The organism is Falsirhodobacter sp. 1013 (genome assembly GCF_051195255.1).
In the GTDB taxonomy this organism is placed as follows: Bacteria; Pseudomonadota; Alphaproteobacteria; order Rhodobacterales; family Rhodobacteraceae; genus Falsirhodobacter.
Genome location: NZ_JBNJLK010000005.1, coordinates 112060 through 167620, shown reverse-complemented (window position 1 = coordinate 167620; position 55561 = coordinate 112060). Strand labels below are relative to the sequence as shown.

Below are 55561 nucleotides of genomic sequence, written 5' to 3'. Positions count from 1 at the left end.
GAAGGTCTGGCGCTTCTGCCCGGTGCGGCCACGGCGACCGAGGTGCTGACGCTTCTGGAGCGCGGCTATACCGTCCAGAAGTTCTTCCCGGCCGAAAGCTCCGGCGGGGCCCCGGCGGTCAAGGCCATCGGCGCCCCGATCCCGCAGGTGTCCTTCTGCCCGACGGGCGGGGTGTCCCTGAAGAACGCCAAGGATTACCTTGGCTTGTCCAACGTTCTTTGCGTGGGCGGAAGCTGGGTCGCGCCCAAGGACCGCATGCTGGCCGGCGACTGGGACGGCATCACCGCCCTTGCACGGGAGGCGGCGGCCCTTCGCTGAGCCATCGGTCAAACGCCGCGCCCACCTGTTCGGCGTGGCGTTCGATCTCCTCGGCCAAGGCCTCGACACCCCCCATCTCGCGCTGCAGGAACGCCCGCCCGCCTTCACCCAAGGCCTCGGGATGCAGCGGGTCCGGCGACAGCAACCGTGACGCGGCCTGAAGACGCCAGAAAAGGCTGTCGGCCCGTTCCAGCGCAGGATCTTCGACCGCCACTTGTGCCTGCAGACGCCGCTCGGCGCCGCCTCGCCTCAGGGTCAGGAACTGGCCCAGCAACTCCAGATCCATGAGCCGCCCGACCCCGTTCCGCGCATCCCAAGGCGACCGGAGCGGCTTCGCCATGGCCAGGCGGCGCCGCATGTCGGCCACATCCGCGGACACCCGAGGATCCGCCCCGCGAACCGCCAGCACCTCCTGCCGCAACGCCTCGACCTCGTCGATCAGGTCCTCCGGCCCAACCAAGGGATCAGCGCGGGTCAGGGCCAGATGCTCCCACGTCCAGGCGTCTTCCATCTGATAGGTGCGGAACGCGGCCAGCGACGTCGCCAACGGCCCCTGACGGCCCGAGGGACGCAAGCGCATATCCACGGCGTAAAGCGCGCCTTCCGTCGTCTGCGCCGTCACCGCCGTTAACAGCGCCTGCGTCAGGCGCGAATAATAAGCTTGCGCTGACAATGGCTTGGCACCCGTACTTTCCATCTCACCTTTATTGTCATAGATCACGATCAGGTCGATGTCCGATCGCGCGTGCATCCGCCCGGCACCAAGGCTGCCCATGCCCAGAACCACCGCGCCGCGTCCGGGCGGCGGGCCGTGTCGCGCAGCGAATTCCTCCACCACCACAGGCCACAGCGCCCTGATTACGGCCCGCGCCAGATCGGCGTATTCGCGCCCCACCTGTTCCGCCGTCGCCAGCCCCCGCAGATGATGCACGCCGATGCGGAAATGGCGTTCCTTCATCCAGCGCCGCGCGGCGTCCAGCTTCGCCTCGTAATCGCCCGCGCGGGCCAGATGCAGCGTCAGATCGGCCTGCAATGCGACGCTATCGGGCCACGGCTCGAAGAAATGCCCGCCGATCACCGCGTCCAGCACACTGGAATGGCGCGACAGATACCGGGCGAGGTCGGGCGCGACCGAGGCGATGTCGACGATCAGGTCGACCAGCTGCGGATTGGACTCGAACAACGAAAAGACCTGCACCCCCGCCGGCAAGCCTCGCAGGAAACCGTCCAGCGACAGAAGCGCCTCGTCCGGATCGCGCGCCTTTTGCAGCTCGGCCAGAAGCTGCGGCCGCAGACGCCGGAAGATCGTCCTTGCCCGCGCGGATCGCAAGGCGGGATACCCCTGCCAGCGGGCCACGATCTCGCGGGTACGCGGGCTCAGCTCCGGTTCCTCCGGCGCGTCGCCGGGGGTGAAGAAGGCTTCCGTCCGTTCCGCCGTGCGGGTCAGCCGGTCCAGCATCGTGTCGCGGAACGCGTCCGGCTCCTGCCCGGCCAGATGGGCGACGCGGGCGAAGGCTTCCACCTCGCCCGGGATGCGGTGGGTCTGCTGATCCGCCACCATCTGCAAACGATGCTCCACCTCGCGATGCGCGCGATACAGATCCGTCAGTTCCTCAGCCGTCTCTGTCCCGATCCAGCCCGCTTCGGCCAGCGCCGCCAGACCTCCCACGGTGGTGCGCGACCGCAGGGACGGATCGCGCCCCCCGGCGATCAACTGGCGGGTCTGGGTGAAGAACTCGATGTCGCGGATGCCGCCCTGACCCAGCTTCAGGTCGTGCCCTTCGACCTTCAGCGGGCCGTGAAGCCCCCGGTGGTCGCGGATGCGGGTGCGCATGTCATGCGTGTCCTCGATCGTCGCGAAATCCAGATGCTTGCGCCACACGAAGGGCGTCAGCGCCTTCAGGAATCGTTCCCCCGCCTCCAGATCGCCGGCGCAGGGGCGCGCCTTGATGAAGGCCGCCCGCTCCCACGTCCGCCCCTCGCTTTCGTAGTAGCTTTCGGCCGCCCCGATGGCGAGGCAGACGGGCGTCACCGCCGCGTCGGGCCGCAGGCGCAGGTCCGTCCGGAACACATAGCCATCCGTCATGTCCGACAGGATGGAGGTCATGCGCCGCGTCACGCGGATGAAGGCGGTCCGCGCCTCCTGCCAATCCGCGTGGCGGGTTTCGTCGAACAGGCAGATCAGGTCGATGTCGGAGGAATAGTTCAACTCACGCGCGCCGGTCTTGCCCATGGCCAGCACGACCATCCCGCCCGCCGCCTCAGCCGAGGGCAGCTTGCCGCGCCGGACCTCCGCCTCCACCAGCCGCTGGACGCACAGATCCACCGCACGGTCGGCCAGATCGCTGAGGGCGCCCGTCACCCGCGCCAGCTCCCAGGCGCCGCCCAGATCGGCAAGCGCGGTCAGCAGGGCCACGCGCCGCTTCATCTCGCGCAGCGTTGCGGGCAGCGCGGCCAGATCGGCGTCCCGCGCCAGTTCGGCCGCCAGCGCCGCGTCCGGATCGGGCAGCGCCCCGCGCAGCCATTCCCCTTCGCGACGCAGCAGATCCTTCAGGTACGGGCTGGCGCTGGCGGCGCGCGCGAGCAGCTCCCGCTCCGGCAGGGCGGCGAACCGCTCCCGTATCTCGGCGGCGACGGCGGCGTCATGTTCAAGCGGAAGGCGGGTGATGTCCATGCCCGCAGTATTGGCCCCTTCAACCCCGCGGGCAAGACGGCAGAGAATGTGAATATCTTTAACATCACCTCTTGATCGAACCGTTGCCGCATCCGATATTCGTCATGTGAAAGAGATTAACATACCAACCGGAGACGCTCGCATGAACTTATCCTCGACGGCCGCCGCCGGCGGCGGTTTCCTTGCCTGGCCCCGCAAGGCCGAGGCTTGGCTGGACGACCGGGGCCGCGCGGCCTGGATCGCGGCCACCGTCCTTGGCTTCATCCTCGTCTGGCCTGTCGGCCTTGGTCTTCTTGCCTACATGATCTGGAGCAAACGCATGTTCAAACGCAACAGCGCCTGCGGCCGCCGCGCCGCCAACATCTTCAACGCCGCCAAGCCCAGCGGGAACGCCGCCTTCGACGCCTACAAGCAGGACACGCTGAAGCGTCTGGAGGAGGAGCAGATGGCGTTCGAAGGCTTCCTGAAGCGCCTGCGCGAGGCCAAGGACAAGCAGGAATTCGACGCCTTCATGTCCGAACGCGCCCGCACCCGCGACATCACGCCCGCGGAAACCAACTGAGACTGGCGGCCTTCGGGCCGCCCCACCCCCCGGAGGACCGATGACCGACGCGACCCTGATGGACGCCCTGCCCGATCCCGACCGCCATGCCGAACTTTACGAGGGCGTCACCGCGCGGCGTGGTCTTGCATGGCTGGCCGACATCGCCCTGATCTTCGTGATCACGATGGTGATCGTGCCGCTGACCGCCTTCACCGCCCTGTTCTTCTATCCGCTGCTGTTCATCGCGGTCGGCTTTGCCTATCGCTGGTGGACGATCTCCCGCCGCTCCGCCACCTGGGGCATGCGCCTTTTCGGGATCGAGTTCCTGAACCGCCACGGCCAACGTCTGGACGGCACCGAGGCGCTGATGCACGTTGCCGGCTACATGCTGTCCATGGGCACGCTTCTGGTGCAACTGCTGTCGATCGGCCTGATGCTGACCACGCGCCGCCGTCAGGGCCTGACCGATCTGGTCCTTGGCACCGTCGCCATCAATCGTGCGTCATAAAATCGCAGTTTCCCTTGGCGAATGACCGTCGGCCCGTTACCTTACGGTCATTCGTTCTTCCGGGACATCATGCGTCACACCCTTCCGATCGCCCCCCAATTCTATGTCACGGCCCCGCAGCCCTGCCCCTATCTGGATGGGCGGATGGAGCGCAAGCTGTTCACGGCCCTTCAGGGCGAACATGCGCAGCGCCTGAATGACGGGCTGTCGAAGCAGGGATTCCGGCGCTCCCAGAACGTGCTGTACCGTCCTTCCTGCGCGGAATGCAGCGCGTGCCTGTCGGCCCGCATCCGCGTGGCGGATTTCCAGCCGAGCCGGACGCAGCGCCGCGTCTTGAAGCGCAACGCTGCCCTGCGCCGCAACCCGACCGCCCCTTGGGCCACCGAAGACCAATACGCCCTGTTCCGCCGCTATCTGGACGCGCGCCACGCGGATGGCGGCATGGCGGACATGGACATCTTCGAATTCGCCGCCATGATCGAGGAAACGCCGATCCGCAGCCGCGTGGTCGAATACGGCTCGGATGACGGGCTGGCCGCCGTATGCCTGACGGACGTCTTCGACGACGGCCTGTCCATGGTGTATTCCTTCTACGACCCCGACCTCGTGGATCAAAGCCTCGGTTCGTTCCTGATCCTCGACCATGTGAACATCGCGCGTGAGGCGGGGCTGCCCTATGTCTACCTCGGCTACTGGGTGCCGGGCAGTCGCAAGATGGGCTACAAGGCCAATTACGACGCGCTGGAAATCTACAAGGACGGCGTGTGGCAGGATATCGGCAACCCGGCCGATCACGATTCCGCCCGCGATCCCGCGCTGGTGGAGCCGATTTCCGAACAGGTCGCCCGCATCGCCCTGCCCGAGGCCCGCCGCGTCTGACCTTGCCGAACGCTCACGCGGCGGTTACATCACCTTCAGGCCCGAAAAGGGCCGTTGGTGACCGGGCCCCTCTGGCGTCAGTCTGCGGCAATGACGTGATGTCGGCACCATCCCTTGCGTTCCTGCCGCTGGACGTAAAAAAATGACCCAATCGCTGTTCACGACAGCCCCGGACGGGGGCCGTACATGACCACGTATCCCCTTCAGAAATCCACCCTTTCCTACCTCACCTGGGCCTTTGTCGCCACTGCCGTCGGTCTGGCGCTTGGCGCGTGGCTGGGCTGGGAAAGCACCGGCACCCTGCAAGGCACGGCGTCGATCTTCTTCATCTGCGCGGTTCTGGCCGTGCTGGAGATCTCGCTCTCCTTCGACAACGCCATCGTCAACGCCAACAAGCTGAAGACCATGGACCCGGTCTGGCAGCGCCGCTTCCTGACCTGGGGCATCCTGATCGCCGTCTTCGGCATGCGGATCGTCTTCCCGCTGCTGATCGTCGTCATCGCCGCGCAGGTCGGTCCCTGGACCGCCCTCGTGATGGCCGCGGCCGAGCCGGAGCAGTACGCCGCCATCATGCACGACGCCCACATGCCCATCGCGGCCTTCGGCGGCACGTTCCTGATGATGGTCGCGCTCAGCTTCTTCTTCGACCATGAAAAGGACATCCACTGGGTTCCGGGCTTCGAGGCCTGGGCGCAGCGCTACTCCTCCATCAAGGGAATGGAGATCGCGTTCGTCCTCCTCGTCTCGCTCGCCATCTCGCGTCTTGTGCCCGAGGGGCCGGAAAGGTCGACCTTCATCATCTGCTGCGTCTACGGTCTTGTGACCTTCCTCGTGGTGGAGGTGCTGGGCGCCTTCCTCGACAAGTCGCAGGAAACGGCCAGTGCTGCGGCCCGCGGCGGCCTTGGCGCCTTCCTGTATCTGGAAGTGCTGGACGCGTCCTTCTCGTTCGACGGGGTGATCGGGGCCTTCGCGCTGACGCAGAACCTGTTCATCATCGCCATCGGCCTGGGCATCGGCGCGATGTATGTGCGATCGATGACGATCATGCTGGTCGAGCGCGGAACGCTGGCGCAGTACCGTTATCTGGAACACGGCGCCTTCTATGCCATCCTGATCCTGTCGGTGATCATGTACATTCAGGCCATCCCCGGCGTGCACATCCCCGAGGTGATCACGGGCCTCGGCGGCGCCTGCCTGATCGGCCTTGCGCTCTGGTCCTCCATCCGGTGGAATCGGGCCAATCCGAACGCCGCACCGGCCCACTGAAACTGAAAAGGCCCGCATCGCGCGGGCCTTTTCCTTATTCCTGCACCGTGACCTTGACCATCCGGTCGGGGGTGCGCGGCGGCTCCCCCTTCGTGATGGCGTCCACCACGTCCATGCCCTTGATGACATGCCCGATGACCGTGTACTGGCCATTCAGGAAGTCGCCCGGCGCGAACATGATGAAGAACTGGCTGTTGGCCGAGTTCGGATCCTGCGTCCGCGCCATGCCGACCGTGCCACGCGCAAACGGCACGTTGGAGAATTCGGCCGGAAGGTCCGGAAGCTCCGACCCGCCGGTGCCGGCGCGGCCCGCGCCTTCACCCTTGCCGAACTGCACGTCGCCCGTCTGCGCCATGAAGCCGTCGATCACGCGGTGGAACACGACGTTGTCGTATTCGCCGGATTTCGCCAGCGCCACGACCTGCGCCACGTTCTTCGGGGCCACGTCGGGCAGCAGGTCGATCACGACCTGCCCGTTCGCGCCCTGACCCGCCACGTCGATGACGAGGTTCGGACCCGGCCCGTCTTCCTGCGCCAGCGCCGCGCCGGCGACCAGCGTCAGCCCGGCGGCCAGAACGATCTTACGCATCGGCGGCCACGCGCACGCGGATCATGCGGTCCGGCTCTTGCGGCGGTTCGCCGCGGACGATCTTGTCCACGAACTCCATCCCCGAGATGACCTGACCGTAGACGGTGTACTGGCCGTTCAGGAAGTTGTTGTCGCCGAAGTTGATGAAGAACTGGCTGTTGGCCGAGTTCGGGTTCGACGAACGTGCCGCGCCCAGCGATCCGCGCGCGTGCGGAACCTTGGAGAATTCGGCCGGAAGGTCCGGCAGGTCCGACCCGCCCGTGCCCGCGCGGCGCAGGTTGAAGTCCTGTTCGGCATTGCCGTTCGCCACATCGCCCGTCTGGGCCATGAAGCCTTCGATCACGCGGTGGAAGACCACGTTGTCATAGGCGCCGGCGCGGGCCAGCGTCTTCATCCGCTCCACATGCTTGGGCGCCACGTCGGGCAGAAGCTGGATGATGACGTCGCCATCCTTCAGCGTCATGATGATCGTGTTTTCGGGATCCTTGATCTCGGCCATCGGCCTCTCCTTTGTGGTTCCGGCCAAACCTAATGCGCGAAGGGGCCGGTGAAAAGGCACCGTTGACGTATCCTGTGCCCGGTGCAACTTGTTGCGCAACCAAGAGGAGCTTTGCATGGCCTGGAAAACGCTGGACGACGTCGACCTGCAGGACAAGACGGTCCTGGTGCGCGTGGACATCAACGTGCCGATGGACAACGGCACCGTGACCGACGCCACCCGCATCGAAAAGATCGTGCCGACGGTGCGCGACATCGTGCAGGCCGGCGGCAAGCCCGTGCTGCTGGCCCATTTCGGCCGCCCCAAGGGCAAGGTCGTGGAGGAGATGAGCCTGAAGCCGCTGGTCCCGGCCCTTGAAAAGGCGCTGGGCCTGCGCGTCGTGTTCGGCAAGGACTGCATCGGCGACTATGCCCGCGGCGCCATCGCCGAGGCTGGCGAGGGCGAGGTCGTCCTTCTGGAAAACACCCGCTTCCACGCCGGCGAGGAGAAGAACGACAGCGAGCTGTCGCGCAACTTCGCGGCGCTGGGCGATCTTTACGTCAACGACGCGTTCTCGGCCGCGCACCGCGCGCACGCCTCCACCGAAGGGGTGGCGCATCTTCTGCCCGCCGTCGCCGGCCGCCTGATGGAAGCCGAGCTGAAGGCGTTGGAAGCGGCGCTGGGCGCGCCGACCCGTCCCGTGGTGGCCATCGTGGGCGGCGCCAAGGTGTCGACCAAGCTGGACCTGCTGGGCAACCTCGTGGAAAAGGTCGACCATCTGGTGATCGGCGGCGGCATGGCGAACACCTTCCTGGTCGCTCAGGGAATCGAGGTCGGGAAAAGCCTCGCCGAACGCGACATGGCCGACACCGCCCGCGGGATTCTGGCAAAGGCGCAGAAGGCCGGCTGCCAGGTGATCCTGCCCGTCGACGTCGTGGTCGCGCGTGAATTTAAGGCCGGCGCCGCGTCCGAAACCGTCAGCGCCGAAGCCTGCCCGGCCGATGCGATGATCCTGGACGCGGGCCCGGAAAGCGTCGCCCATATCGCGATGGTCTTTTCGCAGTGCAAGACGCTGATCTGGAACGGCCCCCTTGGCGCGTTCGAGATCGAGCCCTTCGACAAGGCCACCAACGCCGCCGCCGCCAAGGCCGCCGAACTGACCGAAGCCGGCCAGCTCGTCTCGGTCGCAGGCGGGGGCGACACGGTGGCGGCGCTGAACACGGCGGGCGCGGCCGATCGGTTCACTTACATCTCCACCGCCGGGGGTGCGTTCCTTGAGTGGATGGAGGGCAAGACCCTGCCCGGCGTCGCCGCGCTTGGATGATTTCACGGGGGTTTCGCAAAAAGATCATCCTTTGTCGGCATGTTAGCGCGACCAAGATTGCGAAGCCCCCCACTGCCCCATACACCTTCCGAAGCGGATTTTTTCAAGGAGTCGACGATGCGTGCATCCACAACCGTCCAGCGTATTCTTGCCAATTACGAAGGCGAGAACGCCGGCGTGAAAGGCAACCTTTGCCGCATGTTGATGGAAGGCGAGCTGGGTGGCACCGGCAAGATGATCATCCTGCCGGTCGACCAGGGATTCGAACACGGCCCGGCCCGCAGTTTCGCGCCGAACGCCGCAGGTTATGATCCCCACTACCACTACCAGCTGGCGATCGACGCGGGGCTGTCGGCCTATGCTGCGCCGCTGGGTCCGCTGGAAGCGGGCGCCGACACCTTCGCGGGCCAGATCCCGACGATCCTGAAGGTGAACTCCGCCAACTCGCTCATGTCCGACACGGCGGGCAAGAACCAGGCGATCACGGCTTCGGTCGATGACGCATCGCGTCTGGGCTGCGCGGCCATCGGCTTCACGATCTATCCGGGTTCGGACATGGCGTTGGACATGTTCGAGGAGATCGTCCAGATGCGCAAGGAAGCCGCCGCCCGCGGCATCGCCACCGTGATCTGGTCCTATCCGCGCGGCGAGGCCGTGACGAAGGACGGGGAAACCGCCATCGATGTGGCCGCCTATGCCGCGCATGTGGCCGCCCTGCTGGGCGCCCACATCATCAAGATCAAGCTGTCCACCGACCACATCATGCAGCCAGAGGCCAAGAAGGTCTACGACGCGCAGAAGATCGACGTGTCCGACATGGCCGCGCGGGTGAAGCACTGCGTGCAGGCCTCCTTCGCCGGTCGCCGGATCATCGTCTTCTCGGGCGGTGCCACGAAGGGCGAAGATGCGGTCTATGACGACGCGCGCGCCATCCTGGCCGGCGGCGGCAACGGCTCCATCATCGGGCGCAACACCTTCCAGCGCCCGCGCGAGGATGCGCTGGCGATGCTGGGCAAGCTCGTCTCGATCTACAAGGGTCAGGCCTGACCTTCAGGGGTTTCCCGGTTCGTCCGGGAAACCCTTTGCCTGCCGCCCCCCCTTGTGGCATCAACAGGTTGTCGCCGGTCAACAGGCGTTTGGGGCAGCAGATGACGAAACCTCCCGCACTTGGCGCCACGGTCTATTTCATGATCCTGGCCACCCTGGGCCTTTATTTCACCTTCGCGGCCGTTCAAGGCGATTATGGCGTGTTCCAGCAGGTGCAGATCCGTGCCCAGACGGAACAGCTTGAAAGCGAACGGTCGCGCCTTCAGGCGCAGCTGGACGATATCCAGAACCTGACCCGGCGCCTGTCCACCCAGTATCTGGACTTGGATCTGCTGGACCAGCAGGCCCGTGACATTCTTGGCTATACCCGCCCGGATGAGATCGTCATCCGTTGAGTTCGCACTACACTCCGCCCCATGCAATTTTGCGCTACACTCGCGCAGGATGATGCGATAAAGATAGTTTAAGGCTAAACTATATCCGCTTGCTGTGGAGGAGGACGCAATGGCCACCAAAGATACGGCCACTATCCCCAACGTTTCCAAGGATGAACTCCTTGGCTATTACCGCGACATGCTTCTGATCCGTCGCTTTGAGGAAAAGGCCGGCCAGCTGTATGGCATGGGCCTGATCGGCGGCTTCTGCCACCTCTACATTGGGCAGGAAGCGGTCGTCGTGGGCTTGGAAGCCGCGGCGAAGGAAGGCGACAAGCGCGTCACCTCCTACCGCGATCACGGGCACATGCTGGCCTGCGGCATGTCCGCCAATGGCGTCATGGCCGAGCTGACGGGTCGCGAAGGCGGCTACTCGAAGGGCAAGGGCGGCTCCATGCACATGTTCTCCAAGGAGAAGCATTTCTATGGCGGCCACGGCATCGTCGCGGCGCAGGTGCCGATCGGTGCCGGCCTGTCCTTCGCCGACAAGTACCTGGGCAACGACAACGTCACCTTCGCCTATTTCGGCGATGGTGCGGCGAACCAAGGCCAGGTGTACGAGACGTACAACATGGCCCAGCTGTGGGACCTGCCCTGCGTCTTCGTGATCGAGAACAACCAGTATGCCATGGGTACGAGCGTGAAACGCTCGACCAAGTCGCCTTCCTACTGGGAACGCGGCGTAGCCTACGGCATCGCGGGCGAGGCCGTAGACGGCATGGACGTGCTGGCGGTGAAAGCGGCCGGCGAAAAGGCCGTGGCGCATTGCCGTGCCGGCAAGGGTCCGTACATCCTCGAAATGAACACCTACCGTTACCGCGGACACTCCATGTCCGATCCGGCGAAATACCGGACCCGGGACGAGGTGGAGAAGATGCGTTCCGAAAAGGACCCCATCGAGCATGTGCGCGATCTGCTGCTGACCGGCAACCACGCCACCGACGATGACCTGAAGGCCATCGACAAGGACATCAAGGCCATCGTGAACGAATCCGCCGAGTTCGCGAAGACCAGCCCCGAGCCGGACGTGTCCGAGCTCTGGACCGACATTTACGCGTAAGGGGGCGATACAATGGCAACGCAAGTTCTGATGCCGGCGCTGTCGCCGACCATGGAAGAAGGCACGCTGGCCAAGTGGCTGGTGAAGGAAGGCGACACCGTGAAATCCGGTCAGGTCATGGCCGAGATCGAGACGGACAAGGCCACGATGGAGTTCGAAGCCGTGGACGAGGGCATCGTCGGCAAGATCCTGGTGGCCGAGGGCACGTCGGGCGTGAAGGTGAACACGCCGATCTGCGTTCTGGTCGAGGAAGGCGAGGATGCGGACGCGGCGTCCGGTGAGGCCGTCGAGCCGACCGAGGAAAAGAAGGCTCCCGAAGCCGAGGGCGGCAGCGTGAAAGCGCTGGACGAACCGGTCGTCGCCTCCCCCGGTGCGCCGGTTCCGGGCAAGCGCGACCGTTCGCCCGACTGGCCCGAAGGCACGAAGATGAAGACCATGACCGTGCGGGAAGCCCTGCGCGAGGCCATGGCCGAGGAAATGCGCGGCAACGACCGTGTCTTCCTGATGGGCGAGGAAGTGGGCGAATACCAGGGCGCCTACAAGATCTCCCAAGGCCTTCTGGACGAGTTCGGTCCGAAGCGCGTCGTCGACACCCCGATCACCGAGCACGGCTTTGCCGGCGTCGCGGTTGGTGCGGCCATGGGCGGCCTGAACCCGATCGTGGAGTTCATGACCTTCAACTTCGCCATGCAGGCGATCGACCAGATCATCAACTCCGCCGCCAAGACGCTGTACATGTCCGGTGGCCAGATGGGCTGCCCGATCGTGTTCCGCGGTCCGAACGGCGCCGCCGCCCGCGTGGGCGCGCAGCACAGCCAGGACTACGCGGCGTGGTACGCCCAGATCCCGGGCCTGAAGGTCGTGATGCCCTATTCGGCCGCCGACGCCAAAGGCCTGCTGAAACAGGCGATCCGCGATCCGAACCCCGTCATCTTCCTTGAGAACGAGATCATGTACGGTCGTTCGTTCGAGGTGCCGGATGTCGAGGACTTCACCATCCCCTTCGGCAAGGCGCGCATCTGGCGCGAAGGCAAGGACGTGACCATCGTGTCCTTCGGGATCGGCATGACCTATGCCCTGGAAGCCGCCGACAAGCTGGCCGAAGAGGGCATCGAGGCCGAAGTGATCGACCTGCGCACCCTGCGTCCGATCGATTACGAAACGGTGCTGGAATCGGTCCGCAAGACGAACCGTTGTGTTACCGTCGAGGAAGGCTTCCCCGTCGGCTCCATCGGGAACCACATCTCGGCCACGATCATGCAGCAGGCGTTCGACTATCTGGACGCCCCGGTGATCAACCTCGCAGGCAAGGACGTGCCGATGCCTTATGCGGCAAACCTTGAAAAGCTTGCGCTGGTCACGACCGCCGAGGTGATCGAGGCCGTCAAATCCGTCTGCTATCGCTGAGGAGAGACGAATGGCTACTGAAATCCTGATGCCGGCCCTTTCCCCGACGATGGAGGAAGGCACGCTGGCCAAGTGGCTGGTGAAAGAGGGCGACGAAGTCAAATCCGGCATGGTGCTGGCCGAGATCGAGACGGACAAGGCCACGATGGAGTTCGAGGCCGTGGACGAAGGCACCATGGGCAAGATCCTGGTCGCTGAAGGCACGGCGGGCGTGAAGGTGAACCAGCCGATCGCGATCTTGGTCGAGGACGGCGAGGAGGTTCCGGCAGACGCCGGGGCGTCCAAGCCCGCCCCCGGTCCGGACCATTCGGCCGATGACCAGTCGGTCGAGGATCAGAAGGCCGACGCCGAAGAAGAAAAGATCGGCCGTCAGCAGCAGGTGGAACCCGAAGGCGAAGGCAAGGTCCCCACGACCTCGGCGGCACCGACCAAGGGCGGTTCCGCGGCCTTGAAAGGTGATGGAAAGCGCGTCTTCGCCTCGCCCTTGGCCCGGCGCATCGCCGCCGACAAGGGGCTGGATCTGTCGCAGGTTCAGGGCACCGGTCCGCATGGCCGGATCGTGAAGGCGGACGTGGAAGCGGCGAAGCCCGCGGCTGCGAAGTCGGAAGCCCCCAAGGCCGACGCACCGAAGGCCGAGGCGCAGAAAGCCCCCGTCGCCTCCGCCACCTCCAGCGCCGACGCCGTCAAGAAGATGTATGACGGCCGCAGCTATGAAGACGTGCCGCTGGACGGGATGCGCAAGGTCATCGCCGCCCGCCTGACGGAAGCCAAGCAGACGATCCCGCACTTCTATCTGCGCCGGGACGTGAACCTTGACGCGCTGATGAAATTCCGCGCGACGCTGAACACGCAGCTGGAAGCCCGCGGCGTGAAGCTGTCGGTGAACGACTTCATCATCAAGGCCTGCGCGCTGGCCCTTCAACAGGTGAAGGACGCCAACGCCGTCTGGGCGGGCGACCGCATCCTGCGGATGAAGGCGTCGGACGTGGCCGTGGCCGTGTCGGTCGAAGGCGGTCTGTTCACGCCGGTGCTGAAGGACGCGGACCAGAAATCTCTCTCGACCCTGTCGGCCGAGATGAAGGATCTGGCGGCCCGCGCCCGAAACAAGAAGCTGGCCCCGCATGAATATCAGGGTGGAAGCTTCTCCATCTCGAACCTCGGCATGATGGGGATTGAGAATTTCGACGCGATCATCAGTCCGCCGCAGGCCGCGATCCTGGCCGTGGGCGCTGGACTGAAGAAGCCGATCGTCGGCAAGGATGGCGAATTGACCGTGGCCACCATGATGTCGATGACCCTGTCGGTCGATCACCGCGTGATCGACGGTGCCTTGGGCGCTGAACTGATGAAGGCCATCGTCGAGAACCTGGAGCACCCGATTGCCATGCTGGCCTGACAGCCATCCATATGATCGGAACGCGGCCGGAGGGACACCTCCGGCCGTTGTCGTTCATTCCTGGACGAGTTGGTTCATCGCGATGGACGGCTGATCGCAGCCGGCGGTGCCCACGACCTTTGCCGGAACGCCCGCGACGGTGGAATTCGGTGGAACGTCCCGCAGAACCACCGAGCCTGCCGCGATCCGGCTGCAATGCCCGACTGTGATGTTGCCCAGCACTTTCGCGCCCGCCCCGATCAGCACGCCATCCTCGATCTTAGGATGACGGTCGCCGTCCTCCTTGCCCGTGCCGCCAAGCGTGACGGAATGCAGCATGGACACGTTGTTGCCCACGATCGCCGTTTCCCCGATCACGATGGAATGGGCGTGGTCGATCATGACGCCCCGTCCGACCGACGCGGCCGGATGGATGTCGACGCCAAACACCTCCGACACGCGGGTCTGGACGAAATAGGACAGGTCGAACCGCCCGCGGGTCCACAGCCAGTGGCCGATGCGATAGGCCTGCAGAGCCTGGTACCCTTTGAAATACAGGATCGGCTGAAGATAGCGGTGGCAGGCGGGATCGCGTTCGAAGACCGCCGTCAGATCCGCCCGCGCCGCCTGAACGATGTCGGGAGAGGCACGATGCGCCTCTTCCGCGATCTCGCGCAGGATCTGCTCGCTCATGTCGTTGGACGACAGCTTCAGCGCGAAGCGATAGGCCAGCGCCCGCTCCAAGGACGGGTGGTGCAACAGGCTGGCATGGACAAAGCCGCCGATCAGCGGTTCGTCGCGAATCGCCTGTTGCGCCTCATCGCAGATCCGCTGCCACACAGGATCAAGGGAGGAAACGTTCGTGCGCGGTTCGGCCATGTCGACATCCTTCGTGTTGAGGATATTCTAGCAGTCACCCTGACGTTTCGCGACCCAAATCAGCCCAGGGCGTATCCCGCCCCGCGCACCGTGCGCAGGGGATCTTCCCCGCCATGAACGCACAGCGCCTTGCGAAGGCGGCCGATATGCACGTCCACGGTGCGGGTGTCGACATAGATATCGCGTCCCCAGACCCTGTCCAGAAGCTGTTCGCGGCTGAACACGCGGCCCGGCTTTTCCATGAAGGTGGTCAGAAGGCGGAACTCCGTCGGGCCCAGCTTCAGGACCTTGTCGGACCGGTAGACGCGATGCGTTTCGGAATCGAGGCGGATGTCGTCCCATTCCAGCACGATGCCGACCGTCGCGGGGCGTGCGCGGCGCAACTGCGTGCGCACGCGCGCCATCAGTTCGACCACCGAATAGGGCTTCACCACGTAATCGTCCGCGCCGGTTTCCAGCCCCCGCACGCGATCCACTTCCTCGGACCGCGCCGACAACATGATGACCGGCAGGCTGCGGGTTTCGGAACGGGTCTTCAACTGGCGGCAGACCTCGATCCCCGAAAGGTTCGGCATCATCCAGTCCAGCACGATCACGTCCGGCGACACCTCATCCACGAGGATGAGCGCCTCTTCCCCGTTGCCGGCCTGAAAGACGCGAAACCCCTCGGCCTCGAGGTTGTAGGCCAGAACCTCGCGCTGCGCGGGCTCATCCTCGACCAGAAGGACGATGGGTTCGCCGCTCATTCATCGCCTCCGGCGAAGGCGGTCTTGTCGGCCTTGATCCGCGCCTCTTCCGGCATCATCCCGGTCACGAGGTAGATCACCTGCTCTGCGATGGTGGTCGCATGATCGCCCACGCGTTCGATGTTCTTGGCGATGAAGTGCAGGTGCATGCACGCCGTGATGTTGCGCGGATCTTCCATCATGTGGGTCAGGAATTCGCGGAACAGGGCGTTGTACATCTGGTCCACCTCGGCGTCGCGCTGACGTACGTCCGAAGCCAGCTTTGCGTCGCGCTGGATATAGGCGTCCAGCGCGTCCTTCAGCTGCAGTTCCACCGTGCGCGCCATCCGCCGGATCGCAAGCGAGGCGCCCGGGATCTGTGCCAGCTGCGACAGGACCGAGGAGCGTTTCGCGAGGTTCTTCGCGAAATCGCCGCAACGCTCCAGGCTGCCCGCGATCTTGATGACCGTCAGCACGGTCCGCAGGTCCGAGGCAATCGGCGCGCGCAGGGCGATCAGGCGGGCGCATTCCGCGTTCACCTGTTCTTCCAGCGCATCGATGGCGCGGTCGTTGCGGCGCACCTGTTCGGCCAGCTCGTCGTCGCGGGTTTCCAGCGCACGGGCGGCGTCGGCGATGGCGGCTTCCACCATGCCGCCCATTTTCATGATCATCGCCTGAACCGCTTCAAGATCGCGGTCGAAGGCCGAGTGGATGTGAAGGTCGCTGGCCATGGTTTATCCAATCTTGCCGCTGATGTAGCTTTCGGTACGCGGGTCGCGGGGGTTCTGGAAGATCTGCCCCGTTTCGCCGTATTCGACCAGGTTGCCCAGGTGGAAGAACGCCGTCTTCTGGCTGACCCGTGCCGCCTGCTGCATGGAGTGGGTGACGATGACCACCGCGAACTGGCTCCGCAACTCGTCGATCAGCTCCTCCACCTGCGCGGTCGCGATGGGATCGAGGGCCGAGCACGGCTCGTCCATCAGCAGCACCTCGGGCGAGGTTGCCACGGCCCTGGCGATGCACAGACGCTGCTGCTGGCCTCCCGAAAGGCCGGTGCCGGGCGCCTGAAGGCGGTCCTTCACCTCATTCCACAGGGCGGCCTTGCGCAGCGCGTTTTCCACGACCTCGTCCAGTTCCGCCTTCGAACGCGTCAGGCCGTGGATCTTCGGACCATAGGCCACATTGTCGTAGATGGACTTCGGGAAGGGGTTCGGCTTCTGGAACACCATACCGACCTTGGCGCGCAGCTGCACCGGATCGACCTTCGGATCATAGATATCCTCGCCGTCCAGTTCGATCCGGCCGGTGACCTTGGCCGCCGCGATCGTGTCGTTCATGCGGTTCAGGCAGCGCAGAAAGGTGGACTTGCCGCAGCCCGACGGGCCGATGAAGGCCGTGACATGCCCGTTCAGGATGTCGACATCGACCCCCTTCAGGGCATGGCTGGCGCCATAATGGACGTTGACGTCCCGCGCCGTGATCTTGGTCTCGCTGGTGGACACGTCTCTCTCCGCGATTCTCATGTCGTTCATATCTGGTCCCTCACCAACGGCGTTCAAACTTGCGGCGCAAAATGATGGCAACCGCGTTCATCACAAGAAGGAAGGCCAACAGCACGATGATGGCCCCGGAGGAGCGTTCCACGAAGGCCGGGTCCGCGCGCTGCGTCCAGTTGTAGACCTGCACCGGCAGTGCGGACGCCGGGTCGAACAGGCCGGCCGGCGGCGCGTCGGGATAGTCGCGAACAAAGGCGACCATGCCGATCAGCAGCAGCGGTGCGGTTTCGCCAAGCGCCTGCGCCAGGCCGATGATCGTGCCCGTCAGGATGCCCGGCATCGCCAGCGGCAGGACGTGGTGGAACACGGACTGCATCCGGCTGGCCCCCACGCCAAGCGCCGCGTCGCGGATCGACGGAGGAACTGCGCGCAAGGCCGCGCGGGTGGAGATGATGATCGTCGGGATCGTCATCAGCGTCAGCACGAGGCCACCGACGATCGGCGCCGATTGCGGCAGATGCATGAAGTTGATGAAGATCGACAGGCCCAGGATCCCGAACACGATGGACGGCACGGCCGCAAGGTTGGAGATGTTCACCTCGATCACGTCGGTCCAGCGGTTCTTCGGCGCGAACTCCTCCAGATAGATGGAAGCGGCGACCCCGATGGGAACCGACAGCACCAGCACCACCAGCATCATGTAAAGCGAGCCGAGAAGCGCCACGCCCAGACCCGCCGCCTCTGGACGCTGGTCCGAGGAGTCCGGCTTGGTCACGAAACCCCAGTTGAAGCGCAGCGCCATCAACCCGTTGTCCGTCATGGCCTGCGCCAGTTGCAGACGCTGCGGGGTGACGTTGGCATCCCGCTCGGCGCTTTCCATGGTGACGCGGCCCTTGAAGTAGCCGTCAATCCGGCCGTTGGCCAGCGCGTCGATGTCCACCTGCTGGCCCAGCAGTTCGGGGTTGTTCAGCACGCGGCTGCGCAGATCGGCGGCCGCTTCGGCCGACAGCATGCCCGTGATGTCGGCATCCGTCATGCCTTCGGGCACGATGTTGGCACGGCGTACCGCATCCACGAGGCCCTGACGCAGAACGTTCTGATAGCCGATGGTCGTGACCTTGGCCATCTCCTCGGGGTTGCGGTTGCCCTGCGGGTCCAGCACCTCGGCCGGCAGCGTCATCTCGAAGGTCGCGAAGGTCTGGCGGAAGGCCGAGGCCCCGCCCGAGAAGATCGAGACCAGGAGCATGACCAGCGCGACCATCGCGATGCCGATGCAGACGAGGCCATAGATCTGGAAGCGCCGTTCGGCCGCGTTGCGACGTTTCGTGCGGGCGTCCAGTTGCAGCAAGGAGGTCGCCTTGCGCTTTCCGGCCGGATGGGCGGAGATATCGGTCATTCGTATTGCTCCCGATATTTGCGCACGATGTAGAGCGCAAGGATGTTCAGACCCAGCGTGATGACGAAGAGCGTCAGGCCAAGGGCGAAGGCGACAAGCGTTTCGGGCGAGTTGAAGTCGGTGTCACCCGTCAGCTGCGACACGATCTTCACGGTGATGGTGGTCATCGCCTCGAACGGGTTCAGGCCCATCCGGGCGGCGGCCCCTGCCCCCAGCACCACGATCATGGTCTCGCCGATGGCGCGCGACGCGGCCAGCAGCACGGCGCCCACGATGCCCGGAAGGGCCGCCGGAAGCACGACCTGCCGGATGGTTTCCGACGGCGTGGCGCCAAGGCCCAGCGACCCGTCGCGCAGGCTTTGCGGCACGGCGTTGATGATGTCGTCCGACAGCGAGGACACGAAGGGAATGATCATGATGCCCATGACCAGGCCCGCCGTCATGACCGAGCTTCCCGAGGAGCCGAGGCCCATCGGCTGGGCGATCCAGTCGCGCAGCATCGGGCCCACGGTGATCAGGGCGAACAGGCCGTAGACGATGGTCGGGATGCCGGCAAGAATCTCGATCAGCGGCTTGGCGACCGACCGCATGCCCTTGGACGCGTATTCCGACAGGTAGATGGCCGAGAAGAGGCCGATCGGCACCGCGACCAGCAGCGCAATCAGGCTGATGTAGAGCGTGCCCCACAGAAGCGGCAGCAGGCCCAGTTGGCTGTTGCCCTGGAACACGGGCGACCAGGTGGCGCTGAAGAAGAAGTCCTTCCACGAATACTGCTGGAAGAAGCTGGCCGTCTGGAACACCAGCGACAGGACGATGGCGATGGTCGTCAGGATCGCGATGACCGAAGCGCCGATCAGCAGCCCCATCGTCACGCGTTCCACAACGTTGCGGGCGCGGAAGTCGGGCGCGCAGCGGTGGATGCCGAAGCCGGCGCCGACCACCCCGAACAGGATCACGGTCACGGCCAGCGCCGTGTTCAGCGTGGACGAAAGGTCGCGATAGCTCTGCGCCGCGTTGAACAGAACGGGCGTCACCACGACCGGAAGGGCGATGTCGGCCTTCTTCAGCGTGGCAGGAAGCGAGGAGGGATTTTCGGCCAGCGCGGGCAGATCGCTTTCCGCGATGACTCCCTGCGCCAGGCCACGGTCAAGGGCGACGGCGATGGACTGCACGTTGCGCTTGGCGGCCAGCTTGTCGCCGATCGACGTTTCGGCCGGCAATTGCAGGATCGAATCGACGCGCTGCGTCGTGATCATCGGCTGCACGAACAGCCACAGCACCAGAATCACCAGTGCGGGCACGATCGAGGAGATGAAGCAGTACCAGCCGTAATAGGCTGGAAGCGAATGAAGCTTGCGCGGATCCCCCTTGGAGGAGGAAAGCGCTTTCTGACGCCCGATTCCATACGCGACGCAGGCGATGGCAACTGCGATGAGCGTGATCCAGAACACTGACATTGGGTCTCTCGTCTGAAAGAACGCCCGGCCGAAGGTTCGACCGGGCCTGAAGGCTTGGCAGGGAATCCTGACCGAAGTCTCTTACATGGTTTCTTCAGCTTCGACAGCCGCCTGGATCGTGGCCAGTTCCGGATCCGAAACAAGGCCGTAAGCGGCCAGCGGGCCGTTGGGGCCAGCCATGTCGTCGGACACGAAGAAGGTCACGAACTCCTTCAGGCCGGGGACGACGCCGATATGGGCCTTCTTGACGTAGAACTGCAGCGGACGCGACACGGGGTATTCACCCGAAGCGATCGACTCGGTCGTGGGGACGACGCCGGACATCGTGGCGACCTGCAGCGCGTTCGTGTTGTTTTCATAGAAGGACAGGCCGAACACGCCGATGCCGTTGGCGTCCGACTGGATGCGGGCCAGCGTTTCGGTGTAGTCGCCGTCGATGTCGACCGACTTGCCGTCGGTGCGCACGGCCACGCAGGCTTTCTTGGCCGCGTCCTTGTCGGACAGCGCCGTGATCTCTTCCATGGCGCCCGACTCTTCGCAGCCCGCGGTCAGGACCTTCTCTTCGAAGACTTCACGCGTGCCGTGCTTGGTGCCCGGGATGAAGGCCAGGATCGGCTGCTCGGGCAGGTCCGGGTTCACCTCGTTCCAGGTGGTGTAGGGGTTGGCGACCATCTTGCCGTCCACGACGACCTGGGCGGCCAGCGCCTTGTACCAGTCGGCGGGGGTGAACTCGAACTTCTCGCCGTTCACGGCGGACGCGAAGACGATGCCGTCATAGCCGATCTGGACATGCATGATGTCGGTCACGCCGTTGTCCTGGCAGGTCTTCAGTTCGCTGTCCTTGATCAGGCGCGACGCGTTGGCGATGTCGATCGTGGTGGACCCGACGCCTTCGCAGAACTGCGCGAGGCCGGCGCCCGAACCGCCCGACTGAACAACCGGCGTGGGGAAGTCGAAGTTCTCGCCAAAGGCTTCGGCCACGATGGTGGCATACGGCAGAACGGTCGACGAACCTGCGACCTGGATGGTGTCACGGTCCTGCGCGAAGGAAGCCGTGGCGCCAACAGCGGCAAGAGCCAGCGCGGAGACGGACAATTTGGTGAACGACATTGAATTCTCCTGTAAGAACAGCACGAGCCCAGACGGGCCCCTCGGCACTCCACTAGCAAGCGCTTGCGACCCGTATACGTCAGTTTTGTGACAGTTTCATGACACGCCCTGCGCCTTTCCAACCGCCCGATCCGAGGACTTCTGCGTGTATTTCCGGCAGCAACGCGCCGAAAAGAGGCAATTGTAACAGGCATTTCTTGCTTCCACCCGGCGCCGCGCAATATTACCGGACAAACGAATCTCCTCCCGGAGGTTGCACGAACAGTTGGAGCCCGATTTGCCCGTGACCTCTTTGTCCCTTTCGCGCAGGACGCTTCTGGCTTCCGGTGCGGCGACGACCGCCCTCATGGCGGTTCCGGTTCTGGCGCAGGAGGCCCCGGCCCCCGAGGCCCCCGTTCCCGCGCCCATTCCGGCACCCGCCCCCGTGACCGAGCCCGCGCCGCAGGCGGCGCCCGTCAGCGTCCCCTTCAGCTTCGACCTGCTGACCGAGGAGATGCGCCAGGCCGCCACCCGCCCCTACGAGGAGCCGGCTCGTCCCACGGGTGCCCTGGGCGAGCTTCAGTACAACGATTACCGCAACATCAACTTCCGGGCCGACCGCGCGCGTTGGGCCGACAGTTCGGCCACCCTGTTCCGCGTGGCCGCCTTCCACATGGGCTGGCTTTATTCCGACCCGGTGCAGATGTTCCAGGTCGCTGGCGACACCGCCACGGAAATGACCTTCTCCACCGATGATTTCGAATATTACAACAACCTGACCGACCGTTTCCAGCCGCATCTGGAACTGCCGGGCGTGGCCGGCTTCCGCCTGTCGACGCCCCTGAACCGTCCCGACATCTTCGATGAACTGGTGGCGTTCCTTGGCGCGTCCTATTTCCGCGCCTTGGGTCGCGGCACCAGCTACGGGATGTCGGCGCGGGGTCTGGCCGTCAACACCGCCTCCCCCACGCAAGAAGAATTCCCCCGCTTCTCCCGCTTCTATCTGGAAAAGCCGGCCGATGGGTCGAACACGGTAATCGTGCATGCGGCGCTGGACAGCCCCTCGGTGACGGGGGCCTACCGCTTCATCATCACCCCGGGCGAGGAGACGGTGATGCTCGTCACCGCCCGCGTCTTCGCGCGAGAGGATGTGGCGCAGTTGGGCGTGGCGCCCCTGACGTCGATGTACATGTTCTCGGAAAACAACCGCGCCAATTATGACGATTTCCGCCCCAACGTGCACGATTCCGACGGGCTTGGAATCGAACGGCGCTCGGGCGACAAGATGTGGCGTCCGCTCAACAACCCGCCACGTCTGGGCGGCTCGTACTTCGGCGAGGAATCTCCCCGCTCCTTCGGTCTGTATCAGCGGGACCGGGAGTTCGAGAATTTCCAGGATCTGGAAGCCCGCTACGAACGCCGCCCGTCGGTCCGGGTCGAGCCCATGGGCGAATGGGGCAAGGGCATCGTGCGGCTGGTGGAAATCCCCAGCGATTCCGAGGTCAATGACAACATCGTCGCCTTCTGGGTACCGGAAGGTGCGTTCAACAAGGGCGACGCCCGCGAATTCGCCTACTCTCTCCGCTGGGGGGCGCTGGCGCCCGATCCGCAGGCGGCGCTGGCCTTTGTGGCGGAATCGCGCACCGGCCAGGGTGGCGTGTCCGGCGTCGACAACAGTGCGAACTTCCGCAAGTTCGTGATCGACTTCCAGGGCGGCGTGATCGCGAACCTGCCGCTTGAGGCGAAGCTCGATCCCGTGATCAACGTCCAGAACGGCGAGGTGGAGCATTCTTCCCTTGTGCGTATCCCCGAAAGCAATATGTGGCGTCTTGTCATCGACGTGCGCGGAACCAAGGGCCAGATCGTGGAACTTGGCGCGCATATTGCGGGTTACGGTCGCAAGTTGTCGGAGACGTGGCTTTACCAATGGATGAACGCATGAGTTCCCCCGACCCCAAACAGCCCGAGACCGAGCGCGGCACCCTTCCGGACGCCCCCCTTGCCATGCCCAAGCAGGTCCTGACCACCGAGGCCCAGCCGGGCTGGCGCAGGTTCTTCGGCAACCGCGCCGTCAAGGCAGGCTCCTGATCCATGGCACAGTCGTCGAAAGACCGGGGCGCCTTCCTGCCCCGGACGCTGGGGCTTGCGTTCAGCGCGCTGGCCGCCGCCGGCGCCTTCATGCTGTTCCTGCAATTCGGTTGGTCGGACGGGCTGGACGCGATGGACATCGTCCGCGCGGTCTTCATCCTGATCTCCACCTTCTGGCTGGCCTGGGGGGCGATGCAGGCCGTTCTGGGCCTGATGTCCCGGGCCACGCCCCCGGCGCTGCCGCCCTTCACCGGACTGCACAGCAAGACGGCGATCCTCGTTCCGGTCTACAACGAAGATCCGGTGACGGTGTATTCGCGGATCGCGGCCATGGACGCGTCCCTTCTGGCGACGGGACAGGCGGAACACTTCCATTTCGCGATCCTGTCGGACACGCGCAAAGAGGATGTGGCCTTTCAGGAACGGATTTGGTTCGAACGCCTTCTGGACGCCTGCAACGGCGAAGGCCGGATGTTCTATCGCCGGCGCGAAAACAACAAGGGCCGGAAGGCCGGCAACATCGAGGATTTCTTCCAGCGGTCGGGCGGCGCCTATGATTTCGCGCTGATCCTGGACGCCGACAGCCTGATGGAAGGCGACACCATCGTGGAGATGGCCCGCCGGATGGAGGCGGAGCCGGAGCTGGGCCTGCTGCAAACGCTGCCGAAGGTGACCCGCGCCAAGGCGCGCTTCGGACGTGCGATGCAGTTCTCGGCCAGCTTCCATTCGCCCATCTTCGCGCGCGGCCTGGCCATGATGCAGGGTGCCACCGGGCCCTTCTGGGGCCACAACGCCATCGTCCGCTGCCGCGCCTTTGCCGAAAGCTGCGGCCTGCCGGAACTGCCGGGCAAGCCCCCCTTCGGCGGCCATATCATGAGCCATGACTATGTCGAGGCCGCCCTTCTGGCCCGCGCCGGGTGGCTGGTCCGTCTGGACGACGACCTTGAGGGCAGCTTCGAGGAAGGTCCCGAGAACATCGTCGACCACGCCAAGCGCGACCGTCGCTGGTGCCAAGGCAACCTGCAGCATTCGAAGATCGTGAATGCGCCGGGCCTGCGCGCCTGGAACCGCTTCGTCTTCGTGCAGGGTATCCTCAGCTACATCTCGCCCCTGTTCTGGCTGGGCTTCATCATCGCGTCGATCTTCGCGCCCTGGTTCACGCCGCCGGTCAACTATTTCCCGGTCGAAGGCTGGCCCTTCCCGATCTTCCCCTCGGACGAGACGTGGAAGGCGATCGGTCTGGCGATCGGCATCTTTGGCCTGCTGTTCCTGCCCAAGCTGCTGGTGGCGGCCGACGCCATCACCTCGGGCCGAGCGAAGGATTTCGGCGGGGCGGGCCTCGTGTTCCGGTCGACGCTGGTGGAATTGATCTTCTCCTCCATCACCGCGCCCATCTTCATGATGTTCCAGACGCGGTCGGTGCTTCAGGTCGTGTTCGGGGCGGATGGCGGCTGGCCCACCAACAACCGCGGGGACGGCACGCTGCCCTTGTCGGAAAGCTGGTCCGGCACGTGGTGGATCGTTCTTTGGGGCGTGGTCGTGCTGTCGGCGACGTGGTTCCTGGCCCCCGGTCTCGTGCCGTGGCTGCTGCCCATCGCGGTGCCGATGATCCTTGCGCCGTTCGTCGTGTCGTGGACGTCCCGCGCCAGCCGCACGCGTCTGTTCCTGACCCCGCTGGACATCCAGCCTTCGCCCGTCATGCTGATGCAGGACCGCATCCTCGCCACTTGGCAAGGGACGGCGCGGGAGCCTGCGCCGGACCTGGTGGCCCTGCCCGCGCAAGCCTGACGGCTTGCCTTTCCGGGGTGCGGATGCATCATCTATCTGCACCTCATCAAGGACATTCCATGCTTCGCCTTACCTTTGCCGCCTTTCTTGCCTTGTCCACGGCGGCGCAGGCCGACACGGTCACCGTCTTCGCCGCCGCCAGCCTGAAGACCGCGCTGGACCAGATCGCGGCGGAATGGCAGCCTGAAAGCGGCGACAGCGTGACGGTGTCGTATGCCGGCTCCTCCACCCTGGCAAAGCAGATCGCGTCAGGGGCGCCCGCTGATCTGTTCATCTCGGCCTCCTCCGACTGGATGGACGTGGTGGAGAAGGAGGGTCTGCTCGCCCCATCCACCCGCCGCGACCTTCTGGGCAACACGCTGGTGGCCATCGGCCCCAAGGGCAGTTCCGAAATGGAGGCCGAGGATCTTCCCGATCTTCTGGGCGAAAGCCATCTGGCCATGGCCATGGTGGATTCGGTCCCTGCCGGCATCTACGGCAAGCAGGCCCTGAACCATCTGGGCCTATGGGAGGATCTGGCCGCCCGCGTCGCGCAGACCGACGACGTGCGCGCCGCACTGGCGCTTGTGGCGGCGGGGGAAGCGCATTTTGGCATCGTCTATGCTTCGGACGCGATGGCCGAACCGCGGGTGGCGGAGGTCCTGACCTTCCCAGACAACAGCCACGACCCCATCACCTATCCCGCAGCCCTTCTTCAGGGGCGCGATACGCCGGCGGCGCAGGCCTTCCTGAACCACCTTTCCTCGGACGAGGCGGCTGCGGTCTTCCGCGACCAGGGGTTCAAGGTCCTCCGCTGACGTGGGCGGGCTGACGGTTCAGGAATGGCAGGCGGTGGAGCTGTCGCTTCGCGTGTCCGCCGTGGCGACCTTGTCCAGCCTGCCCTTCGGCATAGCCATCGCCCATCTTCTGGCGCGGAGGGAGTTTCCCGGCAAGGCGCTGATCAACGGGCTGGTGCATCTGCCGCTGATCCTGCCGCCCATCGTCACCGGATATCTGCTGCTGCTGGTCTTCGGACGGCGGGGGACGGTCGGGGCACTTCTGGAAAAGGTCGGCATCGTTCTGGCCTTCAACTGGACGGGTGCCGCGCTGGCCGCCGCCGTCATGGCCTTTCCGCTGATGGTCCGCGCGATCCGCCTGTCAATCGAGGCCATCGATCCGGGGCTCGAGGCGGCGGCCTCGACCCTCGGCGCCTCACAGCTGCGGGTGTTTCTGACGGTGACGCTGCCCTTGGCACTGCCGGGCGTTCTGGCGGGCGCCGTCCTCGCCTTTGCCAAGGCGATGGGGGAATTCGGGGCCACGATCACCTTCGTGTCCAACATCCCGGGCCAGACCCAAACACTCCCCTCCGCCATCTATTCGCTGCTTCAGGTGCCCGGTGCCGAACCGCAGGCGTTCCGGCTGATCGTGATCTCCATCGTCCTGGCGGTGGGCGCGATTCTGCTGTCCGAAGCGCTGGCCGCTCGCCTGAAAAAGGCGAGGCTATCATGAGCCTCGACGTCGCGCTGCGCCATCGCTTCCCTGCGGCGGCCTTGGATCTGGCCTTCACCGCACCCCTTGGCGTGACGGCCCTCTTCGGTCCCTCCGGCGCCGGAAAAACAAGCGTGGCCAATGCGGTGGCTGGGCTTCTTCGTCCGGATTCCGGCCATGTCCGCCTGAACGGCCGCACCCTTTTCGGTCCTGGCGTCTGGACGCCGCCGCACAAGCGCCGCATCGGCTATGTCTTTCAGGACGCGCGCCTTTTCCCCCACCTGACCGTGCGGAAGAACCTGCTTTATGGCGCGCCGGACGACACGAACCTTGCCCACATCGCGGACCTTCTGGACATCACGCCGCTGCTGTTCCGCCGTCCCACACACCTGTCCGGGGGGGAGCGGCAACGGGTGTCCATCGGCCGCGCCCTGCTGCGCATGCCGGAGCTTCTGATCCTTGATGAACCGCTGTCCGCGCTGGACGCCGCCCGCAAGGACGACATCCTGCCCTATCTGGAGCGGCTGGCTGGCGAAGCGTCGATCCCGATCCTTTACGTCAGCCATTCGCTGGCCGAGGTGATCCGGCTGGCCGACCAGGTCGCCCTGATCGCGAAGGGGCGGCTGGCCGGCTTCGGAACGCCCGAGGCCGTCTTTTCCGACCCGCATCTGGCGGCGCATCTGGGGCCTCGCGCGGCGGGCGCGGTCGTGTCCGGCCATGTCACGGGGCAGGACGCGGATGGTCTGGCCGTGATCGCGACGAAGATGGGTGATCTCGTGCTGCCCTTGCCGGTGGCCGTGGGCCAGCCCGTCCGCCTGCGCATCATGGCAGAGGATGTTCTCTTGGCCCGCGCCCGCCCCGAAGGCTTGTCCGCCCTCAACATCCTGCCCGCCCGGGTTCTGGACCTGCACGCGCAGGGCGCGACGGTGCTGGTGCGGCTGACCTGCGGCACTGACCAGATCCTGCTGGCCCGCATCACGGGGCGATCGGCCACCGCGCTGGGCTTGGCCCCCGGTGCGCCCGTCCACGCCATCCTAAAATCGGCCGCGCTGGTGGTTCAGTCCTGACGCGGCGGCACGGCCAGCGGATCGGTCGGCGCCACGACGGGCTTGTTCTCGGCCCGGTCGCGATACAGCGCGGCCCGTCCCAGCAGCATCAGCGTCACCGGCGTGGTACACATGATGAACAGTCCGATCAGCGCCTCATGCAGGACCAGCCGCTGGTTCAGCAAAGAAAACCCGATCATGGAACCGAGGATGATGCAGATCGAGGCGGAGCTGGTCGTCAGCCCCGGCGCGTGAAGCCGCTGATAGAATTTCGGCAAGCGCAACAGTCCGATGGCCCCGATCAACGACATGGCCGACCCAATCAGCACCAGCGCAGATACGAGGATGGCGGCCCAAAGTGGAAGACCCGTCATTCGATCACCTCTCCACGCATGAGGAACTTGGCCAGCGCCACCGTCGCCACGAAGCTGAGAACGGCGATGATCAGCGTCGCTTCGAAGAAGAAGACGGTTCCGGTGCGGATGCCCGACAGGACCAGAAGCAACAGCACGTTCACGTAGATCGTGTCCAGCGCTAGAACCCGGTCCTGTGCCCGTGGCCCGCGCAGCGCCCGCACCCCCCCGAATAGGATGGCAAAGGCCAGCATGCCCTGCGCCAGGAACACGGACACCGAAAGGATCATGTCTCCCATTCAAAAATCTCCCGCAGGCGGCATTCATAACGTGTCTGGATCAGGGTCTTCCACTCGTCCTCTTCGCGCAGGTCGAAGACGTGCAGCAGCATCTTGCCGCTGCGCGGGTTCCACCCCAGCCAGGCCGTTCCGGGCGTGGCCGAGATGATGATGGCAAGAAGCGCCAGAACCGCCCGGTCCCGGCTTTCCAGATCCACCTCCACCACGCCGGAGGCGGGAATGCGCCCCGACAGGATCTGCCGGGCGACCCGCAGGTTCGACCACATGACATCGCCGGCCAGAACCACCAGCAGCCCCGGAATGGGCCGCCAGCGCCGGATGCGGATGGTCCGTGGCTCCAACGGGCCAAGGGCCCAGGACGCCACCAATGCCACGCCCGTACCCAGAACCAGTTGCCCGAGCGAGAACCGCGTCAGGATCAGCCACATCAGGACCAGCGCGACAGCCAGCACGGGATGCGGAACAAGACGCCTCATTCCGCCTCCTCCCGCTGGTGCTGGGTGCGCTCCGCCGTCAGCACGCCGGAAATGTAGACCTCGGGCCGGTGCAGCGCGGCCGCGGTCGCCTCCATGTAGCGCATCACGGGGCGGGCCTGCCAGGTCAGCACGGCCACCAGCGTCAGAAGGGCCAGGATGGGCGCGATCTCCACCGCCAGCACCTTGGGTTCGTCCTGATCGCCGGCGGCCCAGAAGGTCTGCACCCCCACGCGCAGCAGAGCGATCAGCGTGGCAAGGCCGGACACGATCAGCGCGGCCATGAACACCCAGGCGACGACCTGCCCCGACACGCCGCCCTTCAGCATGGCCGTCAGCATCACGACCTTGCCGACAAAGCCCGGCAAGGGCGGCAACCCGGCCAGCAGCACCGCCAGCGCCGCGAAGCTGAGTCCGAGGAGCGTCATCGTCGCGGGCACCACGAGGCCGGTCTGATCCTCCTCCGGATCCTCATCCGGGGCGCCGAACAGGTCGGCGGACAAGGCCAGCATGGCCGCCACGGCGCTTTGCCCCCGGTCCACCAGCTCCACCAGCAGGAACAATGCCGCGATCCCGAGGGTGGAGCCGAGCATGTAGTACAGCGCGCCCGCCAGCATCCCCGACCCGCCGCCCAGAAGCGCCAGCCCCGCCGTGCCGATCATCGTCCCCGAGGAGATGAGCACGGCGTATCCCGCCATCCGCGGCATCGTCTGCGACCCGAGGATGCCGAGGCTGCCAAAGGCCATCGTGGCGAGGCCGCCCACCACCAGCAGCTCCGCGCCAAAGCCCGCGGACTCGCCGCTTCCAGGGGCGAAGTTCAGGAAGGCGATGCGCAGGATGACATAGACCCCCACCTTCGTCAGGATCGCGAACATCGCCGCCGCCGGGGCCGACGCCGCCTGATAGGTGGCGGGCAGCCACATGCCCAAGGGCCAGATCCCCGCCTTCACCAGGAAGACGAGGCCCAGGATAGCCATGGCCGCATGGACCATCGCCCGGTCCCGGGCCAGCAGATCGGGCATCATCCGCGCAAGATCCGCCATGTTCAGCGTGCCCGTGACCCCGTAGATCATCGATACACCCACCAGGAAGAACAAGGACGCCACAAGGTTCATGACGATGTAATGCATCCCCGCCCGCACCCGCTCCGGCCCCGAGCCGTGCAGGAGCAGACCGTAGGAGGCCGCCAGCATGATCTCGAAGAACACGAACAGGTTGAACAGGTCGCCCGTCAGGAAGGCGCCGTTGACACCCATCATCTGGAACATGAACAGGCTGTGGAAGTGCTGCCCGCGCCCCTGCCAGCCACCCCAGGCGTAGATCAGCACCGCGATCGACAGGACGGAGGACAACACCAGCATCAGCGCCGTCAGCCGGTCCAGCACCAGGTTGATCCCGAAGGGCGTGGGCCAGTCGCCCAGAAGGTACAGCCCGATCAGGCTGCCGCCGGATGGCGCCTTGGCGCGGATCAGCAGTTCCACCGCGACGGCCAGCATGGCGAGGCAGGCGCCCAGGCTGACGGCGAACTTCACGCGCCGCTGACGCTCGTCATACAAAAGCATGGCAGCGCCGGCCAGAAGCGGGATCAGGATGGGCGCGATGACAAGATGCTGCGGGGTCAACGTTTCGGGTCCTTTCCGTCCACGTGATCCGTGCCCATGAATCCGCGCGACGCCAGAAGCACCACAAGAAACAACGCCGTCGTGGCAAAGCTGATGACGATGGCGGTCAGCACCAGCGCCTGCGGGATGGGGTCGGCGTACAGCGACGGGTCCACCACGCCGCCCTTGGGCATGATGGCCGCCGCGCCGATCCGCAACCGCCCCATCGAAAAGATGAACAGGTTCACCCCATAGGACAGCAGGCACAGCCCGATGATCACCTGAAAGCTGCGCGGCCGCATGACCAGCCAGGTGCCCGAGGCGACCAGCGCGCCGATGCCCAGTGCCAGGATCAGTTCCATCAGCCTTCCTCCCCGTCGGTCTTTTCGCGCGCGCGGTACCAGCGCAGCGACTGGTGGGCGATCGCCACCTGCATCAGCACCACCGCCCCCACGACCAGCGCGAAGACACCCACGTCGAACAGAAGCGCGGTTGCGGCCGGCACCTCTCCGATCAGGGGGATGTGGATGTATTGCGAATGCGCCGTCAGGAAGGGATAGCCGAAGATCCACGATCCCATCCCCACGCCGGTGGAGATCAGGAGCCCGATGGCGATCCAGCGCACCGGCAGGATGCGCAGACGATCCTCCACCCAGGTCACGTCGGCGGCGAGGTATTGCAGCAGGAAAGCGATGGCCAGCGCCACTCCGGCCGCAAAGCCGCCGCCGGGCAGGTCGTGGCCGCGGAAGAACAGCATCGCCGCCAGCATGATGATGACGGGGAACATCCAGTGCATGATGACCGACGCCACCATCAGGTAGTCGCGCACCGTGTCGCCGCGCTTGCGCCCATCGGCGGCGTCGTCGTATTCGTTCTGCAGACGCTGCTGGGCCGTCACCTCGTTGCTCTCGATGGCCGGGCGGAAGCGGCGCAGCAGGGCGAAGACCGTCAGGCCGACGATGGCCAGAACCGTCATCTCTCCCAGCGTGTCGAAGCCGCGGAAATCCACGAGGATCACGTTCACCACGTTCGTGCCGCCGCCTTCGGCATAGGCATGTTCCAGGAACCAGTCCGAGGCGAGGTTGCCGGCCGGCATCGTCATCACCGCATAGGACAGCGCCGCGACGCCCGCGCCGCAGACCAGCGCCACCGCCAGATCGACGCGCCGCCGAATTTTGGCCTTCCGCCCTTCGGCGGCCGCGATTTCCGCCTTGCGGCGGGGCAGCCAGCGCAGGCCCAGAAGCAGCAGGACCGTGGTCACGATCTCCACCAGCAGCTGAGTCACTGCAAGGTCGGGGGCGGAGAACCAGACGAAGGTGGCGCTGGTCACCAGCCCCGCCCCGCCCAGAAGCGTCAGCGCGGCGAAACGGTGATACTTGGCGTACCAGGCCGCGCCGATGGCGCAGGCGGCGCCCCCGACCCACAGCAGAAGGAAGACGGGATCGACGGGGCTCAGCTCCCACACCGGGCGCAGGGCGTTGCTGCCCCAAAGCGCGCTGGCGACGGCAAGGATGCCGAGCACCACCAGCAGACGCACCTGCGGTTGCAGCCGGGCGGTGCCGAACAGGCGGATCGCGCGGCGCGGGATCTGCCAAGTGCCCTGCACCAGCGTCGCGTCGAATATCCGCGACCCGCGCAGGCGCCACAACAGCGGGGGACCTTCCGGTCCCTGCGCGATCGCGCGGTGGAACAGGCCATAGATCAGCGCGCCCAGAACGATGGCGATGATCGACATGATCAGCGGCGCGTTCACCCCGTGCCACAGCGCCAGCGAATAGTCGGGCACGCCTTCGCCCAGCACGGCGCGCGCGCCGGCGGCCAGCGCGGGGCCGATGGTGGCGTACGGGAAGATGCCGATGACAAGGCACAGCACGCCCAGAACCTCGGCCGGGCGGCGCATCCAGGCGACGGGCTCGTGCGCTTCTTTCGGCAAGTCGGTGGCGGGCGGGCCGAAGAAGACGGACAGCAGGAACCGCAGCGAATAGGCGACCGAGAACGCCGTGCCCAGCACGGCGATGTAGGGCATCGCGTTGTCGAAAAGGGATCCGCTGTGCCATGCGAAGGTTTCGGCAAAGAACATCTCTTTCGACAGGAAGCCGTTCAGGAGGGGCACCCCCGCCATGGCGGCGCAGGCCACCCCCGCCAGCGCGGCCGTGACCGGCATCGCGTGCCGCAGGCCGGACAGGCGGCGGATGTCGCGGGTGCCGGTTTCGTGGTCGATGATGCCCGCCGCCATGAACAGCGACGCCTTGAAAACCGCGTGGTTCATCACGTGGAAGATGGCGGCCACGATCGCCTCGGGGCTGCCGATACCCACAAGGGCGGTGATCAGTCCCAGATGGCTGATGGTGGAATAGGCGAGGATGCCCTTCAGGTCATGCCGGAACAGGGCGATGACGGCGCCGATGACCAGCGTCGCCAGCCCCACCCCCGCGACAAGGTTGAACCAAAGGTCCGTCCCCCCGAAGACCGGCGAAAACCGGATCAAAAGGAAGACCCCCATCTTCACCATCGTGGCCGAATGCAGATAGGCTGATACGGGCGTGGGCGCCGACATGGCGTTCGGCAGCCAGAAGTGGAACGGGAACTGCGCCGATTTCGTGAAGCAGCCGATCAGGAACAGCAACAGCGCCGGCACATACAGCGGATGGGCCCGCAGCTTCTCGCCCGAGGCCAAGACCCGGTCCAGATCGTAGCTGCCCGCCACATGCCCCACCAGCAGCATGGAGGCCAGAAGGCACAGCCCGCCCGTCGCGGTGATGATCAACGCCATCCGTGCCCCGTCCCGCGCGGCACCGTTTGTGCGCCAGAACCCGATCAGCAGGAAGGAGACGAGGCTCGTCATCTCCCAGAACACGACCATGACGACGATGTTGCCCGACAGCAGCATCCCGTTCATCGCCCCCGCGAACAGCAGCAGAAGCGAGAAGAAGCGCGGCACAGGCTCCTTGCTGGACAGGTAATAGCGGGCATAGATCACGACGAGGAAACCGATCCCGGTCACCATCATCGCGAATATGAAGGACAGCCCGTCCAGCCGCAGCGTCAGGTTGATCCCCTGCTGGGGCAGCCACAGCGTGACGTGGCGGACGATGCCGCCGTCGCGCACCACCGGCCAGAACAGCATCACCAGCGCCGCCGCCGAGGCCATGACCGAGGCGGACACCCCGACCACCGCGCGGCGGGCCTGCATGGTCACAACGATCAATCCGCTGATAAATGGAAGAACAAGCAGCAGAAGAAGCAGTGACGGCGGGGCCATGACCGGGGGGTTTACCTTTGCGAAGAGGGTTTTCCCGGTTATGGCCGCGATCGGGCGGGGCTTCAACCGCCACCGCCTTATATTTCACTATATTTCGTTGATGTTATCCGCGCTTGCGCAGGATCTGGCGCAACATGCCGTGGAAGGTCTGCACCTCGGCGCGGGTAAGGTTCAGCCGGCTCCACATGTTGCGCAGCGACAGCTTCATGCCGTCGACCTTCGCGGGCGGGAAGAAGAAGCCGACCTCCTCCAGCCGTTCCTCGAAGTGGTCGCCCAGCTTCTGCACCTCGATCGCGGTGGCAAATTCGGTGCGGGCCATGTGCACCACTTCGGCCGGAACCTCCGCCACCTGCCGGCGCCATTCATAGGCCGTCAGCAGCACGCATTGCCCGAGGTTGAGCGACGGGAAGTCCGGATTGACCGGCACCGTGATGATCGCGTTGGCCAGCGCCACGTCCTCGTTCTCCAGCCCCGCGCGCTCGGGGCCGAAAAGGACGCCGATCTTCTTGCCTTCGGCCGCCATGGCGCGGGCGTGGATCATCGCGCGTTCGGGCGTCATCACGGGCTTCGTCAGTTCCCGCCCCCGCGCGGTCGTGGCGAAGACATAATCGCAATCGGCCACCGCCGCCCGCAGGTCCGGGAACAGCCCCGCCCCGTCCAGCACCCGCCCCGCGCCCGAGGCCATGGCGTTGGCCTTCGGATTCGGCCAGCCGTCGCGCGGGTCGACGATCCGCATCCGGTCCAGCCCGAAGTTCAGCATGGCCCGCGCGGCGGCGCCGATGTTTTCGCCCATCTGCGGGCGCACGAGGATGAAGGCGGGTGGGATCATGGGGCACCTGTGTCTGACGCCGCGTCTGTTACGCCCGCCGGGCCGTGATGACAACCATTCCGAACTGCGCTATGGGACAGGAAACCCGAAACAGGAGCCCGAAGATGGCCGACGCCGAGCATCCGCAGATCTATCTCATCACTCCGCCCGAGTTCGACGCCGACGTGTTTCCCGACCGGCTGGCGCGCGTCCTTGACAGCGCGGACATCGCCTGCCTGCGGCTGGCCTTCGCCATCCGGGACGAGGATCGGCTGTCCCGTGCCGCCGACACCCTGCGTGAGGTGTGCCACGCCCGCGACGTGGCCCTCGTGATCGAGAAGCATGCCGGCATGGTCGAACGTCTGGGCCTCGACGGCGTGCACCTGCCCCATGGTGGCAAGTCCGTCCGGACACTGCGCAAGGAACTGGGCGCGGATGCGATCATCGGCGCCTTCTGCGGCACCACCCGCCACGACGGCATGGGCGCGGCGGATGCGGGCGCGGATTACGTGGCCTTCGGTCCCGTCGGCCCGACCCCGCTGGGCGACGGCACCGTGGCCGATCTGGAGCTGTTCACCTGGTGGTCCGAGATGATCGAGGTTCCCGTGGTCGCCGAAGGCGGCCTGACCCCCGACCTGATCCGGACCCTGACACCGCACACCGACTTCTTCGGCATCGGCGAGGAGATCTGGATGGGCGAGGATCCGGTGGCCGCCCTGAAGGCGCTGACCGCCGCGATGGCCTGAAACCTTACGCCGGGTTCCCGCCCGACGGGTGCCCGGCACGCACCGCCGCCTCCGCCTCGGCCGCCAGGCGTTTGCGGTCCTGCATGTCGGCCACGCGGATCGGATCGTGGAAGATCACGTCCACGGCCCCGCCGCGCGGCGCCCCCATCATCTGCTTGAAATGCGGTCCGAAGGGCATTCCGCCCCACCAGCCATGGAAGCGCGGGTCCTTCCCGCGCGGGGCGTGATACACCACGCTGACCGGCTGGATCGACATGGAATCCTTCAGATCCGGTGCGAAGAACGCCGCGAAAAGTGTTGATTTGAATGGAATAATCCTCTGACCGTCCGTACTGGTCCCTTCTGGGAAGAACAGCAGGTGATGGCCGGCGCGCAGCCGCGCCTCGAACAGTTCCTGCTGGGCGCGCGCCTCACCGGGGCGGCGGTTGATGAACACCGTTCCCGTGGCGCGGGCCAGCCAGCCGATGCCGGGCCAGCGGGCCACATCCGCCTTCGACACGAAGTAGATCCTCGCGCAGGCGTTCAGCGTGTAGATGTCCAGCCAGCTTCCGTGGTTGGCAACCAGCGCTCCCGGCTCCTGCATGGCCTTTCCCTTCTGGCGCAGACGAAGCCCCATCACCCACAGCGAGGACACGCAGACGAACTGCGTGATCCAAGGCGTGATCGGCCGGCGCATCCCGAAGATCGGCTGTTCGATCAGCCGGACCAGGCACAGCAGCATCAGGCATCCGAAGTTGATGACCAGAAGAACCGGCGCCCGCCAGATCAGCCGCAGCCAGCCCATGATCCCGATCTGCTCGGGGTGGAAGTCATCTCCCTGCCAGGTCATTGCCGATCACCTTACGCGAATAGAAATCTTTGTATTTCGAGGCCATCTGCGCCGTGTCCATCACAAGGCAGACATCGGTCGTGTTGAAGGCGTGGTCGATCCATGCCCCGTCGCCCACGCAGCCGCCCAGCCGGAGGTAGGCCTTGATCAAAGGCGGAATGTCCTGCAGCGCGGCCTTCTTGTCGATCCGGTCCGCGGCCAGCAGGTCCATCGGCTGGCGCGACGCGACACGGGCGGTCACCCGCAGTTCGGGCGGGGCCAAGTGGTGATGGTGCAGGAAGGACAAGGCCTGTGCCAGGCGGCCCGTGTCCGTACCGTGAAAGCTGGCTGGGCCGAACAGGATCTCGATCCCCCGCTCCAGCACGTATTCGGACAGGCCGTTCCAAAGATACATCATCGCAAGGCCGCCACGATGTTCGGCCGCGACGCAGGACCGTCCCAGTTCCACAAGGTTCCGGCCCGTCCGGCGCAGCGCGTCCAGATCGTATTCCCCTTCGGAATAGAACCCGCCCGCCGCCACGGCCCGATCGCCCGGCAACAGGCGATAAACGCCGATCACGTCGTCCAGCGTGGCCGGATCCAGCCGGTCGTCCACAAGGATCATGTGGTCGAAGAACGGATCGAAACGGTCCCGCTCCAGCCGGTGGTCGTGATCGACCAGATCGCCGTCGCCGCCCAGCTCCTCGACGAAGACGCGGTAGCGCAGACGCTGGGCGGCCATCAGGTCGCGGTCGTCGCGCGCAAGGCGCAGGGTCAGGTGCGGATCCGTGTTCATGCGCGCAGCGGTAGCCAAAGCGGCCTCCTTTTGCAATCGCGCTTGATCCCGGAGGCCGCCACGTTTACGCCATGATCACCGGTCAAAGACAGCGAGGAGCAACACTTCCCGCCCGTCGAACACGACCTTGCCGGCATGTTCGAAATTGACCGTGATCCTGTTTCCGATCCTCGACTGCACCTGCCCCAGCCCCCAGTCCGGTTGTGACGGGTGACGCACCAACATGCCGGGTTCAAGTATCTCATTCATCTTGCGGAGCCTTCCATGACTGACCGACCCGACCTTGCCGCCCTGATCGGTTCGCGCATCTGCCACGACCTTATCGGCCCGATCGCCGCCATCGGCAACGGGGTCGAGCTTCTGGCCATGTCCGGCGCCCCCCAGTCCCCGGAAATGGACCTGATCGCATCTTCGGTCGCGCAGGCCAACGCGCGGGTGCGGTTCTTCCGCGTGGCGTTCGGGGTATCGGCGGCCCAAACCGTCGGCCGGGCCGAGGTGCGGGAGATCCTGGCCGACATGGCGGGGCGCGTGAAGATCGATTGGGCCGTCCCCCACGACCTGACGCGCGCCGAAACGAAGACCCTGTTCCTGCTGATCCAGTGCCTTGAAACGGCGATGGCCTTCGGCGGCACGATCACGGTGGACGGCGCGCGCAGCCTGCGGGCCGAGGCGCGGCGCCTGCGCGACGCCGCCCCGCAATGGGCGATCCTGGAAGGAACGTCGTCCGACGTGACCGCCACCCACATCCACTTCGCCCTGGCGGCGGAGGAGATCCAGGCGGCCGGAGGCACGCCGCGGATCGAGGTCACCGACACCTCGATCCGCCTGACCTATTAGGGCCGGATCGTGCCTTGGCCGCTGACCAGATACTTGAAGCTGGTCAGCTGCTCGGCCCCGACGGGGCCCCGCGCGTGCATCTTGCCGGTGGCGATGCCGATTTCGCCGCCCATCCCGAACTCCCCCCCATCCGCGAACTGGGTGGAGGCGTTGTGCAGAAGGATCGCCGAATCAAGCCGTTGGAAGAACCGGGCGACCACGGCCGGATTTTCGGTCACCACGGCTTCGGTATGGCCCGAGCCGAAGCGGCGGATGTGGTCGATCGCCCCGTCCACGCCCGCCACGCGCTTCACCGCGATGATTGGGGCAAGGAATTCGTGCCCGAAATCCTCGGCCGTCGCGGGAACGACCTGCGGCAGGGAGGCCAGATCGCCCTCGGCCCGCACCTCCACCCCCGCCTGTTGCAGGGCCGCGACCAGTGCAGGCGCATGGGCGTAGCCATCGTCGATCAGCAGGCATTCCGCCGCGCCGCACACGCCCACGCGGCGCGCCTTGGCGTTGACGACCACGGCCTCGGCCATCGCCGGATCGGCGGCGGCGTCCACATAGACGTGGTTGATCCCTTCCAGATGCGCGAAGACCGGCACCCGCGCCTCGCGCTGCACAAGGCCGACAAGGCCCTTGCCCCCACGCGGAACGATGACGTCGATGACGCCGGTCATGCGCAGCATCTCGGTCACCGCCTCGCGGTCCTGCGTAGGGATCAGCTGGATCGCGTCCTCGGGCAGGCCCGCCGCGCGCAGGCCCGTCTGCAGGCACGCATGAATCGCGGCCGAGGATTTCGCGCTTTCGCTGCCCCCGCGCAGGATCACGGCGTTCCCGGCCTTCAGGCACAGGGCGCCCGCATCGGCGGTGACGTTGGGGCGGCTTTCATAGATCACGCCCACGACGCCCAGAGGCGTGCGGACGCGGCGGATGTGCAGCCCGTTGGGCCGGTCCCACTCGGCAATGACCTGCCCCACCGGATCGTCCTGATCGGCGATGTCACGCAATGCGTCAGTGATGCCGGCGATGCGGTCCGCGTTCAGCACCAGCCGGTCCAGAAACGCGCCGGAGATCCCGCGCTCCTGCGCCGCCGCCACGTCTTCAGTGTTGGCGGTAAGGATTGCGCCCTGCGCGGTCTGGATCGCGTCGGCTGCGGCGTGCAGGGCGTTCCGCTTGGCGTCGGGTGGCGCGAAGGCCAGCTCCGCCGCCGCCGCCCGCGCCCTTGCGCCGATCGCCTGCATCAAAGCTGTCACGTTCACGCTGTCCATCCGATCCTCCTCAGATCACCATGTCGTCCCTGTGCACAAGCGCGGCGCGCCCGGCATAGCCCAGTATCTCTTCGATCTCGCCCGATCGGTGGCCCATGATCGCCCGCGCCTCGGTGGAAGTGTAGCGCGCAAGACCGCGGCCCAGAACGTCCCCTTCCGGCGACAGGATGTCCACCGGATCACCCCGCCCGAAAGCGCCCGCGATGGCCGTGACCCCGGCCGGCAGCAGCGACTTCCCGGCCAGCAGCGCTTGGGACGCACCGGCATCGACGCGCACCTGACCGCGCGGCTTCATCGCGTTGATCCAGCGCTTGCGCGCCACTTGCGGATCGCCCTGCGCCACGAACCACGTTCGCGCCGCGCCGTCCGCCAGCGCTTTCAACGGCCGCTCGACCGAGCCTTCCATGATCGCCATCGCGCAACCGCCCGCGACGGCGGTCTTGGCGGCCATCAGCTTGGTCTTCATGCCGCCTTTGGACAGGCCGGACACCGGATCGCCGGCCATCGCCTCGATCGTCGGCGTGATCGCGTCGATCACGTCGAAACGCTGCGCGGTCGGGTCTTCCTTGGGGTTGGCCGAATAGAAGCCGTCCACGTCCGACAGCAGGATCAGCTGGTCCGCCCCCACCGTCACCGCGATCTGCGCGGCCAGCCGGTCGTTGTCGCCGAACCGGATCTCGTCCGTGGCCACCGTGTCGTTCTCGTTCACGATGGGCACAACGCCAAGGCCCAGCAGCGTTTCCAGCGTCGCCCGGCTGTTGAGGTAGCGGCGGCGGTCCGTCGTGTCCTCCAGCGTCATCAGCACCTGGCCCGTGGTGATGCCGTGGGGGGCCAGCGCTTCCTCATAGGCCCGCGCCAACTGGATTTGCCCGACGGAGGCCGCAGCCTGCGACTGTTCCAGTGCCAGCGAGCCGTAGCCCAGATGCAACACTCCCCGCCCAAGCGCAATGGAGCCGGAGGAGACGAGGATCACATCCGTTCCGCCGCGCTTCGCCTCGGCCACATCCTCGGCCAGCGCGCTCAGCCAGTCGCGGCGCAGCCCGGTGTCGCGATCCACAAGCAGGGCGGAGCCGATCTTGACGACCAGCCGCCGCGCCTTGCGAACATCCGGCGTCAGGGTTGCCACGCTTCGGGTTCCTCATCCACGAACTTCGCCGCCTCGATCTGCGCCATCAGCGCGCGGAGGACGTCCTGCAACCCCGTGTTCGCCACGCCGGAGATGGTGTGCACCGGGCCACCCGACGCCTCTTCCAGCGCTTCACGCCACATCTGGATCGTGTCCTCGTCCAGCGCGTCGCACTTGTTCAGGGCGACGATGCGGGGCTTGTCGCCCAACTCCTCGGCATAGGCTTCCAGCTCGTTCACGATGGTGTGGTAATCTTCCACCACCGTCTCAGAGGTGCCATCGACCAGATGCAGCAGGACCGCGCAACGCTCCACATGGGCCAGGAACTGGGTGCCAAGGCCGCGGCCCTCGCTCGCCCCCTCGATCAGGCCGGGGATGTCGGCCATCACGAATTCCTTGCCGTCCACGCCCACCACGCCCAGGTTCGGCACCAGCGTCGTGAAGGGATAGTCCGCGATCTTCGGGCGCGCGTTCGACACGGCCGAGATGAAGGTCGATTTCCCTGCATTCGGCAGACCGACAAGGCCCGCATCCGCGATCAGCTTCAGGCGCAGCCAGATCGTCCGCTCCACCCCCTCCTGCCCCGGATTGGCGCGCGACGGAGAGCGGTTGGTGGAGGATTTGAAACGCAGGTTGCCCCACCCGCCGTTGCCGCCCTTGGCCAGAAGGACGCGCTGGCCCACCTCGGTCAGGTCGGCGATGACGGATTCCTCGTCCTCGTCCAGGATCTCGGTCCCGACGGGCACGCGCAGCACGATGTCGTCACCGGTCTTGCCGGTGCGCTGGCTGCCCATGCCCTGCTGGCCCGTCTTGGCGAAGAAGTGCTGCTGATAGCGGAAGTCGATCAGGGTGTTCAGACCGTCCACGGCTTCCACCCAGACGGAACCGCCATTGCCGCCGTCCCCACCGTCGGGTCCGCCGAATTCGATGAACTTCTCGCGCCGGAAGCTGACGCAGCCGGCCCCGCCACCGCCTGAACGGATATAGACTTTGCAGAGGTCGAGGAACTTCATGGGGCTGGCCTTCCTGCCGTTTCGTCAGGCGATAAGGAAAATCGGGCGCAGGCTCAACCCCGCGCCGTCAAAGCTTGCGGATATAGGTCCAGGTCGCAACATGGGCGTTGCGCGCGACCGAAAACGTCTCGGCGTCGCCCAGATAGGCGAAACCGTTGTTGGTCAGCACCTTGGCCGAACCCGGATTGTCCTGGAAGACCGCGCCGAAGATGGCGGTGTTGCCCAAGGGGTTGGCCCCGATCAGCGCCGCCACGGCGGCAGAGGCGAGGCCCGTGTTCCAGAAGGCGGGCGCCACCCAGTATCCGATCTCGGACTGGTCGCGGTCCATCTTCTTCAGGCTGATGACGCCCAGAACCTCGGCGTCCGCGCCGCCGTCCATGATCCAGATCGCTTCCTCGCAGGTCGGGTTCATCGCGCGGGTGACGAACGCTTCCATCGCGCCGGGCGGCATGGGGTGGGGAATGCGGCTGGTCATGCGCGCGACGCGCTGGTCGCCGGCGTAATGCCCCAGAAGCCCGGTGTCCGAGCGGCGCACGGGGCGCAGGTGGAATCTTTCGGCCTCGATCACTGGGATCTGGGTTGCGAAGTCGAGCGTCATGGCAGGATCTCCAACGCGAAAAGGGACCGGCTGCGCGCCGATCCCCCTGTTGCATGCAACCTTGCGGTTCGGCTTACTCGGCGGCCTCCGCCACCGGGAGAACCGAAATGAAGGTGCGGCCCTTGAGGCCTTTCGTGAACTTCACATGGCCTTCGCGCACGGCGAAGATCGTGTGATCCTTGCCCATGCCCACGCCCTCACCCGGGAACCAGGTGGTGCCGCGCTGACGGACGATGATGTTGCCCGAGATGACGGCCTGGCCGCCATAGAGCTTCACGCCAAGACGACGTCCGGCCGAGTCGCGGCCGTTGCGGGATGAACCGCCTGCTTTCTTGTGTGCCATGAGGGATTACTCCTTCGTCTCGTGGGCCGTGCGGCGGGCGTCGGCGGTGCCGGTCGCTGCCTTCACGTCCGTTGCATCGGCGCCCGAAGCCAGCACGTCGGTCACGCGGAGCAGCGTCAGGTGCTGGCGGTGGCCTTTCGTGCGCTGCGAGGAGTGCTTCCGGCGACGCTTGACGTAGTGGATGACCTTCTCGCCCTTGATCTGGGCGATGACTTCGGCCTGCACGGCGGCGCCGGCCACGAAGGGCACGCCAATCGTGGGTTCGTCGCCACCGACCATGAGAATGTCGTTGAACTGGATCTTTTCACCAGCTTCGGCTGCAAGCTTCTCGACGCGCAGGATGTCGCCTGCGCGGACGGTGTACTGCTTGCCGCCCGTCTTGAGGACCGCGAACATGGGTCTTTCCTTCTTGTTCCGCGCCCTTTGGTCCCGGTTTCCCGGCGTTTGGTACCTTCGGACAGCGCCAATGCGAAATGGCCTGAACACCCAATGGGGGCCAGACCGCCGCTATATCGTTCATCGGCTCCTCCCTGTCAACCTCCCGATTGCGTGGCACGCGCGCCGGCGCTAGGGTCCGCGCGATCTTTCCGAAGGAGTATCGGCCCATGATCCTGTGTTGCGGCGAAGCGCTGATCGACATGCTGCCCCAGGGCGAGGGGTTCGCCCCCCATGCCGGCGGGGCCGTTTTCAACACGGCCATCGCGCTTGGCCGCCTTGGCGCGCCCGCGAGCTTCTTCTCGGGCCTGTCGAACGACCTGTTCGGCACCCGCCTGTCGGCGGCACTGGAGGCGTCGAAGGTCGACACCGCCTTTTGCGCGCGGTCGAACCGGCCGACGACGCTGGCTTTCGTGACGCTGACGGACGGTCAGGCCACCTATGCCTTTTATGACGAGAACACGGCCGGCCGCCTGCTCTCGCCCGAAGACCTGCCTGCCCTGCCCGCCGACGTGACGGCGCTGTTCTTCGGCGGCATCTCCCTCGTCTCGGAACCCGCCGCCGACACCTATGCCACGCTGATGGCGCGGGAGGCGTCCCGCGTGACCATGCTGGACCCGAACATCCGCCCCGGCTTCATCACCGACCCGGCCGGCTATCGCGAGCGGATCGGCCGCATGATCGGGCTGGCCGACATCATCAAGATCTCGGACGAGGATCTGCACTGGCTGGAAGGTCAAGGCGATCCGGTGGACCTGGCAAAGGGGCTGCTGGTCAAGGGACCGAAGCTGGTTCTGCTGACCGAAGGCGCGCGCGGGGCGCGGGCGCTGACCGCGACGCAGGAACGTTTCGTGGCCGCGCCGAAGGTGACCGTTGCCGACACCGTCGGCGCGGGCGACACCTTCAACGCGGGCGTTCTGGCCGCACTGGAACAGGCCGGCGCGCTGACGAAGGGCGCCGATTGGTCGGATGATCTGCTGGACACCGCCCTTGGCCTTGGCACCCGCGCCGCCGCCGTCACCGTCTCGCGCCCCGGCGCCAACCCGCCCTGGGCCCACGAGCTGTGAAGGCGCTGCTGCAACGCGTGACCGAAGCCTCGGTCACGGTCGAGGGAGAGGTGATCGGGCGGATCGGGCCCGGTCTCCTGATCCTCGTCTGCGCGATGCAGGGGGATGCGGAGGCGAACGCCGAAGTGCTGGCGGCCAAGATCGCCAAGCTGCGCATCTTCCGCGACGACGCGGGCAAGATGAACCGGTCGCTGAAGGACACGGGCGGTGCGGCGCTGATCGTCAGCCAGTTCACGCTGGCCGCCGACACGACGCGCGGCACCCGTCCGGGCTTTTCCGCCGCCGCCCCGGCCGAGGATGGCCGACGCCTGTACGACCACTTCACCACGATGATGGCGAAGGAGTTCCCTGTGCAGACCGGCCGCTTCGGGGCCGACATGCAGGTGGCGCTGGTGAATTCCGGCCCCGTCACGATCTGGGTTGAGGCCTAGGGCACGGATACCTATATTCGGCGCAACAAAGGATTTCCCCATGACCGATATCGCCGAAGGCACCCCCGTCATCAAGCCGTCCTCGACCGAGCATCCGCTGTATGAACAGGTCGTGGACGCCTGCCGTACGGTCTATGATCCGGAAATTCCGGTGAACATCTACGACCTCGGCCTCGTCTACACCATCGACATCAACGACCAGAACGAGGTCGAGGTGCTGATGACCCTGACCGCCCCCGGCTGCCCCGTGGCCGGAGAGATGCCGGGCTGGGTGGCCGAGGCCATTGAACCCCTGCCCGGCGTCAAGCATGTCAATGTCGGCATGACCTTCGATCCCCCCTGGGGGATGGAGATGATGTCCGACGAGGCGCGGCTCGAACTCGGCTTCATGTAAGGAGGCATCCATGTTCTCGATCCCCGGAAAACAGGCGGTCAGCATCACCCCTTCGGCGGCGAAGCAGATCGCGCGGCTGATGACCAAGCAGAACTCGGCCGGGTTGCGCATCGGCGTGAAGAAGGGCGGCTGCGCGGGCATGGAATACACCATGGACTACGTGTCCGAGGTGAACCCGATGGACGAAACGGTGGAACAGGACGGCGCCCGCGTGATGATCGCGCCCATGGCGCAGATGTTCCTGTTCGGGACCGAGATCGACTACGAAACCTCGCTTCTGGAGTCGGGCTTCAAGTTCCGCAATCCGAACGTGGTCGATGCCTGCGGCTGCGGTGAATCGGTGAAGTTCCGCGAATAGGGTTTCCTCTGCCCTGCCTTGGCCCTAGCTTGGGGCGAAAGCAGATGGAGGATACATGCGCGGACTGGCAGCCGGAAACTGGAAGATGAACGGAACGGGCGAAAGCCTGTCGGAGATCGAGGCCTTGGTGGCCGCCCACCCCGCCCCCGGATGCGACGTCCTGATTTGCCCGCCTGCCACGCTTCTGGCGCGCCTTGCATCCATGGCGCAGGGAACGGGGCTGAAGGTCGGCGGGCAGGATTGCCACGCGGCGGCCAGTGGCGCGCATACGGGCGACATCTCGGCCCCCATGCTGGCCGAGGCGGGCGCGAAATACGTCATCCTTGGTCATTCCGAACGGCGCGCGGATCATGCGGAGTCGGATGCGGTCGTCGCGGCCAAGGTGACGGCGGCGCAGGCAGCCGGCCTGATCACGATCGTCTGCGTCGGGGAAACGGAGGCCGAGCGCGATGGCGGCCGGACGCTGGACATCATCGCCACCCAGATCGACGGGTCGCTGCCCCAAGGCGTGGATGCCGCGCGTCTGGTCATCGCCTACGAACCGGTCTGGGCCATCGGCACCGGCCGCACCCCCACCAACGACCAGATCGCCGAGGTGCACGCCGCCCTGCGCGCGCAACTTTCCGACCGCTTCGGGACGGACAGGATCGCGCTGCTTTATGGCGGATCGGTCAAGCCCTCCAACGCCGCCGAGATCTTCGCCATCCCGCATGTGAACGGCGCGCTCGTGGGCGGGGCCAGCCTGAAGGCGGCGGATTTCGGCGGCATCATCGCCGCCCTATCGGCCGCGTAGGACCGCCAGCCGTTCGCGGATCACCGGACGCACCGGCCCCTCGCGGGGCGGGTCGCGCAAGGTGGTCAGGATGTGCGGCGCGGGCAGCGGACGGGCCCCGCCCCGCCAAGACAGATCGCGCAGGATGGTCTGTGCGTCGTCTGGCAGATGCTCCGGCACCTCCTGCCCCGACAGCACGGACCAGACGGCGGTCCAGCAACGGCCTACTGTCCATGGGTTGTAGCCCCCGCCGCCCGTGACGATGTAACGGGGCGCAAGGGGACGCAGCGCCGCCGCCACCTCCATATGCGCGTTGTTGGACAGGGACAGGCGGGCCAGAGGGTCTTCCTCCACCGCGTCGGCGCCGCATTGCAGGATGATCGCCTCCGGGCGGAAGGCCTGAAGGGCGGGCAGGATCAGATCCTCCAGCACCGCCCGCATCTCGGTGTCGTTGAAGCCGCGGGGGACGGGCAGGTTCAAACAGTTACCGCCGCCATCGTCGTCCAGCGTGCCGGTGAAGGGCCAGCGCCCTTCCTCGTGCGTGGAGATCAGGAGCGCGTCGGGATCGCCGGCAAAGGCGTGCTGCACGCCGTCGCAGTGATGGGCGTCGATGTCAACATAAGCGATGCGCCGGACGCCAAGGCGCCGCAAAGCCAACATCCCCAGCACGCAGTCGTTCAGATAGCAGAAGCCGTTGGCCCGGTCCGGCAGCCCGTGATGGGTGCCCGCCCCCGGCACCTGCACGACGCCCCCTTCCGCCACCAGTTCGGCCGCAAGGAACATCCCGCCCGCGCCGGTGGCGGGACGGCGAAACATCTCGGGGAAAACGGGATTCGACAGGGTGCCGAGGTGGAAGCGGCTCAGCATCTCGGGCGTGGGGTGCTCCATCCCCTCGCCCACCTGAAGCGCTGCAAGGTAGTCGGAATGGTGCCAGACGGCCAGCGCCTCGGGCTTCGCACGCGGGCTGGTGCGATAACGGTCGGGCGGCAGCCAGCCAAGCGCGCGGGCCAGGTCGATCACCGTGGATACGCGCGGCACCCGCAGGGGGTGCTGCCGCCCATAGGTCGAATGGCGGTAGATCTCCGCCCCGATCAGGATCGCCACGGGCTCAGCGCTTGCGGCGTTTGTTGCCGCCCCTCTGCCCGGCCCGCCCCGCCGTGGACCGCCCCGAGGTGGCGAGCGCCGCCTCCTGCGCCTCCTCCACCGCCGACTGGCGGGCCAGCGGGTCGTCGGCCACGGCCAGCTCCACCGCTTCCAGACGCTTCACCTCGTCGCGCAGGCGGGCGGCTTCCTCGAACTCCAGGTTCTCGGCGGCCTTGCGCATCTGCACCCGCATTGCGTCCAGATGGGCGGCGAGGTTGGAGCCGATCATCGGCTTGTCCACCTTGGTCGTGATGCGCGACTGGTCGGTGTCGCCCTGCCACAACCCGGCCAGAACATCCTCGACGTTCTTCTTCACCGTTTGCGGCGTGATGCCGTGTTCGAGGTTGTAGGCCATCTGCTTTTCGCGGCGGCGTTCCGTTTCGCCCATGGCACGTTCCATGCTGCCGGTGATGCGGTCGGCGTACATGATGACGCGGCCCTGTTCGTTCCGCGCCGCCCGCCCGATCGTCTGGATCAGCGAGGTTTCGGACCGCAGGAAGCCTTCCTTGTCAGCATCGAGGATCGCCACCAGCCCACATTCCGGGATGTCCAACCCTTCGCGCAGAAGGTTGATGCCCACCAGCACGTCGAAGGCGCCAAGGCGCAGGTCGCGCAGGATCTCGATCCGCTCGATCGTGTCGATGTCAGAATGCATGTAGCGGATGCGGATGCCCTGTTCGTGGAAATATTCGGTCAGATCCTCGGCCATGCGCTTGGTCAGCACGGTCACCAGCGTCCGCAGGCCCTGCTGGCTCACACGCCGGATCTCGTCCAGCAGGTCGTCCACCTGCATGTCGACGGGCCGGATTTCCACCTTCGGGTCCAGAAGGCCGGTGGGGCGGATCACCTGCTCGGCGAAGACGCCGCCCGCCTGCTCCAGCTCCCACGCCGCCGGTGTGGCGGACACGAAGACCGATTGCGGGCGCATGGCGTCCCATTCCTCGAACTTCAAGGGGCGATTGTCCATGCACGACGGCAGCCGGAAGCCGTGTTCGGCCAGCGTGAACTTTCGCCGGTAGTCGCCCTTGTACATCCCGCCGATCTGCGGGACCGACACGTGGGACTCATCGGCGAAGACGATGGCGTTGTCGGGAATGAACTCGAACAGCGTGGGCGGCGGTTCGCCCGGCGCGCGGCCGGTCAGGTAGCGGGAGTAGTTCTCGATCCCGTTGCAGACGCCCGTCGCCTCCAGCATCTCGATGTCGAACGCCGTGCGCTGTTCCAGACGCTGGGCTTCCAGCAGCTTGCCTTCGCCCACCAACTGATCCAGACGCATCGCCAGTTCGGCCTTGATGCCCTTTACGGCCTGCTGCATCGTCGGGCGCGGCGTGACATAATGGCTGTTGGCGTAGATGCGGATCTGGCGGAAGTTGTCGGTCTTGGCCCCCGTCAGCGGATCGAACTCCACGATGCTTTCCAGCTCCTCGCCGAAGAAGGAGAAGCGCCACGCGCGGTCCTCAAGGTGGGCGGGCCACACCTCGATCGCGTCGCCCCGCACGCGGAAGCTGCCGCGAGTGAAGGACTGGTCGTTGCGGCGGTACTGCTGCGACACCAGTTGCCCGATGACCTCGCGCTGGTTGTAGCTGTTGCCGACGACCAGATCCTGCGTCATCGCCGAATACGTCTCGACCGAGCCGATGCCGTAGATGCACGACACCGAGGCCACGATGATCACGTCATCCCGTTCCAGAAGCGCCCGGGTGGCCGAGTGGCGCATCCGGTCGATCTGTTCGTTGATCTGGGATTCCTTTTCAATATACGTGTCCGACCGCGCGACATAGGCCTCGGGCTGGTAGTAGTCGTAGTAGCTGACGAAGTATTCCACCGCGTTGTCGGGGAAGAAGCCCTTGAACTCGCCGTAAAGCTGGGCGGCCAGCGTCTTGTTCGGGGCAAGGATGATTGCCGGACGTTGCGTTTCCTCGATGATCTTGGCCATGGTGAAGGTCTTGCCGGTGCCGGTGGCGCCCAGCAGCACCTGATCACGTTCGCCGTTGCGAACACCGTCGGCCAGTTCACGGATCGCGGTGGGCTGGTCCCCGGCCGGTTGGAACGGCGTGCTCATGACAAACTGTTTGCCCCCTTCCAGCTTCGGACGGGTCAGGACGTCCGGGCGGAACATGGGCAGGTTGGCGTTGTTGTGAGGCATCGGCATTTCCCTTGTCAGGCCCTTGATTTGGTCTGTCTTTGTTCCGGTTCAAGATGGCCTTGCGGCCTTGCAGGGGATTTCGCTAGATAGGTTGATCGGAGGACCACGATGCGCGCACGAATCTACAAGCCGGCCCGGACCGCCATGCAGTCGGGACAGGCGAAGACCAAGGAATGGGTGCTGGACTATGCCCAGGCCACGTCGAGGGAGATCGATCCCCTGATGGGCTGGATCTCCTCGGACGACACGCAGCGGCAGGTGCGCCTGCGCTTTGACACGCAGGAAGCGGCCGAGGCCTATGCCCGTGAAAACGGGATCGAGGCGGAGGTGCAGCCCCCCCAGTCCCGCAAGCCCAACATCCGCGCCGGCGGCTATGGGGAGAACTTCGCCACGAACCGCAAGGGCAACTGGACCCACTGATGTAGTTGTAGCCCGGGGCATAGTTGCTGCCGTTCAGGGCAAAGATTTCCCGGTTCCGGGCAAAGGTTTTGTAAGTCGTCGATGTCGCTGTGATTGTCTTAGGGCGGTCCTCGCCAGTGGAAAAGCCATTCCCTTCCAGCGCACATCGGCATCGACCGCTCCGGGGTGAAGCTGGCAGACACTTCCGACATCCGGCGCGAACTAGGTTGACAGTTGCAGGCCTCCTGGCATTCTTCACCACTTGCACGCTACTCCTCCCAGTTCTGTCATTCATGATGCCTGAATGGCTGGCGCTTGTGGTCGTGCTTTCTGCTTGGCTACCGGTCGGTGTCGTGGTGCTCATCCGCATATAAATAAAGCTCCTCAAAGGTTAGGGCTTCTGCGGATGACCTCTCAGACTTTGAGCCTCCATGCGCCTCGTGCTACCATGCGGCAGGTCGTGGGACATTCCCGACATTCGCTGCACCTGCACGTTCACTCCTCAGATCATTGACATGCGGTGATCCCGGAGGAAAATGACGCTGTGGGGATCAGAGACCTCCCCCCGAGGCGTCAGCCGAAGATCGCGTTCCAGTGCACCAAACGCCCCGGAAGGGGAGGAACGCAGATGCCTGCACCTGATGCATAACCACTGACAAGCTCGCCAAGCTCATTGGCACGCCGAAAGCCCCGCATATCTCTGATCTTCGGGGTGGCGCGCGCTAGCTCATAACGGGCGCGCCATCCGTCTTGCATGTCGCTGCAGAGAAGCTTGCGCCGCAGGGAAAACCGGGCGAGCCAATCGTGATCATGTGCAGCGAGGGCGGCGCTGGTCGCCAAGGCATTGCCGCGCTTCTGCGGTCGGACGGTCTGCCTGTAGGATCCTTCGAAGGGGTCAGGCCGTATGGCAGGCGGCGGGCCTGCCGCGCTACGACAGCGGCCAACTTGCGCCTGTCGATGACCAAGGCCGGCGCCTTTGGATCACTTCGCCGTATCGCCTGACATTCGTGACACTAGCGCCGGGAGGGGAGTTGTCCGCCATTACCCGCGGACGGCATGATACCTGCCGCCAAGGCAATCTGAAGCAGTTCGGCAAGGTTACCAGCGTTGAGGCGATGCATCACCTGGGCACGGTGCATTTCAACGGTGCGGGAGCTGATCCCCAGCTTTTGACCAATCACCTTATTGGTTCCACCATCCACCAGACCAACAAGCACCTCGCGCTCCCGTGGCGTCAGTTTGGCGAGGCGGGCACTGGCGTTTTCGTCGCATGTCGGCCGCACCGCAGCATGACACTCCGCCAAGGCGCTTGCGAGCATCGCACGGAGAGACTCCTCGTCTCTTTCGATCACGTAATCGATGGCGCCTGCCTTCATGGCGGCGACCGCGCTTGTGGCGCTGGCCCCCGCCCCATCGAGCGCGATCGTCGGCAGTGGTATCGCCCGTGCCCTGAGCTCACGCAGGAGTGAGAGTCCGTCTTCCCTTCTCCTGCGGAGGTCCACGAGGACACAACCCGGCGCGAGTACCGCGGCGACGTCGAGAAAGGTGGAGGAGCCCACGAAGATCCGCGTCTGACGTCCGATTGCGCGAACAAGGGCCGCCAATCGGCGTGCCTCGGCTGCGGTGGCGCTGACGATGTAGATCTGGTTCGCTTCCTCCTGTGTCAGGTCCTCTACGATCCCGCCGATACGTATCACCGCCCCCGCATCATTGAGAATCGGGAAGCTCGTGTCGCGTAGCCAGCGGACAGCGCCGTCGATGGGACGGATGATCCTGTAATCAAATTGAACGACCTCGCCGGCGCTTACCAGATTCAGGGCATGTTCGACCTGCTGGCGATCATCGGGATGGACGTCCTTCATCCACTCGACCAACGCTGTAGGTGCCTCGTCGGATGAAACTCCCCAGATCCGCTCAAAAGCGGCGCTGCGGAAGATGATCAAGCCCGCTGCGGGATCACCGATCCAGATCAGGTTGCTACTGTATTTGGCAAAGCTGCGGAACTGCGCCTCGCTTGCCAGAATTGCCATCTCGTTGAGCCTCTGGGTCGTGACATCAACCGAGGCGCCAAGGAAGCCAACGGCGCGGCCTTCTGAGAAGGTGGCCTGGCCGGAGGTTGCAACATAGCGCGTCCTGCCGTCGTCCCGCCCGATCACGCGATAGTCCACGTTGTAGCGCCCGTCGCGCGCCGGATCGATGCAGGCGGCAATGGCGCGCTCCACGCGGGGCAAATCCTCCGGATGGATGCCTGCTTTGAACACATCCTCGGTAATGTTGGTGTCCGGCGGGAGGCCCCATATCGCGCGAAGGCGCTCGTCCCAACCGAGCGCACCTGTGATCGGGTCCCATGAATAGATACCAAGTTCGGCAAGTTCCGTTGCAGCGCGTAGGCGAACCTCGCTCTTTCTCAGCTCCTCCTCGATCTCATGACGCTCCGTCGATTCCCTTGATACGCCAACAACCAGCTCGACCGAGCCGTCCTCGGCCAGGACAGGGCCCCATAGAAACGAGAAACAGGCGGCGAGCCCGGACGGGCTGCGGAAGAAGACCTCATCCTCGATCATGACGCCGTCGCTGAAGACCTGATCTATGTGGCCATTGAGCCTGGCTGCGAGCTCTTTTGAATAACCCAGGTCCTCAAAGGTCTTCCCCAGCATCTCGTTGGCCGAGAGGGTAAAGAGTTTCAGGATTGCCGGATTGGCATAGGCCAGGCGCCGTTTGGTGTCGAAAGCATAAACGTAGTCGGGGATAGACGACATCGCAGCCTCCAGAAGGCGGGCGTCTCGGGTCCCCCTATAGCCCGACCCTTTCCGCTTTGATCGCGCACTTTCATGTATCGGACCTGCCCTTCCGGCTGATCTGCTTTGCCAGCAACAGCCTGAACCCCGGAAGGTTCCTTAGGAACCGTCCGGATACACTCTAGCGTCTTCGTGGGGGAAAATTGCCATCCATACCCCCGAAGGAGATCCATCATGAAAGCGCTCGTCTGGCATGGCAAGGAAGACATCCGCTGCGACACAGTGTCCGACCCTGCGATCGAGCATCCGCGTGATGCGATCATCAAAGTGACCAGCTGCGCGATCTGCGGCTCTGACCTTCACCTTTTTCATAACCTGATTCCGGCGCTCCTGCCCGGCGACATCCTGGGGCACGAATCGATGGGTGAAGTGGTCGACGTCGGCAGCGCGACCGCAGGGAAGCTCAAGAAGGGCGACCGCGTGGTCATACCCTTCACCATCCAGTGTGGCGAGTGCGATCAGTGCCGTCGCGGGAATTTCTCGGTATGCCAAAGGTCGAACCGGAAGGCGCATCTGGGCGATAAGGCGTTCGGCCACAGGACGGCGGGCCTGTTCGGCTACACGCATCTGACCGGCGGTTATCCGGGCGGGCAGGCAGAGTATCTGCGGGTGCCATTCGCCGACACGACCCATGTCAAGATCCCGGATGGCATCGATGACGAGAAGCTCCTCTTTCTTTCCGACATCCTGCCCACCGGCTGGCAGGCGGCAGTACAGGCCGATATCCAGCCCGGCGATACGGTCGCGATCTGGGGCTGCGGGCCCGTGGGGCAGATGACGATCCGCTCGGCGATCCTGCTCGGTGCGGAGCAGGTCATCGCGATCGATCATCTGCCGGAGCGGCTGTCGATGGCGGCGGCGGCTGGCGCGATCACCATCAATTTCGAGGAGGAAAGCGTCACTGATCGGCTCAACGATCTGACCGGCGGCGAGGGACCGCACAAGTGCATTGATGCGGTCGGCTCCGAAAGTCACGTTTCCGTGGGTCAGCCAGACACGGTGTTCGACCGCGCCAAGCAGATGCTGATGGCCGAGAATGACCGGCCGCATGTGCTGCGCGAGATGATCTATGCCTGTCGCCCGGCTGGTGTCATCTCCATCATCGGCGTCTACACCGGCCTCGTTGACAAGATCCCGATGGGCCAGGCCATGAACAAGGGCCTGACCTTCCGCATGGCGCAAGCACACGTGCCGCGCTGGACGGACGACCTGCTGCGCCGGATCGAGGACGGCCAGATCGACCCGTCCTTCGTGATCACCCACAAGGTCGACCTTTCGCAAGGACCGGAGATGTACCGGACGTTCCGCGACAAGGCGGACAGTTGCATCAAGGTCATGCTCCGGCCCTAAACGATCCAGCCCTACGAGGTGTCACCATGTCACTCACCAATGTCACACACATCGCCCGTTCGGACGGGGATCCCAGGATCCAGCGCAAGGGTCCAAGCTCGCTCACCGGCGCCGACCGGCTGGCCCGCACGCTCGGCTGGATCTCGATCGGTCTGGGCGTCATAGAGCTGGTGGCGCCCGGGAGGCTGGCCCGCACGCTCGGGCTTGAGGGGAAAGAAGGGCTGATCCGCGCCTATGGCGCGCGCGAGCTGGCGAGCGCAGTCCCCACCTTGTCCATGGACAAGCAGGTCGGCCTCGCGTTGCGGATCGGGGGCGATGTGCTCGATCTCGGCACGCTCGCCCCGGCGCTGCATCCCGACAATCCCAAGCGGGACAACGCGGCAATTGCGACCGCGATCGTTGTCGGGATCACCTTGCTTGACCTCGTCGCCTATGCCGGGGTCAAGGCTGCGCATCGCCGCGAGCCGGGGAGCGGACGCGACTATTCCGACCGCAGCGGCCTTCCGCGCGGCCCGCAAGCCTCGCGCGGCCTTGCGCGCAACGACTTCAAGACGCCGCCGGCTTACCAGGCAGAAGGTATGGTCGCCCCCGCGCTTCCCTAGCAAGCCATGCAGCCCAAAGTGACGGCATGGAGGCGTCAACCGAGATCTCGAGCGCGGTGGCCCGTGTAGGGCTGATGCGGCAGAAAGGAACCTTCGATGAACGACGCTGCAACGGAGACAAGTCTAGACGCGGAGGCGCATGCGTCGATCACTATCGGCAGGCCTGCCGATGAACTTCGTACGCTCTGGCTGCGACCCGATACGCAATCCCGGATCTGGGCCCATTTTGCGAGAGTAAAAGCCGAAAACGTTCGTACCGCGGAATGGATCGCCCATGGTCCGGCGGGAGGTGAATACCGGTGGCGTACTGATGTCGAGGAAACCGATGCAAACGAGGTTCGCTGGTCCACCCTCGACGGCGCCGACGTGGCGAACGCAGGGTCTTTGACCTTCCAGGCCGCGCCCGGGGATCGCGGCACGGAACTCCATCTTCATTTGCGGTTTGACCCCCCGGGTGGTGCTGTCGGACAACTCACCGGCAAGCTCTTTCACATTATCCCTTACGAAATCGTGCTGACGGCGCTTTATAGATTTCGCGCTCTGGCCCTCACCGGCGAGATCCCTTCGACTGACCCTCAGCCAGCTGCCCGTAAGGGCGGCACCGACAACTAGGAGCAGGACCAATGCGCGCACTTTGCTGGAACGGTGTCAACGATCTTCGCGTCGAGACCGTCGCCGATCCCGAAATCCTGAACCCAAACGATGTGATCCTCAAGGTACGGCTTTCGACCACTTGCGGATCGGACCTGCACCTGATCGACGGCCTGATCCCGACAATGCAGGCCGGCGACGTCCTGGGTCATGAGTTCATGGGCGAGATCGTCGATGTCGGCCGCGAGGTGACGAAGGTAAAAAGGGGTGACCGTGTCGTCGTCCCCTCCTTCATCTCCTGTGGGCAGTGCTGGTACTGCCAGCATCACCTTTACTCGCTTTGCGACACCACCCATCCGGCGCCGGAACTGCAAGAGCCGCTCCTCGGCTATCCAACTGCCGGAATATATGCGTATTCGCATGCTTTCGGCGGCTATGCAGGCGCGCATGCGAACTATGTTCGAGTGCCCTTCGCCAATACGGATTGTTTCATCGTGCCCGACGGCGTTTCTGACGAGACCGCCTTGTTCATCTCGGACGCTGCACCCACCGGTTTCATGGGAGCAGATTTCTGCAACATCCAGAGGGGCGACGTGATCGCGGTCTGGGGCTGCGGGGGCGTAGGTTTGATGGCGCAGCAAAGCGCGATGATCCTCGGCGCTGAACGCATGATCGCGATCGACCGGTATCCTGAGCGGCTGGCTCAGGCGGAAGCGTTCGGTGCGATACCGATCGACTATACAAAGGTCGATGTCGTCGAAGCGTTGAAAGAACTGACGGGCGGGCGCGGCCCAGATGCATGCATCGATGCAGTTGGCATGGAGGCTGGCGGGACCGGGCTTCAGCAAGCCTACGATCGGGTAAAGCAGGCGCTTCACATGGAGACGGATCGCGGCGCGGCGCTGCGGCAGGCCATGCTAGCGGTCCGTAAGGGCGGCACGCTTTCGATACTCGGCGTTTATGGCCTGATGGACAAGTTCCCCCTAGGGCTACTGATGAACAAGGGCGTGACCGTCCGGACGGCTCAGCAGCATGGACAGGCCTATGTTCCGCGCCTGCTTGAGCATGCGCAGCGTGGCGAACTGACACCTGCTGCTTTGGCCACACATCGCTTCTCGCTGGAGGAGAGCCCAACCGGCTATCACATGTTCAAGTACAAGGAAGACGGCTGCCTTCGGGCGGTATTCGTTCCATGAAGCGCGGGCCAGGTGCTGTCATGTCTGGATGGCTCCCATGACGAACTCTGCCCAGATACGCCACCGTGGAGCTAAATGCGGCGTTACCGCCTGGCCACGCATTCCTCAACGTCTACCGGACGGGCGGCGCTCTTGGGAAGCACACATGATACCCGTAAACTCCATAACATCATGTTAGGTAGGTTGAAAACATCTGCTGGCGATCTTGAGTCCTTCTGCGGTCTTGCCG

58 protein-coding genes (1 of these 58 cut by a window edge) are annotated in these 55561 nt (G+C 65.3%); 29 read left to right on the top strand and 29 right to left on the bottom strand.

Annotated elements, in window-relative coordinates; all coding sequences use genetic code 11:
- Positions 1–318, top strand: the 3' portion of a protein-coding gene (eda, locus tag ACSHZY_RS10205) for a bifunctional 4-hydroxy-2-oxoglutarate aldolase/2-dehydro-3-deoxy-phosphogluconate aldolase (RefSeq protein ID WP_435168729.1). It extends 321 nt beyond the left edge of the window; the window shows 318 of its 639 coding nt (coding positions 322–639); its start codon lies off the left edge, out of view; it ends in the stop codon at positions 316–318.
- Here the strand turns inward: eda and ACSHZY_RS10200 are convergent.
- Positions 281–2992, bottom strand: a complete 2712-nt coding sequence (locus ACSHZY_RS10200; RefSeq protein WP_435168728.1) for a glutamine-synthetase adenylyltransferase — start codon at positions 2990–2992, stop codon at positions 281–283. The two genes, eda and ACSHZY_RS10200, sit on opposite strands and share 38 nt — an antisense overlap.
- A 142-nt stretch (positions 2993–3134) precedes the next feature.
- Between ACSHZY_RS10200 and ACSHZY_RS10195 the strand changes: the two genes are divergently transcribed.
- The 4 genes from ACSHZY_RS10195 to ACSHZY_RS10180 all read left to right on the top strand — a co-directional run bounded on the left by ACSHZY_RS10195 (position 3135) and on the right by ACSHZY_RS10180 (position 6189).
- The gene (locus ACSHZY_RS10195; RefSeq protein ID WP_435168726.1) at positions 3135–3554 is read left to right on the top strand and encodes a DUF2852 domain-containing protein; all 420 of its coding nucleotides are present in this window, start codon (positions 3135–3137) and stop codon (positions 3552–3554) included.
- 40 nt (positions 3555–3594) lie between these two features.
- Positions 3595–4044, top strand: a complete 450-nt coding sequence (locus tag ACSHZY_RS10190; protein WP_435168724.1) for an RDD family protein — start codon at positions 3595–3597, stop codon at positions 4042–4044.
- 69 nt (positions 4045–4113) lie between these two features.
- On the top strand, positions 4114–4923 hold the full coding sequence (locus ACSHZY_RS10185; RefSeq protein ID WP_435168722.1) for an arginyltransferase: 810 nt from the start codon (positions 4114–4116) through the stop codon (positions 4921–4923).
- Positions 4924–5109: 186 nt separating this feature from the next.
- A complete protein-coding gene (locus ACSHZY_RS10180) occupies positions 5110–6189 on the top strand; it encodes a DUF475 domain-containing protein (protein WP_435168721.1) in 1080 nt (359 codons plus the stop codon).
- Between the two features lie 34 nt (positions 6190–6223).
- Here the strand turns inward: ACSHZY_RS10180 and ACSHZY_RS10175 are convergent, their stop codons facing one another.
- A complete protein-coding gene (locus ACSHZY_RS10175; RefSeq protein WP_435168719.1) occupies positions 6224–6778 on the bottom strand; it encodes a peptidylprolyl isomerase in 555 nt (184 codons plus the stop codon).
- On the bottom strand, positions 6771–7277 hold the full coding sequence (locus ACSHZY_RS10170) for a peptidylprolyl isomerase (protein WP_435168717.1): 507 nt from the start codon (positions 7275–7277) through the stop codon (positions 6771–6773). The genes ACSHZY_RS10175 and ACSHZY_RS10170 overlap by 8 nt, the downstream gene beginning before the upstream one ends.
- Positions 7278–7392: 115 nt before the next feature.
- On the opposite strand from ACSHZY_RS10170, the gene ACSHZY_RS10165 reads away from it, so the two are divergent.
- From ACSHZY_RS10165 to ACSHZY_RS10140, 6 genes are all read left to right on the top strand, one after another.
- Positions 7393–8580, top strand: a complete 1188-nt coding sequence (locus ACSHZY_RS10165; RefSeq protein WP_435168715.1) for a phosphoglycerate kinase — start codon at positions 7393–7395, stop codon at positions 8578–8580.
- Between the two features lie 117 nt (positions 8581–8697).
- Positions 8698–9627, top strand: a complete 930-nt coding sequence (locus ACSHZY_RS10160) for a class I fructose-bisphosphate aldolase (protein WP_435168714.1) — start codon at positions 8698–8700, stop codon at positions 9625–9627.
- Positions 9628–9728: 101 nt separating this feature from the next.
- On the top strand, positions 9729–10022 hold the full coding sequence (locus tag ACSHZY_RS10155) for an FtsB family cell division protein (protein ID WP_435168712.1): 294 nt from the start codon (positions 9729–9731) through the stop codon (positions 10020–10022).
- 109 nt (positions 10023–10131) lie between these two features.
- Positions 10132–11121, top strand: a complete 990-nt coding sequence (gene pdhA / locus ACSHZY_RS10150) for a pyruvate dehydrogenase (acetyl-transferring) E1 component subunit alpha (RefSeq protein ID WP_435168710.1) — start codon at positions 10132–10134, stop codon at positions 11119–11121.
- Between the two features lie 12 nt (positions 11122–11133).
- Positions 11134–12528 carry a pyruvate dehydrogenase complex E1 component subunit beta gene (locus ACSHZY_RS10145; protein ID WP_435168708.1) on the top strand — a complete coding sequence of 465 codons (1395 nt, stop codon included), beginning with the start codon at positions 11134–11136 and terminating at the stop codon, positions 12526–12528.
- A 10-nt stretch (positions 12529–12538) separates the two neighbouring features.
- Positions 12539–13924, top strand: coding sequence for a pyruvate dehydrogenase complex dihydrolipoamide acetyltransferase (locus ACSHZY_RS10140; protein ID WP_435168706.1), 1386 nt, complete (start codon positions 12539–12541; stop codon positions 13922–13924).
- Positions 13925–13978: 54 nt separating this feature from the next.
- Here the strand turns inward: ACSHZY_RS10140 and cysE are convergent, their stop codons facing one another.
- The 7 genes from cysE to ACSHZY_RS10105 form a co-directional block, all read right to left on the bottom strand.
- Positions 13979–14782, bottom strand: a complete 804-nt coding sequence (gene cysE / locus ACSHZY_RS10135; RefSeq protein ID WP_435168705.1) for a serine O-acetyltransferase — start codon at positions 14780–14782, stop codon at positions 13979–13981.
- 59 nt (positions 14783–14841) lie between these two features.
- Entirely contained in the window at positions 14842–15528 is a 687-nt protein-coding gene (gene phoB, locus ACSHZY_RS10130) for a phosphate regulon transcriptional regulator PhoB (protein ID WP_435168703.1), read from the bottom strand.
- Positions 15525–16238: a phosphate signaling complex protein PhoU gene (gene phoU / locus ACSHZY_RS10125; RefSeq protein WP_435168701.1), complete on the bottom strand. Its 714-nt coding sequence runs from the start codon at positions 16236–16238 to the stop codon at positions 15525–15527. The genes phoB and phoU overlap by 4 nt, the downstream gene beginning before the upstream one ends.
- 3 nt (positions 16239–16241) lie before the next feature.
- Complete coding sequence (gene pstB, locus ACSHZY_RS10120; protein WP_435168699.1) at positions 16242–17039, bottom strand: phosphate ABC transporter ATP-binding protein PstB; 798 nt, start codon at positions 17037–17039, stop codon at positions 16242–16244.
- 10 nt (positions 17040–17049) lie between these two features.
- On the bottom strand, positions 17050–18399 hold the full coding sequence (gene pstA / locus ACSHZY_RS10115; RefSeq protein WP_435168697.1) for a phosphate ABC transporter permease PstA: 1350 nt from the start codon (positions 18397–18399) through the stop codon (positions 17050–17052).
- On the bottom strand, positions 18396–19856 hold the full coding sequence (pstC, locus tag ACSHZY_RS10110; protein ID WP_435168695.1) for a phosphate ABC transporter permease subunit PstC: 1461 nt from the start codon (positions 19854–19856) through the stop codon (positions 18396–18398). Before pstC ends, pstA begins: the two co-directional genes overlap by 4 nt.
- A gap of 81 nt (positions 19857–19937) precedes the next feature.
- A complete protein-coding gene (locus ACSHZY_RS10105) occupies positions 19938–20966 on the bottom strand; it encodes a PstS family phosphate ABC transporter substrate-binding protein (protein ID WP_435168693.1) in 1029 nt (342 codons plus the stop codon).
- A gap of 346 nt (positions 20967–21312) precedes the next feature.
- Between ACSHZY_RS10105 and ACSHZY_RS10100 the strand changes: the two genes are divergently transcribed.
- Genes ACSHZY_RS10100 through modC form a run of 6 tightly spaced genes read left to right on the top strand, consistent with a single transcriptional unit; the run spans position 21313 to position 27355 of the window.
- The gene (locus ACSHZY_RS10100) at positions 21313–22887 is read left to right on the top strand and encodes a glucan biosynthesis protein (RefSeq protein WP_435168812.1); all 1575 of its coding nucleotides are present in this window, start codon (positions 21313–21315) and stop codon (positions 22885–22887) included.
- The gene (locus ACSHZY_RS10095) at positions 22884–23033 is read left to right on the top strand and encodes a hypothetical protein (RefSeq protein ID WP_435168691.1); all 150 of its coding nucleotides are present in this window, start codon (positions 22884–22886) and stop codon (positions 23031–23033) included. The genes ACSHZY_RS10100 and ACSHZY_RS10095 overlap by 4 nt, the downstream gene beginning before the upstream one ends.
- A gap of 3 nt (positions 23034–23036) precedes the next feature.
- Positions 23037–24821, top strand: coding sequence for a glucans biosynthesis glucosyltransferase MdoH (gene mdoH, locus ACSHZY_RS10090; RefSeq protein ID WP_435168689.1), 1785 nt, complete (start codon positions 23037–23039; stop codon positions 24819–24821).
- A gap of 59 nt (positions 24822–24880) precedes the next feature.
- The gene (gene modA / locus ACSHZY_RS10085; RefSeq protein WP_435168687.1) at positions 24881–25618 is read left to right on the top strand and encodes a molybdate ABC transporter substrate-binding protein; all 738 of its coding nucleotides are present in this window, start codon (positions 24881–24883) and stop codon (positions 25616–25618) included.
- Between the two features lies 1 nt (position 25619).
- Entirely contained in the window at positions 25620–26309 is a 690-nt protein-coding gene (modB, locus tag ACSHZY_RS10080) for a molybdate ABC transporter permease subunit (RefSeq protein ID WP_435168685.1), read from the top strand.
- Entirely contained in the window at positions 26306–27355 is a 1050-nt protein-coding gene (gene modC, locus ACSHZY_RS10075) for a molybdenum ABC transporter ATP-binding protein (protein ID WP_435168683.1), read from the top strand. The genes modB and modC overlap by 4 nt, the downstream gene beginning before the upstream one ends.
- Here modC and mnhG read toward each other — a convergent pair.
- The 7 genes from mnhG to ACSHZY_RS10040 all read right to left on the bottom strand — a co-directional run bounded on the left by mnhG (position 27346) and on the right by ACSHZY_RS10040 (position 34151).
- Entirely contained in the window at positions 27346–27708 is a 363-nt protein-coding gene (gene mnhG, locus ACSHZY_RS10070; RefSeq protein ID WP_435168681.1) for a monovalent cation/H(+) antiporter subunit G, read from the bottom strand. The two genes, modC and mnhG, sit on opposite strands and share 10 nt — an antisense overlap.
- Positions 27705–27986 carry a K+/H+ antiporter subunit F gene (locus ACSHZY_RS10065; RefSeq protein WP_435168679.1) on the bottom strand — a complete coding sequence of 94 codons (282 nt, stop codon included), beginning with the start codon at positions 27984–27986 and terminating at the stop codon, positions 27705–27707. Before ACSHZY_RS10065 ends, mnhG begins: the two co-directional genes overlap by 4 nt.
- On the bottom strand, positions 27974–28462 hold the full coding sequence (locus ACSHZY_RS10060; RefSeq protein ID WP_435168677.1) for a Na+/H+ antiporter subunit E: 489 nt from the start codon (positions 28460–28462) through the stop codon (positions 27974–27976). Before ACSHZY_RS10060 ends, ACSHZY_RS10065 begins: the two co-directional genes overlap by 13 nt.
- Complete coding sequence (locus ACSHZY_RS10055; RefSeq protein WP_435168675.1) at positions 28459–30081, bottom strand: monovalent cation/H+ antiporter subunit D; 1623 nt, start codon at positions 30079–30081, stop codon at positions 28459–28461. The genes ACSHZY_RS10060 and ACSHZY_RS10055 overlap by 4 nt, the downstream gene beginning before the upstream one ends.
- Complete coding sequence (locus ACSHZY_RS10050) at positions 30078–30422, bottom strand: Na+/H+ antiporter subunit C (RefSeq protein ID WP_271973734.1); 345 nt, start codon at positions 30420–30422, stop codon at positions 30078–30080. The genes ACSHZY_RS10055 and ACSHZY_RS10050 overlap by 4 nt, the downstream gene beginning before the upstream one ends.
- A complete protein-coding gene (locus ACSHZY_RS10045; protein WP_435168673.1) occupies positions 30422–33322 on the bottom strand; it encodes a monovalent cation/H+ antiporter subunit A in 2901 nt (966 codons plus the stop codon). Before ACSHZY_RS10045 ends, ACSHZY_RS10050 begins: the two co-directional genes overlap by 1 nt.
- 103 nt (positions 33323–33425) lie before the next feature.
- Positions 33426–34151, bottom strand: coding sequence for an RNA methyltransferase (locus ACSHZY_RS10040; RefSeq protein WP_435168671.1), 726 nt, complete (start codon positions 34149–34151; stop codon positions 33426–33428).
- A 104-nt stretch (positions 34152–34255) separates the two neighbouring features.
- Between ACSHZY_RS10040 and ACSHZY_RS10035 the strand changes: the two genes are divergently transcribed.
- Positions 34256–34876, top strand: a complete 621-nt coding sequence (locus ACSHZY_RS10035) for a thiamine phosphate synthase (protein WP_435168669.1) — start codon at positions 34256–34258, stop codon at positions 34874–34876.
- Between the two features lie 4 nt (positions 34877–34880).
- Here the strand turns inward: ACSHZY_RS10035 and ACSHZY_RS10030 are convergent, their stop codons facing one another.
- From ACSHZY_RS10030 to ACSHZY_RS10020, 3 genes are all read right to left on the bottom strand, one after another.
- Complete coding sequence (locus tag ACSHZY_RS10030; RefSeq protein WP_435168667.1) at positions 34881–35705, bottom strand: lysophospholipid acyltransferase family protein; 825 nt, start codon at positions 35703–35705, stop codon at positions 34881–34883.
- Positions 35686–36480, bottom strand: coding sequence for a GNAT family N-acetyltransferase (locus tag ACSHZY_RS10025; protein ID WP_435168810.1), 795 nt, complete (start codon positions 36478–36480; stop codon positions 35686–35688). Before ACSHZY_RS10025 ends, ACSHZY_RS10030 begins: the two co-directional genes overlap by 20 nt.
- A 75-nt stretch (positions 36481–36555) precedes the next feature.
- Positions 36556–36729, bottom strand: a complete 174-nt coding sequence (locus ACSHZY_RS10020; RefSeq protein WP_435168665.1) for a DUF3553 domain-containing protein — start codon at positions 36727–36729, stop codon at positions 36556–36558.
- A 15-nt stretch (positions 36730–36744) separates the two neighbouring features.
- Between ACSHZY_RS10020 and ACSHZY_RS10015 the strand changes: the two genes are divergently transcribed.
- Positions 36745–37317 carry a histidine phosphotransferase family protein gene (locus ACSHZY_RS10015; RefSeq protein ID WP_435168663.1) on the top strand — a complete coding sequence of 191 codons (573 nt, stop codon included), beginning with the start codon at positions 36745–36747 and terminating at the stop codon, positions 37315–37317.
- Here ACSHZY_RS10015 and ACSHZY_RS10010 read toward each other — a convergent pair.
- The 6 genes from ACSHZY_RS10010 to rplU all read right to left on the bottom strand — a co-directional run bounded on the left by ACSHZY_RS10010 (position 37314) and on the right by rplU (position 42046).
- Entirely contained in the window at positions 37314–38570 is a 1257-nt protein-coding gene (locus ACSHZY_RS10010; protein WP_435168660.1) for a glutamate-5-semialdehyde dehydrogenase, read from the bottom strand. The two genes, ACSHZY_RS10015 and ACSHZY_RS10010, sit on opposite strands and share 4 nt — an antisense overlap.
- A 10-nt stretch (positions 38571–38580) precedes the next feature.
- On the bottom strand, positions 38581–39687 hold the full coding sequence (gene proB / locus ACSHZY_RS10005) for a glutamate 5-kinase (protein WP_435168808.1): 1107 nt from the start codon (positions 39685–39687) through the stop codon (positions 38581–38583).
- Positions 39684–40709, bottom strand: coding sequence for a GTPase ObgE (obgE, locus tag ACSHZY_RS10000; protein WP_435168658.1), 1026 nt, complete (start codon positions 40707–40709; stop codon positions 39684–39686). The genes proB and obgE overlap by 4 nt, the downstream gene beginning before the upstream one ends.
- Before the next feature lie 67 nt (positions 40710–40776).
- Positions 40777–41307 carry a GNAT family N-acetyltransferase gene (locus tag ACSHZY_RS09995; protein ID WP_435168656.1) on the bottom strand — a complete coding sequence of 177 codons (531 nt, stop codon included), beginning with the start codon at positions 41305–41307 and terminating at the stop codon, positions 40777–40779.
- Positions 41308–41380: 73 nt separating this feature from the next.
- Positions 41381–41650, bottom strand: a complete 270-nt coding sequence (rpmA, locus tag ACSHZY_RS09990; RefSeq protein WP_435168654.1) for a 50S ribosomal protein L27 — start codon at positions 41648–41650, stop codon at positions 41381–41383.
- Between the two features lie 6 nt (positions 41651–41656).
- A complete protein-coding gene (gene rplU, locus ACSHZY_RS09985; protein ID WP_271973713.1) occupies positions 41657–42046 on the bottom strand; it encodes a 50S ribosomal protein L21 in 390 nt (129 codons plus the stop codon).
- Positions 42047–42255: 209 nt separating this feature from the next.
- Between rplU and ACSHZY_RS09980 the strand changes: the two genes are divergently transcribed.
- From ACSHZY_RS09980 to tpiA, 5 genes are read left to right on the top strand one after another with little or no spacing between them, the layout of a single operon-like run.
- The gene (locus ACSHZY_RS09980; protein ID WP_435168652.1) at positions 42256–43152 is read left to right on the top strand and encodes a carbohydrate kinase family protein; all 897 of its coding nucleotides are present in this window, start codon (positions 42256–42258) and stop codon (positions 43150–43152) included.
- A complete protein-coding gene (gene dtd, locus ACSHZY_RS09975) occupies positions 43149–43583 on the top strand; it encodes a D-aminoacyl-tRNA deacylase (protein WP_435168650.1) in 435 nt (144 codons plus the stop codon). Before ACSHZY_RS09980 ends, dtd begins: the two co-directional genes overlap by 4 nt.
- A gap of 40 nt (positions 43584–43623) precedes the next feature.
- Positions 43624–43977: an SUF system Fe-S cluster assembly protein gene (locus ACSHZY_RS09970; protein ID WP_435168648.1), complete on the top strand. Its 354-nt coding sequence runs from the start codon at positions 43624–43626 to the stop codon at positions 43975–43977.
- A gap of 10 nt (positions 43978–43987) precedes the next feature.
- Positions 43988–44335 carry a HesB/IscA family protein gene (locus tag ACSHZY_RS09965; protein ID WP_435168647.1) on the top strand — a complete coding sequence of 116 codons (348 nt, stop codon included), beginning with the start codon at positions 43988–43990 and terminating at the stop codon, positions 44333–44335.
- Positions 44336–44390: 55 nt separating this feature from the next.
- Complete coding sequence (gene tpiA / locus ACSHZY_RS09960) at positions 44391–45128, top strand: triose-phosphate isomerase (protein ID WP_435168645.1); 738 nt, start codon at positions 44391–44393, stop codon at positions 45126–45128.
- Here tpiA and ACSHZY_RS09955 read toward each other — a convergent pair.
- Positions 45114–46211 carry an acetoin utilization protein AcuC gene (locus ACSHZY_RS09955; protein WP_435168644.1) on the bottom strand — a complete coding sequence of 366 codons (1098 nt, stop codon included), beginning with the start codon at positions 46209–46211 and terminating at the stop codon, positions 45114–45116. The two genes, tpiA and ACSHZY_RS09955, sit on opposite strands and share 15 nt — an antisense overlap.
- Before the next feature lie 4 nt (positions 46212–46215).
- Positions 46216–48396, bottom strand: coding sequence for an excinuclease ABC subunit UvrB (uvrB, locus tag ACSHZY_RS09950; protein WP_435168643.1), 2181 nt, complete (start codon positions 48394–48396; stop codon positions 46216–46218).
- 108 nt (positions 48397–48504) lie between these two features.
- Here uvrB and ACSHZY_RS09945 point away from each other — a divergent pair, with 108 nt between their 5' ends.
- Positions 48505–48816, top strand: coding sequence for an ETC complex I subunit (locus ACSHZY_RS09945; protein ID WP_435168642.1), 312 nt, complete (start codon positions 48505–48507; stop codon positions 48814–48816).
- A gap of 992 nt (positions 48817–49808) precedes the next feature.
- Here the strand turns inward: ACSHZY_RS09945 and ACSHZY_RS09940 are convergent.
- Entirely contained in the window at positions 49809–51566 is a 1758-nt protein-coding gene (locus ACSHZY_RS09940; RefSeq protein ID WP_435168806.1) for a PAS domain-containing protein, read from the bottom strand.
- 201 nt (positions 51567–51767) lie between these two features.
- On the opposite strand from ACSHZY_RS09940, the gene ACSHZY_RS09935 reads away from it, so the two are divergent.
- The 4 genes from ACSHZY_RS09935 to ACSHZY_RS09920 all read left to right on the top strand — a co-directional run bounded on the left by ACSHZY_RS09935 (position 51768) and on the right by ACSHZY_RS09920 (position 55332).
- Complete coding sequence (locus tag ACSHZY_RS09935) at positions 51768–52943, top strand: zinc-dependent alcohol dehydrogenase (protein WP_435168640.1); 1176 nt, start codon at positions 51768–51770, stop codon at positions 52941–52943.
- 26 nt (positions 52944–52969) lie between these two features.
- A complete protein-coding gene (locus ACSHZY_RS09930) occupies positions 52970–53545 on the top strand; it encodes a hypothetical protein (RefSeq protein WP_435168638.1) in 576 nt (191 codons plus the stop codon).
- 96 nt (positions 53546–53641) lie between these two features.
- Positions 53642–54157: an SRPBCC family protein gene (locus tag ACSHZY_RS09925; RefSeq protein WP_435168636.1), complete on the top strand. Its 516-nt coding sequence runs from the start codon at positions 53642–53644 to the stop codon at positions 54155–54157.
- An 11-nt stretch (positions 54158–54168) separates the two neighbouring features.
- On the top strand, positions 54169–55332 hold the full coding sequence (locus ACSHZY_RS09920) for a zinc-dependent alcohol dehydrogenase (RefSeq protein WP_435168634.1): 1164 nt from the start codon (positions 54169–54171) through the stop codon (positions 55330–55332).
- Positions 55333–55561 lie beyond the last annotated feature (229 nt).

Coding starts and splice junctions, on each gene's coding strand:
- uvrB (WP_435168643.1), bottom strand. CDS start 48,396: ATGCCTCACAACAACGCCAACCTGCCCATGTTCCGCCCGGACGTCCTG.
- mdoH (WP_435168689.1), top strand. CDS start 23,037: ATGGCACAGTCGTCGAAAGACCGGGGCGCCTTCCTGCCCCGGACGCTG.
- cysE (WP_435168705.1), bottom strand. CDS start 14,782: ATGGCCGAACCGCGCACGAACGTTTCCTCCCTTGATCCTGTGTGGCAG.
- ACSHZY_RS10105 (WP_435168693.1), bottom strand. CDS start 20,966: ATGTCGTTCACCAAATTGTCCGTCTCCGCGCTGGCTCTTGCCGCTGTT.
- ACSHZY_RS10185 (WP_435168722.1), top strand. CDS start 4,114: ATGCGTCACACCCTTCCGATCGCCCCCCAATTCTATGTCACGGCCCCG.
- modA (WP_435168687.1), top strand. CDS start 24,881: ATGCTTCGCCTTACCTTTGCCGCCTTTCTTGCCTTGTCCACGGCGGCG.
- ACSHZY_RS10160 (WP_435168714.1), top strand. CDS start 8,698: ATGCGTGCATCCACAACCGTCCAGCGTATTCTTGCCAATTACGAAGGC.
- ACSHZY_RS10190 (WP_435168724.1), top strand. CDS start 3,595: ATGACCGACGCGACCCTGATGGACGCCCTGCCCGATCCCGACCGCCAT.
- tpiA (WP_435168645.1), top strand. CDS start 44,391: ATGCGCGGACTGGCAGCCGGAAACTGGAAGATGAACGGAACGGGCGAA.
- ACSHZY_RS10065 (WP_435168679.1), bottom strand. CDS start 27,986: ATGGGAGACATGATCCTTTCGGTGTCCGTGTTCCTGGCGCAGGGCATG.
- rplU (WP_271973713.1), bottom strand. CDS start 42,046: ATGTTCGCGGTCCTCAAGACGGGCGGCAAGCAGTACACCGTCCGCGCA.
- ACSHZY_RS10100 (WP_435168812.1), top strand. CDS start 21,313: ATGGCGGTTCCGGTTCTGGCGCAGGAGGCCCCGGCCCCCGAGGCCCCC.
- ACSHZY_RS10045 (WP_435168673.1), bottom strand. CDS start 33,322: ATGGCCCCGCCGTCACTGCTTCTTCTGCTGCTTGTTCTTCCATTTATC.
- rpmA (WP_435168654.1), bottom strand. CDS start 41,650: ATGGCACACAAGAAAGCAGGCGGTTCATCCCGCAACGGCCGCGACTCG.
- ACSHZY_RS10180 (WP_435168721.1), top strand. CDS start 5,110: ATGACCACGTATCCCCTTCAGAAATCCACCCTTTCCTACCTCACCTGG.
- pstB (WP_435168699.1), bottom strand. CDS start 17,039: ATGAACGACATGAGAATCGCGGAGAGAGACGTGTCCACCAGCGAGACC.
- phoB (WP_435168703.1), bottom strand. CDS start 15,528: ATGAGCGGCGAACCCATCGTCCTTCTGGTCGAGGATGAGCCCGCGCAG.
- ACSHZY_RS10035 (WP_435168669.1), top strand. CDS start 34,256: ATGGCCGACGCCGAGCATCCGCAGATCTATCTCATCACTCCGCCCGAG.
- ACSHZY_RS10015 (WP_435168663.1), top strand. CDS start 36,745: ATGACTGACCGACCCGACCTTGCCGCCCTGATCGGTTCGCGCATCTGC.
- pdhA (WP_435168710.1), top strand. CDS start 10,132: ATGGCCACCAAAGATACGGCCACTATCCCCAACGTTTCCAAGGATGAA.
- ACSHZY_RS09930 (WP_435168638.1), top strand. CDS start 52,970: ATGTCACTCACCAATGTCACACACATCGCCCGTTCGGACGGGGATCCC.
- ACSHZY_RS09920 (WP_435168634.1), top strand. CDS start 54,169: ATGCGCGCACTTTGCTGGAACGGTGTCAACGATCTTCGCGTCGAGACC.
- ACSHZY_RS10095 (WP_435168691.1), top strand. CDS start 22,884: ATGAGTTCCCCCGACCCCAAACAGCCCGAGACCGAGCGCGGCACCCTT.
- ACSHZY_RS10025 (WP_435168810.1), bottom strand. CDS start 36,480: ATGAACACGGATCCGCACCTGACCCTGCGCCTTGCGCGCGACGACCGC.
- ACSHZY_RS10155 (WP_435168712.1), top strand. CDS start 9,729: ATGACGAAACCTCCCGCACTTGGCGCCACGGTCTATTTCATGATCCTG.
- ACSHZY_RS09925 (WP_435168636.1), top strand. CDS start 53,642: ATGAACGACGCTGCAACGGAGACAAGTCTAGACGCGGAGGCGCATGCG.
- ACSHZY_RS10050 (WP_271973734.1), bottom strand. CDS start 30,422: ATGGAACTGATCCTGGCACTGGGCATCGGCGCGCTGGTCGCCTCGGGC.
- modC (WP_435168683.1), top strand. CDS start 26,306: ATGAGCCTCGACGTCGCGCTGCGCCATCGCTTCCCTGCGGCGGCCTTG.
- ACSHZY_RS10020 (WP_435168665.1), bottom strand. CDS start 36,729: ATGAATGAGATACTTGAACCCGGCATGTTGGTGCGTCACCCGTCACAA.
- ACSHZY_RS10170 (WP_435168717.1), bottom strand. CDS start 7,277: ATGGCCGAGATCAAGGATCCCGAAAACACGATCATCATGACGCTGAAG.
- pstA (WP_435168697.1), bottom strand. CDS start 18,399: ATGACCGATATCTCCGCCCATCCGGCCGGAAAGCGCAAGGCGACCTCC.
- phoU (WP_435168701.1), bottom strand. CDS start 16,238: ATGGCCAGCGACCTTCACATCCACTCGGCCTTCGACCGCGATCTTGAA.
- ACSHZY_RS10175 (WP_435168719.1), bottom strand. CDS start 6,778: ATGCGTAAGATCGTTCTGGCCGCCGGGCTGACGCTGGTCGCCGGCGCG.
- ACSHZY_RS10195 (WP_435168726.1), top strand. CDS start 3,135: ATGAACTTATCCTCGACGGCCGCCGCCGGCGGCGGTTTCCTTGCCTGG.
- ACSHZY_RS10010 (WP_435168660.1), bottom strand. CDS start 38,570: ATGGACAGCGTGAACGTGACAGCTTTGATGCAGGCGATCGGCGCAAGG.
- ACSHZY_RS10060 (WP_435168677.1), bottom strand. CDS start 28,462: ATGAGGCGTCTTGTTCCGCATCCCGTGCTGGCTGTCGCGCTGGTCCTG.
- ACSHZY_RS09995 (WP_435168656.1), bottom strand. CDS start 41,307: ATGACGCTCGACTTCGCAACCCAGATCCCAGTGATCGAGGCCGAAAGA.
- ACSHZY_RS09980 (WP_435168652.1), top strand. CDS start 42,256: ATGATCCTGTGTTGCGGCGAAGCGCTGATCGACATGCTGCCCCAGGGC.
- obgE (WP_435168658.1), bottom strand. CDS start 40,709: ATGAAGTTCCTCGACCTCTGCAAAGTCTATATCCGTTCAGGCGGTGGC.
- ACSHZY_RS09965 (WP_435168647.1), top strand. CDS start 43,988: ATGTTCTCGATCCCCGGAAAACAGGCGGTCAGCATCACCCCTTCGGCG.
- ACSHZY_RS10140 (WP_435168706.1), top strand. CDS start 12,539: ATGGCTACTGAAATCCTGATGCCGGCCCTTTCCCCGACGATGGAGGAA.
- mnhG (WP_435168681.1), bottom strand. CDS start 27,708: ATGACGGGTCTTCCACTTTGGGCCGCCATCCTCGTATCTGCGCTGGTG.
- ACSHZY_RS10145 (WP_435168708.1), top strand. CDS start 11,134: ATGGCAACGCAAGTTCTGATGCCGGCGCTGTCGCCGACCATGGAAGAA.
- ACSHZY_RS10200 (WP_435168728.1), bottom strand. CDS start 2,992: ATGGACATCACCCGCCTTCCGCTTGAACATGACGCCGCCGTCGCCGCC.
- ACSHZY_RS09945 (WP_435168642.1), top strand. CDS start 48,505: ATGCGCGCACGAATCTACAAGCCGGCCCGGACCGCCATGCAGTCGGGA.
- ACSHZY_RS10030 (WP_435168667.1), bottom strand. CDS start 35,705: ATGACCTGGCAGGGAGATGACTTCCACCCCGAGCAGATCGGGATCATG.
- ACSHZY_RS10040 (WP_435168671.1), bottom strand. CDS start 34,151: ATGATCCCACCCGCCTTCATCCTCGTGCGCCCGCAGATGGGCGAAAAC.
- pstC (WP_435168695.1), bottom strand. CDS start 19,856: ATGTCAGTGTTCTGGATCACGCTCATCGCAGTTGCCATCGCCTGCGTC.
- ACSHZY_RS10165 (WP_435168715.1), top strand. CDS start 7,393: ATGGCCTGGAAAACGCTGGACGACGTCGACCTGCAGGACAAGACGGTC.
- ACSHZY_RS09935 (WP_435168640.1), top strand. CDS start 51,768: ATGAAAGCGCTCGTCTGGCATGGCAAGGAAGACATCCGCTGCGACACA.
- ACSHZY_RS09970 (WP_435168648.1), top strand. CDS start 43,624: ATGACCGATATCGCCGAAGGCACCCCCGTCATCAAGCCGTCCTCGACC.